The following is a 55,084-nucleotide window of genomic DNA, read 5'->3' as shown; positions in this document are numbered from 1 at the left end:
GAACAACTACGGCACCCCACGGCTGCCCCTCGTGCGCGGCGAGGGCGCGAAGCTGTGGGACGCCGACGGCAAGGAGTACGTCGACTTCGTCGGCGGCATCGCCGTCAACGCCCTCGGTCACGCGCATCCGGCCGTCGTCGAGGCCGTGAGCAGGCAGATCGCCTCCCTCGGTCACGTCTCCAACCTCTTCATCGCCGAACCGCCCGTCGCCCTCGCCGAACGGCTGCTGCAGCTCTTCGGCCGGGACGGCAAGGTCTTCTTCTGCAACTCCGGTGCCGAGGCCAATGAGGGCGCCTTCAAGATCGGCCGGCTGACCGGCCGCACCCGCATGGTCGCCACCCAGGGCGGCTTCCACGGCCGGACGATGGGCGCCCTCGCGCTCACCGGCCAGCCCGGCAAGCAGGAGCCCTTCCTGCCGCTGCCCGGCGACGTCACCCACGTGCCGTACGGCGACGCGCAGGCGCTGGCCGCCGCGGTCACCGAGGAGACCGCGCTCGTCGTCATCGAGCCCATCCAGGGCGAGAACGGGGTCGTGGTGCCGCCCGCCGGATACCTGAAGGCGGCCCGCGCGATCACCGCCGCCACCGGGTCGCTGCTGGTGCTGGACGAGGTACAGACCGGCATCGGGCGTACCGGGAACTGGTTCGAGTACCAGGCCCACGAGGGCGTGCTGCCGGACGTCGTCACGCTGGCGAAGGGACTCGGGGGCGGCCTGCCGCTCGGCGCGACCGTCGCCTTCGGCCGCGCCGCCGAACTGCTCCAGCCGGGCCAGCACGGGACGACCTTCGGGGGCAACCCGGTCGCCTGCGCCGCCGGACTCGCCGTTCTCGACACCATCGCGAACGAGGGGTTGCTGGAGAACGTCAAGCGGCAGAGCGAGAAGTTGCGGGACGGAATCGAAGGCCTCGGCCACTCGTTGATCGATTATGTCCGGGGTGCGGGCCTCCTCCTGGGTATCGTGCTCACCGAGCCGCTCGCGCCCCAATTGCAGCAGGCGGCTCAGGAGGCCGGTTTCCTGGTGAACGCGCCCGCCCCCGACGTCGTCCGGCTGATGCCGCCGCTGAACCTCGGCGACGACGAGGCGGACGCCCTTCTCCGGGCACTGCCCGGCATCCTCGGCGCAGTCGACGGGGACGGACGATCCGGAGAATGAGACGACCATGAGTCAGGCGCAGGACCACGAACAGCCCGGGGGGCCTGCCGTACCGCAGACCCGCACCGCCCGCCACCGCCGGATCGTGGACATCCTCAACCGGCAACCGGTGCGCTCACAGAGCCAGTTGGCGAAGCTGCTCGCCGACGACGGGCTGAGCGTCACGCAGGCGACGCTCTCCCGGGACCTCGACGAGCTGAACGCGGTGAAGATCCGCAACACCGACGGCGACCTGATCTACGCGGTGCCGAGCGAGGGGGGTTTCCGTACGCCTCGCGCTCCGCTGGGGGAGTCGGCGAAGGAGGAGCGGATGCGGCGGCTGTCCCAGGAGCTGCTGATCTCCGCGGAGGCTTCGGCGAATCTCGTGGTCCTTCGCACCCCGCCCGGTGCGGCCCAGTTCCTCGCCTCGGCGATCGACCAGGCCGAGCTGCACGACATCCTCGGGACGATCGCGGGTGACGACACGCTGCTGCTGATCAGCAGGGATCCGGCTGGAGGGCAGGCGCTGGCGGATCACCTGCTGCGGTTGGCTCAGAACGGCCACTGAGGGCGGTGAGGGCCGTGGTGCACCGGCTGCCGGTGGTACGTGGCTGGTCGCGCCGTTCCACGCGCCTCTTCGGCTGGGTGCAGTCGCCGCCCGCTCAGCCTGCGCAGCTGCGGTCGGTCGTGCCCCACCCAGCGCCTTGAGGGCCTGGGGCACCCCAGGGCGGCACGGTTGGGCGCAGCGGCACCACGCCGGCGCGGCGAGCGACATCTCCCCGAGCAGCAAACCCCGGTGACCGGGAACCGCCGCTCACCCCAACCGCGCCGCCAACCCGCCGGTACACCGCACCTCGTTCCCCGCCGTGATCAGCAACGCCTCCACGCCCGGCAGCGACTCCAGCCACGCCAGCCCCTCCCGCGACCCCATCGCGAAAGCGGCCGTGGCCCAGCAGTCCGCCCACGTCAGCCGAGGCCCGACCACGGTGACCGCCACCAGGTCCGTGACCGCCGACTTCCCGGTCCGCGGGTCCACGATGTGCGCGCCGCGCTCGGCCGTGCCGGAGGTGGCCACCGCGAGCTCGTCCACGCCGGCCGCGGAGATCACCGCGGCGAGCCCGCCCGGCCGCAGCGGATCCGACACGCCGATCCGCCAGGGCCGCTGCGGCTCGGGCACGCCGAACATCTGGACGTCGCCGCCGCCGTTGACACTGACGCCGCTCGCCCCGGCCGCCGCGATCATCCGCGCCGCCCGCTCGGCGGCCCAGCCCTTCACGATCCCGGTCGGGTCGAGCCGGCCCGCGTAGGTCATGCTGAACCAGCCGCCGCTCACCCGCTCCGCCTCGGCGCCCAGTTCGAGCACCTCGGCGACCTCGGGATCGCAGTCGGCCACGGTCACCTCGCCCCGCACGAGCCGGCACACCTGGCTGTCCTCGCGGTAGGTGCTGAACACCTCGTCGATCCGGTGCAGGCCGGCGACCGCCTCGTCGAGGGCCGTGCGCACGGCACGGGGTTCCCCGCCGCGGACGTCGAAGGAGAAGACCGTCCCCATGACCTCCTCCGCGTGCCGCACCGCGGCGGGAGCCTCCGCCGAGTCCGTCACCGTGTCAGCCACCGGCCTGGTCCAGCGCGGACTGGAGGGACTGTTTGTACCCGGTGCTGGTGTAGGTCGCTCCGGACACGGAGTCGATGTTCGCGTTCCCGGCCGCCACGGCCTCCTGGTTGAGCTTGGGCACGGACAGCGCGGTCTTCTGGTCGCTGGTGCCGCCCTTGGGCGCCTGCACCGCCTCCGCCTTGGTGATCTTGCCGTCCGCGACGGTGATCCGGACCTGGACCGGCCCGTACTGGGTCTGGGCGACCTGGCCGGTGAGCGTACGGCTCGCCTGGGCGGCACCGCCGGAGGACGACGATCCGCCGCCGCTCCGCGAGGACGCCGCCTTCACCTTGTCCAGCGCCGACTGCAGGGACCTCTTGTACCCGGTGCTGGTGTACGTCGCCCCGGTCACCGAGTCGATCTGCGCGCTCTGCGCGGCCACGGCCTCCTGGTTGAGCTTGGGCACGGACAGCGCGGTCTTCTGGTCGCTGGTGCCGCCCTTGGGCGCCTGCACCGCCTCCGCCTTGGTGACCTTGCCGTCCGCGACGGTGAGGCGGACCTGGACCGGGCCGTACTGGGTCTGGGCCACGTCACCGGTGACGGTGCTGGTCCCGGCCGCCGCCGCGCCGCCCTGCGGCGACTCCTGTGCCGGCGCGGTCTGCTGCGCGGCCGCGCCGGCCGCCGACGCCGAGGCCGGATCCGAGGCCGGCTTCAGCGACAGCAGCAGCACGACGCCGGACACGGTGGCCGCGGTGGCCAGCACGACACGCCGAATGGGGTGGCTCTTCCTCATCGTTCCTGAGCTCCTGATTTCCGTGAGTTCCCGGCGATTCCCGTCGCTCACATCTCGAACGACTCGTGATGGATGCGGCGGGCGGGGACCCCCGCGCCGCGCAGTGCTTCGTACACCTGCTGCGCGAACCCGGGCGGGCCGCACATGAAGACGTCGTGGCGATCGATGTCCGGGACCTTCCGCTGGAGGTTCTCCGCGGAGATGTCCGGCCGCTCGCCCTCCGGGCTGTTGACCGCGTACATCAGCCGGGCGCCCCGCTCCTTGGCGATCGTGGCCAGCTCGTCCCACAGCGCCAGGTCCTGGGTGGTGTTGGCGCGGTAGAGCAGGGTGATGTCCCCGGCCGCTCCCGGCAGGGTCTCGAACAGGGCCCGCATCGGAGTGATACCGACACCGCCCGCGACCAGCAGAACCTTGCCGCGGCTGCGGCGCTGGGCGGTCAAGGCGCCGTACGGGCCCTCCGCCCACACCCGGGTGCCGGGCGTCAGTTCGCGCAGCCGGGCGCTGTGGTCGCCGATCGCCTTCACCGTGATCCGCAGCATGTCGGGGCGGGGCGCCGCCGACAGCGAGTACGGGTGGGAGCTGAACCGCATGCCGGGCGCCAGGAAGCGCCACCGGAAGAACTGCCCGGCCTCCGCGCCCATCCGGTGCAGCTTCCGGCCGCCGATCAGCACCGACACGATGCCCGGGGTCTCCTCGACGACCGCCTCGACACGCATGCGGTGACGGAGGTTCAGCCGGATCGGGGTGAGGATGCGGTACCAGATCAGCAGCGACGTCACCGCGCCGTACAGGCCGTACCAGAAGGTCTTGGCGGTGGGTTCGAGAGCGAAGTCGTTGCCGGTGGTGATCTGGTGCCAGAACGTCAGGAACACCGCGGCGTACGTGAACAGGTGCACGTGGTACCAGGTGTCGTACGGCAGCCTGCGGCGGATCCCGCCGATCGAGGTCAGCCCGATGACCACCAGCAGACCGGTGCCGATGGCCGCCTTGCCCATGTCGGGGAGCTGGTTGATGGAGTCGATGGTCTGCTGGACGATGTCGCCGAGCGACTTGCCGGCCTGGAGCGCGTAGCCCCACATGGTGAGGAAGACGTGGGCGAAGACGAGGCAGAGCGTGTACCGGCCGCTCATCGCGTGCCAGCGGGCCACCCGGTCGGATCCCACCCGGCGCTCCAGCGCGGGCACCCGGGCCATCTGGAGGACGACCAGGGCCATCAGGTACCCGGCGAGCAGGCCGGTGATCCGGCCGGCGTTGAGGATCTTGCTGTTGTCGTCGGCGATGGACGGCGTGTTGTGCCACCACAGCCACAGCACGCCCGCCGCGCCCGCCCACACGGCGAGCAGCAGCGGGACGGCCGGGGAGCGGCGCGGACGGATGCGGCGCATCGTCTGGCGGCGGGCGGCACGTCCGCCTGCGAGCGTGGTGGTCACGGTTCCTCCGTGGGGACTTGACCCTTGGCCCACAGATACGTGCCGCGACAGCCGAGTGTTCAGAAGCCCGCCGAGTCCCGTGCGGACTGGAGGGACTGGCGGTAGCCGTCGCTGGTGCAGGTGGCTCCCGAGACGGTGTCGATGCCGGCGCTCTGCGCGGCCAGCGCCTCGCGCCGCAACTGCGGGACGGCGTAGCTGTTGATCTCCTGGTCGCGCGGGTCATCGGCGCCCTGTGGGTGCGCTGGTCGCCACGCCCGTTGAGCCGGGTCGCGGCGACCGCCGCCCCGTCAGCGAACTCCCTCTCGCCATCGGGGAGGTGGCCCTGCCGCCGCGCGCCCCCGAGTCCGACCCGCGCGGCGAGGTGGGCCGGGTGGCCGCCGCCTTCAACCGCATGCTGGGCCACGTCGAGGACGCGCTCACCGAGCGGCACGCCAGCGAGGAGCGGCTGCGCGGCTTCGCGCCGGCGCCGGCCACGAACTGCGGACCCCGGTTGCCTCGGTGCGCGGCCACGCCGAACTCGCCCTGCTGCACGCCGGGCCGGTGCCGCCGGAGGTCACCCGGGCCTGGGACACATCGCCGCCCAGTCCTCCCGCATGGGCGAGATGGCCGACGACCTGCTCCTCCTCGCCCGCCTCGACGCCGGCCGCCCCTCGAACGCCGCTCCGTCGACCTCACCCACCTCGTCCCGGACGCCGTCACCGACGCCCGCGCGGCCGGCCCCGGGCACCGCTGGACCCTGGAACTCCCCGAGCCCCCGTTTCCAACGCTTCACCCGAGCCGAACACCGCCGGCGTACGGAGGCCTCCGGCGGGGGAGCGGGGCTGGGACCGGCGATCGTGGCGGCGGTGGTGGAGGCGCACGGGGGAGCGTGGGCCTGGAGAGCCGGCCGGGGGCGACGACGTTCACGGTGCGGCTGCCCCGGGCCGACGCCGGCGACGTCAGTACCGAGTGATCGCCGTGGCCCCGCTCACCGTCCCCATGGCGATGTGCGGTTTCTTCGCCGGGTCCGCCCAGGTGAGGATCCGCCGCATCGCGTCCTCCGGCACCGACACACAACCCGCCGTCGCACCACGCCCGTTGACGTGCAGGAAGATCCCAGCGCCCCGACCGGGCACCGGACGCGCGTAGTTGAAGCCGATGACGAGCGCGTACGCGTACTGGTCCTCGTAGGAGATCAGGTGCTCGGACTCGGCGGCACGGCAGTCGGCGGGCAGTGGCTCGGTCCAGCGGTTGTAGGCGCGGGAGCCGTTGTCCTGGCACCACCAGGAGTCCGCGTGGACCGGGCGGTAGGACACCCTGGTCCGGCCCGGCGCCGGCTGGATGCCGAAGGCGAACGGCAGGTCGTACAGCCCGGTCGGTGTCGTGTTCGTGTTCTGTTTCCGGGCGGCGCCCTCGACGAGCCCGTTCGCGCCGAAGCGGGCGGGGGCCGACCCGGACCGCACCCACCGCCCGCCCCGCAGGTCCCACCAGGCGACCGTCCCGGAAGTCGCGTCGGCACGCGGCGCCTGAGCCGTGATCAGCTGGGTGCCGCCCCCGGTGTCCGCCATCCGGGCGGGAAGCGGGGGCGGGCATCCGCCGGGCGCGGCGCCGAGCAGGAGGGCGGACACGGACGCGAGGGCGACGGCACCGGGGCGCATGCCTCAGAGGCTAGAGGGAGGCAGCGGCAACGGCAGCCCGGGTAGTCCGTCCAGGCTGGTGGCCACGTGGTCCTTCTTCCGGAAGTACTCGTTCAGCGAGGCGTCGTCCTCGCGCGCGAAGCGCTTTCCGTGCAGGTCGCGGTCCGCGTCGTACGACATGAAGGGCACCGCGTATCCGCAGGTGTCCCGGGCCAGTTCGGCGTGGACGACGATGATCGCGCGCAGGCCGTGCGGGGTCGGGTCGATGCCCGGGAAGTGGGTGAGCAGTTCTCCGAAGCGGGGGTCGTCGCGGAAGACCGGCTCGCCCCGGCCGTGCACCCGCACGATGTTCGGCGGGCCCTGGAAGGCGCACCACATCAGGGTGATCCGGCCGTTCTCCCGCAGATGGGCGATGGTCTCCGCGTTGGACCCGGCGAAGTCGAGGTACGCGACCGTGTGCTCGTCGAGTACCGCGAAGGAGCCCTTGAGGCCCTTGGGGGAGAGGCTGACCGTGCCGTCGCCGGAGAGGGGGGCGGTCGCGGTGAAGAAGAGGGGTTGTTCCTCGATGAACGTGCGGAGCCTGCCGTCTATGCGCTCATAGGTCTTTCCCATGACCAAGGATTATTCGGGGTATTCCCTTCGCCTGTCTAAGGAATACGCGGTGCCACCGGGGCCACCCCGGCCGGCGCTCGCTCGGGGCGGCCACGGCTGCCTGTCACGTCACTCGGTGAGCGTGCAGGCGGCGAGGGGGCCGAGGCCGGTCGGCTTGGCCGAGGTGCGGCCGGTGGCGATCGTGATCCGGTCGATGATGGAGACGCGCTTTTCCTTGAGCCGCTGTTGCGCCCGGAGGTCTCCCCGGCGAGCGCGGAGCCGGCGATCACCGCGCCGGACAGCACCACGGCGGCAGCGCCGCCGATGACCGCGGTGCCGGCGTTCGGTGGTCAGTACGGGAAAGCGATTTCATCGGCTCGACGCGCCCGGCGACTCCCTCGAGATTGACGAATCATGCAGAGTGCTGCATACTCATGCATGTCAGCGAATGCACTGTGAGGAGAAACCCGTGACCGAGCGCGTCGTACTCGCCTACTCAGGCGGTCTGGACACCTCCGTCGCCATCGGCTGGATCGCCGAGGAGACGGGCGCCGAGGTCATCGCCGTTGCGGTCGACGTCGGCCAGGGCGGCGAGGACCTGGATGTCATCCGCAAGCGCGCGCTCGCCTGCGGTGCCGTCGAGGCCGAGGTCGCTGACGCCAGGGACGAGTTCGCCGACGAGTACTGCCTGCCGGCGATCAAGGCCAACGCGCTCTACATGGACCGCTACCCGCTGGTCTCCGCCCTGTCCCGGCCGACGATCGTCAAGCACCTGGTCGCCGCCGCCAAGAAGCACGGCGCCACCACGGTCGCCCACGGCTGCACCGGCAAGGGCAACGACCAGGTCCGTTTCGAGGCCGGCATCGTCGCCCTCGCCCCCGACCTCAAGTGCATCGCCCCGGTCCGCGACTACGCGATGACCCGGGACAAGGCGATCGCCTTCTGCGAGGAGAAGCAGCTCCCGATCGCCACCACCAAGAAGTCCCCGTACTCCATCGACCAGAACGTCTTCGGGCGCGCGGTCGAGACGGGGTTCCTGGAGGACATCTGGAACGCCCCGATCGAGGACATCTACGAGTACACCTCCAATCCGGCCGAGCCCCGCGAGGCCGACGAGGTGATCATCACCTTCAAGGAGGGCGTCCCGGTCGCCATCGACGGCAAGCCCGTCACCGTCCTGCAGGCCATCCAGCAGCTGAACGAGCGCGCCGGCGCCCAGGGCATCGGCCGGATCGACATGGTCGAGGACCGCCTCGTCGGCATCAAGTCCCGCGAGGTGTACGAGGCTCCCGGCGCGATCGCCCTGATCACCGCGCACCAGGAACTGGAGAACGTCACCGTCGAGCGTGAACTCGCCCGCTACAAGCGGCAGGTCGAGCAGCGCTGGGGCGAACTGGTCTACGACGGTCAGTGGTTCTCCCCGCTCAAGCGCGCCCTGGACGGCTTCATCAACGAGGCCAACCAGCACGTCTCCGGCGACATCCGGATGACCCTGCACGGCGGCCGCGCGGTCGTCACGGGCCGCCGGTCCGAGTCGTCGCTGTACGACTTCAACCTCGCCACCTACGACACCGGCGACACGTTCGACCAGGCGGCGGCCAAGGGCTTCATCGACATCTACAGCCTGTCGTCGAAGATCGCGGCCAAGCGCGACCTCGCGTAAGCACCCCGGGACACCTCACCCGCACCGGCCTGACAACCGCCTCCTCACTTGCGCCGAGTGAGGAGGCGGCGGCACATTCGTATCTCTCTAGGAGTGACGCAAGTGAGCAGCAACAGCGGTGACGTACGGCTCTGGGGCGGCCGTTTCGCCGACGGTCCCGCCGAGGCCCTGGCGAAGCTGTCCGCGTCCGTCCACTTCGACTGGCGGCTCGCGCCCTACGACATCGCGGGCTCCCGCGCCCACGCGCGCGTGCTGCACAAGGCAGGGCTGCTCACGCAGGACGAGCTGCAGCGCATGCTGGCCGGACTGGACCAGCTGGAGGCGGACGTCGCCGACGGCTCCTTCGTCGGCACCATCGCCGACGAGGACGTCCACACCGCCCTGGAACGCGGTCTGCTGGAGCGCCTCGGCCCCGACCTCGGCGGCAAGCTGCGCGCGGGCCGCTCCCGCAACGACCAGGTCGCCACCCTCTTCCGGATGTACCTGCGCGACCACGCCCGGATCATCGGCGGCCTGATCGCCGACCTCCAGGACGCGCTGATCGGCCTCGCGGAGGCCCACCCGGACGTGGCCATGCCCGGCCGCACCCACCTCCAGCACGCCCAGCCCGTCCTCTTCGCCCACCACGTCCTCGCGCACGTTCAGTCCCTGTCCCGGGACGCCGAGCGGCTGCGCCAGTGGGACGAGCGGACGGCCGTGTCGCCGTACGGCTCGGGCGCCCTGGCGGGCTCCTCCCTGGGCCTGGACCCGGAGGCGGTGGCGAAGGACCTCGGCTTCGAGCACGGCAGCGTCGGCAACTCCATCGACGGAACCGCATCCCGGGACTTCGTCGCCGAGTTCGCCTTCATCACCGCGATGATCGGCGTGAACCTCTCCCGGATCGCCGAGGAGATCATCATCTGGAACACGAAGGAGTTCTCCTTCGTGACCCTGCACGACGCGTTCTCCACGGGCTCGTCGATCATGCCGCAGAAGAAGAACCCGGACATCGCCGAGCTGGCACGCGGCAAGTCGGGCCGCCTGATCGGCAACCTCACGGGCCTGCTGGCGACCCTCAAGGCCCTGCCCCTCGCCTACAACCGCGACCTCCAGGAGGACAAGGAGCCGGTGTTCGACTCCTGTGACCAGCTGGAGGTGCTGCTCCCCGCCTTCACCGGCATGATCGCCACGCTCACGGTCAACCGGGAGCGCATGGAGGAACTGGCCCCGGCCGGCTTCTCCCTCGCCACCGACATCGCCGAATGGCTGGTCAAGCAGGGCGTGCCGTTCCGCGTCGCGCACGAGGTGGCCGGCGAGTGCGTGAAGGTCGCCGAGGCCGAGGGCAAGGAGCTGGACGGCCTGACGGACGAGCAGTTCGCCAAGATCAGCGCCCATCTCACCCCCGAGGTCCGTTCGGTCCTCAACGTCCCCGGCGCCCTCGCCTCGCGGAGCGGCCGCGGCGGCACGGCACCCAGCGCGGTCGCCGTCCAGCTGAGGGAGGTCAAGGCGGACGTGGCGGCGCAGCACGCGTGGGCCACGGTCAAGAAGGCCTAGACGTCACGGAGCGGGGCCATCGGTGAGATGGCCGCCCAACGGCTCCTCCCGCAAGGGCCCGGACCTCGAAGTCCATCGCATCCCCTGAGCTGGGGTGTTGCGACGACCACTAGAACTCAAGTCGCGTCCGGGCCCTTCGTGTTGGCACCGGCCCGGGCGAGGGATGAGAACCAGCCACTGTCCGAAACCTTGACGTGGGACTTACTCGGAGGTAACCATTCCGCTTACTGGTCGGCAATGCCGAACACCGGTCGGCCGGGATCGTGCAGGAAAGGGACCTCATGCGCGCCAGAAGTGGAAGACGAACCGCCCGCCTCCTCGCCGTCGCGGCGACCGCGGCGCTGTGCACCTTCGGCCTCACGGCCCCCGCGAGCGCGGACACCGCCGACATTCCGCCACCCGGCGCCAACGACTGGTCCTGCAAGGCGGACTCGGCACACCCGCAGCCGGTGGTGCTGGTCAACGGCACCTTCAAGACCTCCTACGAGAACTGGCTGACCCTCTCGCCCGCCCTCGTGAACGCCGGATACTGCGTCTTCTCGTTCGACTACGGCGGTCTCGAGACCGCTCCCGTCCCGGACTCGGCGGCCGAGCTGCGCGACTTCGTGAACGCCGTGCTCGGCGCGACCGGCGCCAAGAAGGCCGACATCGTGGGCCACAGCCAGGGCGGCATGATGCCCCGCTACTACGTCAAGTTCCTCGGCGGCGCGACCAAGGTCGACGACCTCGTCGGCATCGTGCCGTCCAACCACGGCACCACCACCCCCCTCGCCCTGGCGGCCGGCGCCACGGTCTGCCCCTCCTGTGCCGACCAGACGGCCGGTTCGGACTTCCTGGCGAAACTCAACTCCGACCCGGAGACCCCGGTCGGCCCCGACTACACGGTGATCACCACGCGTCACGACGAGGTCGTGGTCCCGTACACCAGTGCCTTCCTCAGCGGCCGGGCCTCCTATGTGACCAACGTGCTGCTCCAGGACCGCTGTCCGCTCGACACCACCGAGCACGACCAGGCGCCCAAGTCGACACTGGTCGAACAGTGGGTGCTCAATGCCCTGAAGCGGAACGGCCCTGCCGACCCGGCCTTCGAGCCACGCTGCGTCAGCGCGGGCTGAACCGGAGGGGCGCCGGTACATTGGTGCGGATTCCTGGTCCGCCCATCGTGCAGGGAGCCCGCCATGCCGTTCAGTCGTCTGGCCACCGCGACGACGCCCACCGTGCACATCGGACTAGGGCTGGCCGCCGTGGGGCGTCCGGGCTACATCAACCTCGGCCGGGAGGCTGACCTCCCGGCCGAGCGCACCGTGGACGCTCTGCGTACGCGGACCCATGACCTCCTTGACGCCGCATACGCCCAGGGCGTCCGCTACTTCGACGTCGCCCGCTCCTACGGCCGCTCCGAGGAGTTCCTCGCCGACTGGCTCGGCGCCCGTCCGGACATCGACGACGTCGTGGTCGGCAGCAAGTGGGGCTACACCTACACCGCGGACTGGTCCACCGACGCCGAGCGGCACGAGGTCAAGGACCACAGCCTCGCCACCTACGAGCGGCAGCGCGCCGAGACCGCCGAGCTGCTCGGCGACCGGCTCGACCTCTACCAGATCCATTCGGTGACCCCGGACAGCCCCGCCCTCACCGACAAGGAACTGCACGCCGGGCTCGCCGAGGCCGCCGCGCAGGGCCTGACCATCGGCTTCTCCACCAGCGGCCCCGCACAGGCCGACGCCGTCCGCGCCGCCCTCGCCGTGACCGTCGACGGCGAGCCTCTCTTCCGTACCGTCCAGTCGACGTACAACATGCTGGAGACCTCCGCCGCTCCCGCGCTCGCCGAGGCGCACGACGCCGGGCTCACTGTGATCGTCAAGGAGGGCATGGCCAACGGCCGCCTCGCCGAGCCGCACGCGCCCCAGGCGCTGAAGGCTGTGGCCGCGGAGACCGGCCTGGGCTGCGACGCGGTCGCCCTGGCGCTGATCCTCCGCCAGCCCTGGGCCGGGGTCGTCCTCTCCGGCGCGGCCACCCTGAACCAGCTCGCCTCCAACCTGCACGCCGCCGTCGTGGACCTCGACGAGGACCAGCTCACCCGCCTCGCCACGCTGGTCGAGGAGCCGCAGGCGTACTGGGAGCGGCGCGGGCAGCTGCCCTGGCACTGATCACACCCCGACAGCGACCGGACTGGGGACACGTACGCCTGGCATGAGACATACATGTCTCGTATGGGCTATGGTTGTCTCATGGCTGTCGATCGTGACCACGTACTGCGCAGCGCCGCGGCCCTGCTGACCCGCAAATCCACGGCGACCATGGACGAGGTCGCCAAGTCGGCCGGGATCAGCCGGGCCACGCTGCACCGGCACTTCGCCGGGCGGGACGCTCTCGTCCGGGCCCTGGAGTCGCTCGGTATCGCGGAGTGCGAGAACGCGCTCGACGCCGCTCGCCTGGAGGAGGGGTCCGCGAGCGACGCGGTACGGCGTCTGGTGCGGGAGCTGGAGCCGGCCGCGGGGCTGCTCGCCTTCCTCTACACCGAGAACCAGTTGTTCGAGGGCGAGGAGCAGAACGAGGGCTGGACGGGCATCGACGCCCGTATCTGCGCCCTGTTCCGGCGCGGTCAGGACGACGGCGAGTTCCGCATCGACCTCACGCCCGCCTGGCTCACCGAGGCGCTGTTCGGCCTGCTGGCCTCCGGTGCCTGGGTCGTGCAGAGCGGCAAGGGAGCTCCGAAGGACTTCCAGCACATGATCGTCGAGCTGCTGCTCGGCGGTGCACTGCGACGAGACACACCGCGAAGGAAGGAATCATGACCAGCACCCTGCAGCCGGCGCACGTGACGTGGGAGGCGGAGAAGCGCCCGGGCCGCTGGCTCGCACTCTCCGTCCTCGTCCTGGCCGTGCTGCTGGTGGCCGTCGACGCGACCGTCCTCGGCCTGGCGACCCCCTACATCAGCAAGGACCTGAAGCCGACCGGCACCCAGCTGCTGTGGATCGGTGACGTCTACTCCTTCGTCATCGCCGGTCTGCTCGTCTCCATGGGCAGCCTCGGCGACCGCATCGGCCGCAAGCGGATCCTGCTCGGCGGCGCGACCGCGTTCGGCGCGATATCCGTCCTGAACGCATACGCCACGACACCGGAGCTGATGATCCTGGCGCGGGCGCTGCTCGGCGTCGCGGGCGCCACCCTGATGCCCGCCACGCTCGCCCTGATCCGCAACCTCTTCCACGACCCGCGCGAGCGCAGCCTCGCCGTGGGCATCTGGGGTGCCACCGCCTCCGCCGGCACGGCCGTCGGCCCCATCACCGGAGGCTTCCTCCTCGGGCACTTCTGGTGGGGCTCGGTCTTCCTGATCAACCTGCCCGTGATGGCGGTCCTGGTCCTGGTCGGCGTCCGGCTGCTCCCGGAGTCCCGCAACCCCAGCCCCGGCCCGTGGGACCTGGCCGGCGTCGTCCTGTCCCTGGTCGGCATGATCGCCCTCGTGTACGCGGTGAAGGAGGCCGCCACCCACGGCTTCACCGGTGCGACACTCGCCGCGGGCCTGCTGGGCGCGGTGGCCCTCTGGGGGTTCGTACACCGCCAGCTCACGCTCCCCACCCCGCTGCTGGACATGCGCCTGTTCCGCAACCGGGGCTTCAGCGGAGCGGTCCTGGCCGACCTGCTCACCGTGCTCGGTCTGTCCGGGCTGGTGTTCTTCCTCTCCCAGTACTTGCAACTCGTACAGGGCAGGCGCCCGTTCGAGGCGGGGCTGGCCGAACTGCCCGCCGCCGTCGGCGCGGTGGCGGCCGGCCTGGTCGCGGGCCGGGCGGCCCGGCGCTTCTCGGTCCGGGCCGTGGTCTCCGGCGGCCTCGCGGCCGTGGGCCTCGCCCTGGCCGTACTGACGACACTGAGCCGGTCGACCGGCTACCCGGTCCTCGGCGCCGCCCTCCTGGTCGTCGGCGTCGGCGCGGGCTTCTCCTTCACGGTCACCGCCGACGTGATTCTCTCCGGCGTACCCAAGGAAGAGGCGGGCGCCGCCTCGGCGGTCTCCGAGACGGCGTACGAACTGGGCGCGGCCCTCGGCATCGCCCTGCTGGGCTCGATCGTGACGGCCGCGTACCGCGGCTTCACGGGCCCGGCCGGTACCCCGGAAGAGGCACACGAATCACTGGGCGCGGCGGTGGAGACGGCAACGACTCTGCCCGCCCCCACCTCCGAGGCCCTCCTCGGCGCGGCCCGCGAGTCCTTCGTCCACGGCCTGCACCTCGCGTCGGGCGCGGGCGCGGCGGTCCTGCTGGCGACGGCGGCGGGGGCGTGGTTCCTGCTGAAGGGCCAGAAGCTCGAAGGCCCTCACGGCGACCAGGGTCTGTCCGGCGGATCGTGGCGCAGGGAACCGACGATGCCCGGTCAGGGCGGGTGAGCGGGGCGTGCCCCCGCGCGAGCCGGTTCGGGCGTGGGGGAGGGCGTGCCGACCCCCGCGCCTGCGCCTTGATCCGCCGGACAGGTCCTGGCTAGGCGGCCTTGGCCTTGGTGGCGTACATGTCCACGTACTCCTGGCCCGACAGCCGCATGACCTCGGCCATCACGGAGTCGGTCACCGCCCGCAGCACGTACCGGTCCCGGTCCATCCCCTCGTACCGGGAGAACTCCATCGCCTCACCGAACCGAACGGTGACCCGCCCCGGCCGGGGGATACCCCGGCCCCCCGGCTGCAACTTGTCCGTACCGATCATCGCGAACGGCACCACCGGCGCGCCCGTCATGAGCGTGAGGCGGGCGATGCCCGTCCGGCCCCGGTAGAGCCGGCCGTCAGGCGACCGCGTCCCCTCGGGGTAGATCCCGAAGACGTTCCCCTCCTCCAGGATCCGCCGCCCGGTCATCAGCGCCGCCACGCCCCCGCTCGCGCCGTCCCGGTCCACCGGGATCATGCCGACGCCGGTGAAGAACCACGCCATCAGCCGGCCCTTGAAGCCCTTGCCGGTGACGTACTCGTCCTTGCCGATGAAGAACACCTGCCGCTTGGTGACCAGCGGCAGCACGATCGAGTCGATGAACGTGAGGTGGTTGCCGGCCAGGATGACCGGACCGTCGCCCGGGATGTTCTCCGCGCCCTCCACCTGTGGGCGGAACATCAGGCGCATGATCGGTCCGAGCACTGCCTTGATGAGCGCGAAGCGGGACAACGGGTCCTCCGATGCCAAAGGGGCCGGTATGTGTCTGTGCAGGTGAGGACGATACTCGCGGCTCCCCGCGAAGCGCACATCGGGTGCGTCCGGTTCATCGATGTCTTACGCACTGTTGACGCGGGTTTACCTGCGGCACCGCCTCGACGGTCGCCCGTAACGCCGGCGCGACGATGTGACGGACCTCGCTCGAGGCCTCGATGTGCCGCGTACCCGAGGTACCCGCAATGAAGCCGACGGATCGTCACATCTTGCCCCGCATACGCCGTCTGGCGTCACCCACCTGTTCGGACCAGGGTCTCCCTCAGGTCATGTCCGCGCACCTACCATCGGCGCGCACCAACCGGCGGACGGCAGGAGGGCCCTCATGGAAACCCGTGACTCGAACGAACGGGACGCGAACGGACAGGCGCACGGGACCGGACGGCGGGCACTGCTCGGCGCCGCGGTGCTCGGTGCGGGCGGAGTGGTCCTCGGGCTGCCCGGCGCGGCGGGAGCCGCCGAGGCGAAGGCGGCGGCCGGGCACGGAGGCGGGGGGCTGAAGAGCCTGCCCGTACCGACGGTCATCGGCCACCGGGGCGCCAGCGGCTACCGGCCCGAGCACACCTTCGGCTCGTACCAGCTGGCCCTCGACCTGGGCGCCGACGTCGTCGAGGCGGGCGACCTCGTGCCCACCAAGGACGGTCACCTGGTCTGCCGGCACGAGCCGGAGATCGGGGGCACCACCGACGTCGCCGACCACCCGGAGTTCGCCGGCCGCAGGACCACCAAGGTCCTCGACGGGGTCTCCACCACCGGCTGGTTCACCGAGGACTTCACGCTCGCCGAGCTGAAGACGCTGCGGGCCGTCGAGCGCATCCCGGCCAACCGCCCGCACAACACCCTCTACAACGGCCGCTGGGAGATCCCGACCTTCGAAGAGGTCCTGAGGTGGCAGGACGAGCAGACCCGCAAGCGGGGCAGGCAGGTGTGGATCTACCCGGAGACCAAGCACCCCACCTACTTCCGCAAGCTGGGCCTCGGCCTGGAGGAGCGGGTCGCCAATCTGCTGCGCAAGTACGGCAAGGACAAGCGGAACTCGCCGGTCATCCTGCAGTCCTTCGAGCCGAGCAGCATCCAGCGTCTGAACACGCTGGTCGACAACCCCCTGGTCGTCCTGCTCTCCACGGCGGACAGCCGCCCCTGGGACTTCGTCGAGGCGGGCGACCCGCGCACGGTCGCCGACCTCGTCACGCCGAAGGGCCTGAGGGAGATCGCCGGTTACGCGCAGGGCATCGGCCCGACCCTCGACCTGGTCGTCCCCAAGGACGCGAACGGCCGCCTCACCACGCCGACCACCCTGGTCAAGGACGCCCACGCGGTGGGCCTGGTCCTGCACCCGTACACCATGCGCAACGAGAACCCCTTCCTGCCGGCCGAGTTCCGCAAGGGCACGGCCGCGGACGCCTACGGTGACGTCTTCGGGGCGTTCAAGGCGTACTTCGCGACCGGTATCGACGGCGTGTTCACGGACAACGCGGACACGGGCGTGCTCGCCCGCGCGGACTTCGTCAACCGCTGACCCCCCGCCCCCCCCCGTTCGAGCGGACTGACGGCCGCCCGGGCAACCTGTCCCGGGGCGGCCGCGTCGCTCTGCATATGACGCACGACCTGGTTGCCGTACTGCGCCCACTCCTCACCGCGGAGGCCTCCGCGGAGGCGTATGCCACCGGAACCGAACCGGGTGACCTGGAGCAGGCGGTCTGGCTCCGCCTGCTGGAGCGGCTGGAGTCCGACGGCCCGCCGCTCGACCCGCAGGGCTGGCTGCGCAAGGCCGTCCGCGCCGAGGCGCGCCGCAGCCGTCGTACGTCCCGTCTCGAGCGGCCCTACGGCACCGAGCCCGCCGACGGCGGCCGCGACCCGGAGCAGTTGGCCCTCGCGGCCGCCCGGCGCCGTGCCCTGCGCGACGCGGTGCGCCGGCTGCCCGGACGCTGCCCCCGGCTGATGGAGGCATTGCTGTCGCCGCAGGACCTCACCTACCGGGAGATCGCGGGGGAGTTGGGTATCTCACAGGGCAGTCTTGGACCGGAACGTTCCAGATGTCTGGGATGTCTGCGGCGATTGCTGACGCAGGAGGTTGCGGCCCGTGAAGTGCGGGGATAGGAGTGGGGGACGACCGGTGATCAGGTGAGCGGGAGGCGTGCGCACATGGGCATGAGCGTGACCATCTCGGTGGCGACCGAGCAGGATGCAGAGCAGATCTTCAGGCTCCAGTACCTGTGCTTCCAGAGCGAGGCTGCGCTGTACGGCAACTACCGCATCGCCCCGCTCGTCCAGAGCCTCGACTCGCTCCGCCAGGAAGTCGCCTCCGACTGCGTCTACGTAGCGCGGCTCGGCGAGGAGGTGGTCGGCTCGGTACGCGGCCGGGTCACCGAGGACGGCGCGGCCTCCATCGGCAGGCTCTGCGTCCACCCGCGCCTGCAGGGCCACGGCATCGGCGCCCGTCTGCTGCGTGCGGCGGAGGAGGCCCTGGTGCAGGAGCGCGGCGCCACCAGGTTCCGCCTGCACACCGGCCACCGCAGCGAGAGCAACCTCCGGCTGTACCGCCGGGTCGGCTACCAGACGGTGGGCACGTCGAAGGGCGAGGACGGCGTACCCATGATCGTCCTGGAGAAGCCGGCGGGGACGTACGCGGCTACCGCGTGACGGCGCGCGACTTCCGCAGCCAGTACAGGGCGGAGAGCGGCAGCAGCACGGGAATGAAGACGTACCCCATGCCGAAGTCGGACCAGACGGTCGCGTCGTGGAAGGCCGACGGCTCGACCAGGGTCCAGGTACCGACGACCAGCACACCCGCGAGCTCGGCGGCGCAGCATACCTGTGCCGCCCTGCGGGCGGTCTCGCCGCCGCGCACCAGCGTGTACGTGATGAACCCGTACACCACACCCGCCACCGCCGACAGCGAGTACGCTAGCGGCGCCCGCCCGAAGTCGGTGGCGATCTGGTAAGCGGAGCGCGATACCGCACCGACGACCATCACGCCGTAGAACCAGACGAGCAGCATCCCCGGCCCGCCGATGAGCCGCTTCTTCGCCGGCTTCTCCCCCGCGGTGGTCACCGTCATCCTCCCCAGATGTCATAGAGCCGCACCTCGAGCACCGCCAGCACCACACCGCCGGCGGCGACCGTCACCGAACCCCAGCGCGTCCGCTCGGCCAGCGACATGAAGCCCGCCGCCGGGACGCACGCGAACGCGCCCAGCAGATACGCCACGAAGATCGTCGTCCCCTGCTCCGGCTTTTCGCCCCGCGCCAGCCGCACGATCCCGATCGCCAGCTGCACCACGGCCAGCAGCGACACCACGGCCATGCCGATGAAGTGCCAGTCCTTGGTCGGCTGATCCCGGTAGGCGGCCCACCCGCACCAGGCGGCGAGCAACAGCGCGGCGACCCCGGTCACCAGCGTCAGGACATTGAGCATGCGGTGACCTTATTACGGGCCAAACAGTCCGACGAGGTCGCCCCCGCTGTACACCGTAGGGTCCAGAGCATGACGATCCATGCGCAGGCCCTCCTGTTCGACAACGACGGCACCCTTGTCTCCTCCCTCGGCTCCGTGGAGCGCTGCTGGACGCGGTGGGCCCGGGAGTACGGGATCACGGCCGAGGAGTTCGGGCGGGTCGAGCTGCACGGGCGGCCCGCGGCGGAGATCGTCGCCGATCTGCTGCCCGCGGACCTGGTGCCGCAGGCCGTCGCGAGGGTCGAGCGGCTGGAGGTGGAGGACGTGCCGAACGGGGGTGTGCACCTGCTCCCCGGCACGACGGACTTCCTCGACTCGCTGCCCGCCGACTCCTGGGCCGTCGTCACCTCGGCCACCCGGCGGCTGGCGGAGGCCCGGCTGGGCGCCGTCGGCATCCGGCCCAAGACGCTGATCGCCGCCGACGACATCACGCGCGGCAAACCCGACCCCGAGCCCTACCTGCTCGCCGCCCGCCGGCTGGGCGTCGACCCGGCCCGCTGCGTCGTCTTCGAGGACGCCCCGGCCGGACTCCAGGCGGGCCGCGCCGCCGGGATGACCACCGTGGCATTGACCACAACCCACCAGGCCCACGAGCTGGTCGCCGATCTGGTCGTCGAGAACCTGTCGGCCCTGTCCGCACTGGTCACCCACGGGGGAGTCGGGATATCCGTCCGCGGCTGACCCGGTACCGGCCGCTGTCCGCCGCTGTCCGGCATGCGGACAGCGGCGGCCTGTCAGGACCGTACGTCTGGTTTACTGATCGCATGACCACGACGAGCTGCCGCATCCCTGCGACCGAGGCGACCATGACGCCCGGTGCTCGTTGTATGTGTCGGATGTACCGAATGTGCGCCTTCTAGAGGGTCCCCGCACCACCTGAGCCTCGCGCCCCGAAGCGAGCCGCCGTGGCATGTCCGTACGCCGTCGTACTGCGTACGTGACCGCCGCCGCCCCGCGCACCTGTTCTCCCCGGTTCCATCGCCACCGCGAGAACCGTGCCGCGTCCCTGAACGAATGCACCCGTGCCCGGGCACATCCACGCCCCGGCACTCGACAGTGACGGAAACCCACGTGATCACCACATCGGGCCTCACCAAGGTCTACCGATCCCGCGGCCGCGAGGTCACCGCCCTCGACGGCGTCGACCTGCACGTCCGCGAAGGCGAGGTGTACGGCGTCATCGGCCAGTCCGGCGCCGGGAAGTCCTCACTCATCCGCTGCGTCAACCTGCTGGAGCGCCCCACCGCCGGCACGGTCACCGTCGCCGGGCAGGACCTCACCGCCCTCGCCGGGCGCGGGCCGCGCGCCGGCCGGGAACTGCGCCGGGCCCGCAGCCGGATCGGCATGGTCTTCCAGCACTTCAACCTGCTGTCCTCCCGGACCGTCCAGGACAACGTCGAGCTGCCGCTGGAGATCCTCGGCACGTCCGGACGGGAACGCTCCCACAAGGCGCTGGAGCTGCTGGACCTCGTCGGCCTCGCCGACAAGGCCAAGGCCTACCCGGCCCAGCTCTCCGGCGGCCAGAAGCAGCGCGTCGGCATCGCCCGCGCCCTGGCCGGCGACCCCAAGGTGCTGCTGTCCGACGAGGCCACCAGCGCCCTCGACCCCGAGACCACCCGCTCGATCCTGCAACTGCTGCGCGACCTGAACCGCCAGCTGGGCCTGACCGTCCTGCTCATCACGCACGAGATGGACGTCGTGAAGTCGATCTGCGACTCCGCCGCCCTCATGGAGAGGGGCCGGATCGTGGAGTCCGGCACGGTCAGCGAGCTGCTGGCCACCCCGGGCTCCGAGCTGGCCTCAGCGCTGTTCCCGGTGGGCGGCGAGGCCTCCGGCGCCGACCGGACCGTCCTCGACGTCACCTTCCACGGCGAGGCCGCCACCCAGCCGGTCATCTCCCAGCTCTCGCGCACCTACAACATCGACATATCGATCCTCGGCGCCGCCATCGACACCGTCGGCGGCCTCCAGGTCGGCCGCATGCGCATCGAACTGCCCGGCCGCTACGAGGACAACGTGGTGCCGATCGGCTTCCTGCGCGAAAAGGGCCTCCAGATCGATGTCGTCGACCACGAGGGCCAGGAGCCCGCGCTGGTCGAGGAGGGTGCGAAGTGACCTGGTCCGAGATGCAGCCGCTGCTGTCGCAGGCGGGTTACGAGACCTGGTGGATGGTCGCCTGGTCCACCCTGATCTCCGTCGCCGGCGGCCTCCCGCTCGGCATCCTGCTCGTGCTCACCGAGCGGGGCGGTCTGCTGCAGAACGTCGTCTCCAACAAGGTGATCGGGCAGGTCGTGAACGTACTGCGGTCGATGCCCTTCATCATCCTGATGGTCGCCCTGATGAGCTTCACGCGCTGGGTCACCGGGACGGCCATCGGCACCACCGCCGCGATCGTGCCGCTCGCCATCGGTGGCGTCCCGTTCTTCGCCCGCCTGGTCGAGACGGCCGTCCGCGAAGTGGACCACGGTCTCGTCGAGGCCGTGCAGGCCATGGGCGGCAACACCTGGACGATCGTCCGCAAGGTCCTCGTCCCCGAGTCACTGCCCTCGCTGATCGCCAGCACCACGACCACGCTCATCGCCCTCATCGGCTACTCCGCCATGGCAGGCACGGTCGGCGGCGGCGGTCTGGGCGACCTCGCCATCCGCTACGGCTACCAGCGCTTCGAGACCGAGCTGATGTGGATCATCGTCGCGATCCTCGCCGTCGTCATCTCGCTCATCCAGTTCGCCGGCGACTACGCGGCCCGCACCCTGCACCGCCGCGGCGCCCGCTCCGGCCCCGCGCCGAAGCTGCGTCTGCTGAAGACCGAGGAGCCCGTGGCGGCCGACATCGGCAAGGTCGCCTGAGCGCCCACACCCCCCAGGACTCCCCGTTCACCCATCACGGGGTCGCACCACCGTTAAGGAAAGGCACTTTTCGTGCGTAACACCGCAAAGATCACCGCCGCCGTCCTCGCCGCGGGCACCCTCACCCTCGGGCTCACCGCCTGCGGCCCGGACGGAGACTCCGCCTCCTCCGACACCGACGGTCCGCTGGTCGTCGCCGCGAGCCCCACTCCGCACGCCGACATCCTGAACTTCGTCAAGCAGCACCTGGCGAAGAAGGCGGGCCTCGACCTGGAGGTCAAGGAGTTCACGGACTACATCACGCCGAACACGGCGACCGAGGCCGGCGACGTCGACGCCAACTACTTCCAGAACCAGCCGTACCTGGACGACTTCAACAAGAAGCGCGGCACCCACATCGTGCCCGTCGTCACGGTGCACCTGGAGCCGCTCGGCCTGTACTCCCACAAGGTCAAGAAGGCCGACGCCCTGAAGAGCGGTGCGATCGTCGCCGTCCCGAACGACACCGTCAACGAGGCCCGCGCCCTGAAGCTGCTCGCCGACAACGGGCTCATCACCCTCAAGGACGGCGTCGGCACCGAGGCGACCGTGCAGGACATCGCCAAGAACCCCAAGAACCTCACGTTCAAGGAGGTCGAGGCGGCCCAGACCCCGCGCTCCCTGGACGACGTCGACGCGGCCGTGGTGAACGGCAACTACGCCATCTCCTCCGGCCTGAATCCCGCCGAGCACGCCCTCGTCCTGGAGTCCGCGAAGAACAACCCGTACGGCAACTTCCTCGCCGTGAAGAAGGGCAACGAGAAGGACCCGCGGGTCAAGAAGCTCGCCGAGCTCCTCACCTCGCCAGAGGTGAAGAAGTTCATCGAGGACAAGTACCAGGGTTCGGTCATCGCGTCGTTCTGAGCCCATATCGCCACGCACGGGGTCCACTCGCTCACTTGGAGTCGACCCCGTTGTGCGGTTCGGTGCTTTCATGCTGCATGCTGGGCAGTTCAGCAGGCCCTGACGGCATCCGAAGGTTTCCGACGTGTACGGAGCGGCGCATGACTAGCACCTTCCCCAACATCTCCATCAGCACGGAGCGGTTGGTGCTGCGGCCCCTCGACGAGGACGACGTGCCCGCCCTGGCCGAGATGATGAACGACGAGCAGGTCGGGGCCTGGACCGACGTTCCGCAGCCGTTCACCGAGGACGGTGCCCGGCACTGGATCACCGAATGGGCGCCCACCGAACGCGCCGCGGGTCGCGGCCTCGACCTCGCCGTCACCGAGTTCCTCACCCAGCGCCTGGTCGGCATCGTCCAGCTGACCAAGACCAACTGGCACATCCGGTCCACCGAACTGTCGTACATCATCGCCCCCTGGGCCCGCGGCGAGGGCTACGCCTCCGAGTCCGCGCTCGCCACCGCCCAATGGCTGCTGGGCGACCAGAAGTTCGAGCGCATCGAGCTGCGTACCGCCGCCGGCAACACCGCCTCCCAGCAGGTCGCCCAGAAGATCGGCTGCATCAGCGAGGGCGTGCTGCGCAACGCCTGCATAGCCCGCGTCCGCACGGAGGACGGCACCTGGACGGACGTCCGTACCGACTTCATCGTGTGGAGCCTCCTCCCGGAGGACCTGGAGGGCGCCGGCGAGCAGCTCGCCGACCGCGGTGGTTTCACGTCGTTCTCCGACTGGAACTGACCGGAACCGACCGGACGCAACCCACGGCGACACCGCCCGCCGCGCGCCCGACGGCTTCGCCAGGTACCCTCAGAGCCCGCCCGCGGGCGACCGGACCCTCACTACCTGCGAAAACCTGGAGACTGACGACGATGGCCGACCGGGTCACGGTGATCGGCTGGGACGGCTCGCCGCTGACCGACGCGGCACGTTCCGCGCTCGGCGCCGCCACCCTCGTGGCGGGCGCGGCCCACCACCTGGCGCTTCCCGAGGTCCCGCACACCGCCGAGCGCGTCCGCCTCGGCAGCGTCGCCCTGGCCGCCCGTCGCATCGCCGCCCACCGCGGCACCGCCGTCGTGCTCGCCGACGGCGACCCCGGCTTCTTCGGCGTCGTACGGACCCTGCGCGCACCGGAGTTCGGCCTCGAGGTCGAGGTCGTGCCCGCCGTCTCCTCCGTGGCCGCCGCCTTCGCCCGCGCCGGGATGCCCTGGGACGACGCCCGAGTGGTCGTCGCGCACCGGCGCACCCTGCGACGCGCGGTGAACGTGTGCCGCGCCCACACCAAGGTCGCCGTCCTCACTTCACCCGGCGCCGGCCCCGCCGAACTCGGTCTGCTCCTGGACGGAGTCCACCGCACCTTCGTCATCTGCGAGGAACTGGGCACCGAACGCGAGCAGGTCACCGTCGTCACCTCCGACAAGGCCGCCGACCACACCTGGCGCGACCCCAACCTGGTCATCGTCATCGGCGGCCCGGCGGGCCCCGTCGCCGCGGGGGACGGCTGGATCGCCGGCCGTGACCCGGCCGCCGGACCGCGCGGCTGGGTGCTGCCCGACGAGGTGTACGGCGGCGGGCTCGGCGAAGGGGAAACGGATCTGCTCCGCTCCGCCCAACTCGCCCGCCTCGGACCGCGCGCCGGCGACCTGGTGTGGGACATCGGCTGCGGCAGCGGCGCCTTCGCCACCGAGGCCGGGCGCGCGGGCGCCGCCGTCATCGCCGTCGACCGGGACGTGGCGGCCTGCGCCCGCACCGAGACGGCCGCACGGCGCTTCGGAGTCCAGCTCCAGATCGTGCACGGCACCGCCCCGCACATCCTGGAGAACCTGCCCGAACCGGATGTCGTCCGGGTCGGTGGCGGGGGAGCGGCCGTGGTCTCCGCGGTCGCCGACCGCCGCCCGCAGCGCATCGTCACCCACGCCGCCACCCGTGACGCGGCCGAACTCGTCGGCCGGGACCTGACCGAGCACGGCTACCGGGTCGAGTGCGCCCTGCTGCAGTCCGTCGAACTCGACACGCGGGCCTGGACGGAGACCGAACGGAGCGTCGCGTTCCTGCTCAGCGGGGTACTCCCCGATCGCGCCCCGTGATCCTCCTGTCGTACCGCGCGCGGTAGGCTGGCCGATCGTTGTACCGCACCAGGTGGCCCGGACATTCGTTCGTCAATGTCCGGAAACCGCGCCCCTTTTGGGGTGGGTGTGGTATGGCAGAACCGGAGGACGCGCAACGTGGCGCAGTCCACAGCGTGCTGTCGCGGATCAAGCTGTCGCGACGGCGGCGCGGCCGCGACAATGCCACTGAATGGCTTTGTCGCCTTTTCCGGCCAGGCCGTTCGTGCCGCTGGGCACGCACGCTCGTTCTTCACTACGGGGCGGTCGGTGCGCCGTTCCGGTGAGCTGGTCGTAGGAGCACTAACCGATGGGCGAGGGGTACGCATGACGGACACCGGCCAGGTCCCGGGCGAGGGGCTGCCGGAGAGCGCAGGCATGGTGGAGCAGCCGGGCGTCCCCGCGCACGGCGCGTACACCTACCTCTCCGAGTCCACCGCCGAGGACGAAGACCTGCTGCTGCCGGGCGCTCAGGGAGCATGGGGCAACGAGGTGCCGCCGCCCCCTCCGGAGCCGGTCCTCGAGGCCGTCCACGAGCCGGGCCCGCACGAGACGGACGGCCGCGACAGCGGCTCCGTGGACCTCGGCGGCGTCCGCCTGCCCGACACGGGGCCCGTGTCCGTCCCGCCGTCTCCGATCCTCTCGGCTCCGCATGACCCGGCGGCGGCCCCGTCCGTCCCGCGCCGCCCGTTGCACCTCGGCCCACCGATCCCCGACGCCTCGGCCAGCCCGGTCCGCTCCCTCGCCGACCGCGGTCCGGCGGGAGCGCCCGCACGGCAGCCCGGCCCGCCGGCCACCGGCCCCGAGTACCTCGACGCCCAGCCGCTGCGCGACCTCACCCCGCAGGGCGCGGCACCCTGGGGCGCGGCGCACCCGGCGCCCGCGGCACAGGTGAGCCCGCAGGCACCGGCTGCCGAAACGGTTGCTCCGGCAGCGGACCCGGGCACCGACCCCTCCGACGCTGCCCAGGCCGCCGTGGCCCGGCTCGCCACGCAGGCCGCCACGGCGGGCGCCACGACGGAGACCGCCGCCGCTGCCGCGCAGGTGGCTGCCGAGGCGGTCCCGCAGGCGGCGGACGCGGTGCGGGTCGTGACCGGGCATGAGGGCGTGCAGGTGGCGTCCGAGCAGGACGGGACGTACGCGGTGGCTGCGGGGCAGGACGCTGAGGGTGCCCGCGCTCCGGAAGCCGCGTCGGGCCCTGAGGCCGTTCCTGCCCCGCAGGCCGTGCCGGGCCCCGAGACCGCGCAGGGTGCGCAGGCCCCCCAGGACGTCCAGGAGACCGAGGAAACCCTCGGCCAGGAGAACGCCCAGTCAGGCGGGGACCCTCATGGGTCCGGCGAGCCTGTTGCCGAAGACACGGAGGCCGTCGGGACGCCGGAGGTCGCGCAGGACCAAGCGGCCGCACCGGGCGCGGAGGACCCGCAGGTCCAGGCTGTCCCCGCCCACATCCCCGACGCCGAGCAGATCACCGGGGACGCGGAGGCCCCCGAGGCCGCCCAGGCCGCCGAGGCCGTTGGGACCGCCGAGGCTGCTGAGACCGCCGACGCCTCCCAGACCCCGCAGCCCGTCCAGGCACCCGACGTACCGGCACCCGAAGCCGTTCACCCCCAGGTGGAGCCCGTCGCCGACGCCGGTCAGCCCGTGGCCGAGCCGCTTCTCGCCGACGCCGGTCAGGCCCACCCGGCCGAGGTCCCGCAGACCGCCGCCGCCGTCGACGCGCAGGCAGGCGCCCCCGCCCCGGAGCCCGCCCGGATTCCCGAGGCCGCGCACATCCCGCAGGCCGTGCCCGCCGCAGAGACGCCGCAGGCCCCCGCGCCCGCCCCCGCCGAGACCCCGCAGGCAGCCCCCGCGCCCGCTCCCGTCCCGGCCCCGGCGTCCCCGGAAGCCGAGTCCACGCCGGCCGCCCCCGAGGACGTGCCCGCACCCGCCGGTGAAGGCACCGCCCCTCAGGTCCAGGGCCCGCAGCTCGGCCACACCCAGACCGGTGAGCAGGGCCAGCCCGCCGTTCTGGTACCGGAGGACCAGCCGCGCGCCGACGAGGCTCAGCCGCGGCACGGCCAGGGACAGGCCCTGCTCCAGGCGCCGACGGAAGCGGAAACCCTCGGGGCCACTGCCCCGGTGACCGAGGACGCCCAGGCCGCGCAGCCTCACGACGGCGTCGCCGTGCACGCCGCACCCACCGACCCGGCCGTCGCGCACGCCCAGGCTTCCGAGCCCGGTGCCGTACCGGCTACGGCCGCCGAAGACGAGGCCCCCGGGGATCCCGCCGCCGCGCTGCCGGGCAGCGTCCCGCCGCAGCCCGAACCGGACCAGCCGCTGGGCCGGTTCGTGCCCGTACAGGGCACCGTGCCGACCGCCCCGCACCTGGCCCCGACACCGCCGCACCCCATCGTCGTCCCGCCGGACGAGCAGCCCGCGGCGGCGCCCACGGTCCCCGCACCTCGCGCGGCCGACACGGCTGCCGAGCCGGTCGAGGAGCCGGACCCCGAAGTCGTACAGCACGTGGAGGACCTGGAGACCAGGGCCGCCGACCAGGAAGAGGGCACGGCCGCAGTGGCAGAAGCACGACAGTCCACCGGCCCGGCCGCGCCCGGCTACAACGACGCGGAGCGCGAGGCCGTGCTCAAGGTGATGCGCGAGCGCCGCGACATCCGCAACGGCTTCCGCAGCGACCCGATCCCGCACGAGGTGCTGCTCCGCGTCCTGGAGGCGGCTCACACCGCGCCGTCCGTGGGCCACTCGCAGCCCTGGGACTTCGTCGTCATCAGGTCCGCCGAGACCCGGCGCAGCATGCACGAACTGGCCATGCGCCAGCGCGAGGCGTACGCCAAGTCCCTGCCGAAGGGCCGGGCGAAGCAGTTCAAGGAACTGAAGATCGAGGCCATCCTCGACACCCCGGTGAACATCGTCGTCACCGCCGACCCGACCCGCGGCGGCCGGCACACCCTGGGCCGCCACACCCAGCCGCAGATGGCGCCGTACTCCGCCGCGCTCGCGGTGGAGAACCTCTGGCTCGCCGCCCGCGCCGAGGGCCTCGGCGTCGGCTGGGTCAGTTTCTTCGACGAGCGCGAGATGGTCCGCGCCCTCGGCCTGCCCGAGCACCTGGAGGTCATCGCCTACCTGTGCGTCGGGTACGTCGACGAGTTCCCGGACGAGCCCGAGCTGATGCAGGCCGGCTGGTCCAAGCGGCGCCCGCTGTCCTGGGTGGTGCACGAGGAGACGTACGGCCGTCGCGCCCTGCCCGGCGAGGACCCGCACGACCTGCTCGCCGAGACCGTCGCGCAGATCCGCCCGCTGGACGCCAAGGCGCTCGGCGAGGCCTGGGAGCGGCAGAAGCGGATGACCAAGCCGGCCGGCGCGCTCGGCATGCTGGAGATCATCTCCGCGCAGCTGTCCGGCCTGTCCCGGCAGTGCCCGCCGCCGATCCCGGAGCCCGCGGCCGTCGCGATCTTCGCCGGTGACCACGGCGTGCACGCCCAGGGCGTCACCCCCTGGCCACAGGAGGTCACCGCGCAGATGGTGGCCAACTTCCTCGGCGGGGGAGCGGTCTGCAACGCCTTCGCCGGGCAGGTGGGCGCCGAGGTCTGCGTCGTCGACGTGGGCGTGGCCGCCGAGCTTCCCGCCACGCCCGGCCTGCTGCCCCGCAAGATCCGTGCCGGCACGTCCGACATGACCACCGGTCCCGCGATGACCCGCGAGGAAGCCAAGCAGGCCATCGAGGTCGGCATCGAGACCGCCCGCGACCTGGTCGCGGCCGGCAACAAGGCGCTGCTGACCGGCGAGATGGGCATCGCGAACACCACCGCGTCCGCCGCCCTGATCTCCGTGTACACGGGCGCGGACCCGGCCGAGGTGACCGGCCGCGGCACCGGCATCAACGACGAGACGCTGGCCCGCAAGACCGAGGTGGTCCGCCGCGCCCTCGACCTCCACAAGCCGGACCCGGCCGACCCCATCGGCGTCCTCGCCGCGATCGGCGGCTTCGAGCACGCGGCCATGGTCGGCCTGCTCCTGGGCGGCGCCTCGCTGCGTACGCCGGTGATCCTGGACGGCGTCAGCGCCGGTGCCGCCGCGCTGGTCGCCCGCGCGATCGCCCCCGAGGTCCTCGCGGCCTGCGTCGCCGGCCACCGCAGCGCCGAGCCCGGCCACGTGGCCGCCCTCAACAAGCTCGGCCTGCGCCCCCTGGTCGACCTCGACCTGCGCCTCGGCGAGGGCACGGGCGCCCTGCTCGCGCTGCCGCTGGTGCAGAGCACGGCACGGGCGATGCACGAGGTGGCGACGTTCGACTCGGCGGGGGTAACCGAGAAGTAGCGGCCGCAGCAGTGGCGGTCCGGTGTTCAACTGCCGGACCACCCGAGCCGCCCCACCCGCCCACGCCTTAAAATCCGCACGTCAGGGCCGCTCCGATGGCGCAGCGCCCACCGCACGCCCGTACGAGGAGCCGTACCTCACATGGCCGAACATCCCGCCTACCCCGTAGGCCTCCGCCTCACCGGCCGCCGAGTGGTCGTCCTCGGCGGCGGCCAGGTCGCCCAGCGCCGCCTGCCGGCACTGATCGCAGCCGGCGCGGACATCCTCCTCGTGTCCCCCGAAGCGACTCCCTCGGTCGAGGCCATGGCGGACGCGGGCGAGATCACCTGGGAGCGGCGCCCCTACGCCGACGGCGACCTCGCCGAGGCCTGGTACGCCCTGATCGCGACCAGCGACCCGGAGGCCAACACCGCCGCCTCCACCGAAGCCGAGCGCCACCGCGTGTGGTGCGTCCGCTCCGACGACGCCGACGCGGCCACCGCCTGGACCCCCGCCACCGGCCACAGCGAGGGCGTCACGGTCGCCGTGCTCACCACGGACGCGCGTGGCCGCGACCCCCGGCACACCGCCGCGGTCCGCGACGCCGTGGTCGAGGGCCTCCGCGACGGCACTCTGGTGGCTCCCCACCACCGCACCCGCACCCCCGGCGTCGCCCTGGTCGGCGGTGGACCCGGCGACCCTGACCTGATCACGGTGCGCGGCCGCCGCCTCCTCGCCGAGGCCGACGTCGTCATCGCCGACCGGCTCGGCCCGCGCGACCTGCTCGCCGAACTCCCGCCGCACGTCGAGGTGATCGACGCGGCGAAGATCCCGTACGGCCGTTTCATGGCCCAGGAGGCCATCAACAACGCGCTGATCGAGCATGCCAAGCAGGGCAAGTCCGTGGTCCGGCTCAAGGGCGGCGACCCGTATGTCTTCGGCCGCGGCATGGAGGAGGTCCAGGCGCTCGCGGAGGCCGGGATCGCCTGCACGGTCGTGCCCGGCATCTCCAGTTCGATCTCGGTTCCGGGCGCGGCCGGGATCCCGGTCACCCACCGGGGTGTCGCCCATGAGTTCACGGTGGTCAGCGGGCATGTCGCTCCCGACGACGAGCGCTCCCTGGTCGACTGGCCGTCGCTCGCCAAGCTGACCGGCACGCTGGTGGTCCTGATGGGCGTGGACAAGATCGGGAAGATCGCCGAGACGCTCGTCGCGCACGGGAAGTCCCCCGAGACGCCCGTCGCCCTGGTCCAGGAGGGCACGACGGCCGCGCAGCGCCGCGTCGACGCGACCCTCGCCACGGTCGCCGAGACCGTGCGCGCCGAGGACGTGAAGCCGCCGGCGGTCATCGTGATCGGCGAGGTCGTCGCCGTGGGCCCGCGCACCTCCGCGTCCCCCTCCGAGTAACCGCGGGTAACGCAACCTCTTCCGAGCCGTTGGCACAGCACCCAGGACAAGGCAGTATCACCCTGTGGCCGATCTCATCACCGTTGAGGACCCCGCCGACCCGCGTCTGCGTGACTACACGGGCCTGACCGACGTCGAGCTGCGGCGCAAGCGCGAACCCGCCGAGGGCCTGTTCATCGCCGAGGGCGAGAAGGTCATCCGGCGGGCCAAGGAAGCGGGCTACGAGATGCGCTCGATGCTGCTCTCGGCCAAGTGGATCGACGTCATGCGCGACGTCATCGACGAGCTCCCGGCCCCCGTGTACGCCGTCAGCCCCGAGCTCGCCGAACAGGTCACCGGCTATCACGTGCACCGCGGCGCCCTCGCCTCCATGCAGCGCAAACCGCTGCCGACGGCGGTCGAACTGCTGCGGTCCGCACGCCGGGTGGTGGTCATGGAGTCCGTGAACGACCACACCAACATCGGCGCGATCTTCCGGTCGGCCGCCGCCCTCGGCATGGACGCCGTCCTGCTCTCCCCGGACTGCGCAGACCCGCTCTACCGCCGCAGCGTCAAGGTCTCGATGGGCGCGGTCTTCTCCGTGCCCTACGCCCGCCTCGACACCTGGCCCAAGGCCCTGGACTCCGTCCGCGAGGCCGGCTTCACCCTCCTCGCGCTCACCCCGGACGAGAAGGCGAGGCCCCTCGACGAGGCGGCCCCGCACCGGATGGACCGCGTCGCCCTCATGCTCGGCGCCGAGGGCGACGGCCTGTCCACCCAGGCCCTGGTCGCCGCCGACGAATGGGTGCGCATCCCCATGTCCCACGGCGTCGACTCCCTCAACGTCGGCGCGGCGGCCGCGGTCGCCTTCTACGCGGTGGCCACCAGCCGCCCGGAGGCCTAGTCGGGTGTCGTGCGGGACGCCGTCGTCGCCGTACTCCGGCGCGGCGACCGGGTCCTGGTCATCCGCCGCGAGCCGGGCTCCCATTCTGTTCGGGGCTCTCAGGCCGAGGCGCTCGTACGGGACGTCCGCGAAGAGGTCGGCCTGCCGGAGGAGTTCCTGGCCCTGGACCCGGTCTTCGACGGCGACCGCGAGTTCTTCGACGGGATCCTGCCCGGCCTCGGGCGTGACGCTACTGGCTGACGTCCGGCGGTCCGGCGTCCGCCGGCCCCGGCTGCACGCGCGCGTGCTGCGCGTGTACGACACCACCGGCGCCGCCGAGCCCGTGCGCGGGCCCCTGGCAGCCCTGGGCCGCCGCGATGCCGAGGGCGACCAGCAGGGTCACCACGACGAAGACGAACAGCCGCTGCCGCAGCAGCCGGGGATTGGCGGGCCGCCGCCCGGTTCCCGTGGGACGCGGCCCCGGACGGCCGGTCCCGCCGCGCGGAAGCGGACGGCCCCCGCTGCCGGACCGTGGGGTGGTGCGTGAGCCCGGGCCCGTCCGTGCCCCGTCCGTCCGGGCGCCGCCCGTGCGCGCCCCGTCCGGTCGCGACGGCAGACCGCCACCCCGCGGGGCACCGCCACCGCGCGAGGGGGTGGCGCCCCGCACGGGAGCCGCGCCGCGCGGCGCCGGGGTGCCCGGCGAGGGATGCGGACGCCGCTGGGTGCGCTGCGGCTCCGGATAGCTCTCGGTGAGCCGCCCGGTGGGCCGGTCCGTCTCGGCGGCGCGCGGCGCGGGCGGCCGGACGTCTCCCAGACCCTGGGCCTCACGCGCCGCGATCTCCTTCAGCCGCAGCGACAGTTGGAGCGTGCTCGGACGCTCCTCCGGATCCTTCGCAAGACAGGCCCGCACGAGTGGCGCGAGCGCGTCCGGCACGCCGTGCAACTGCGGCTCCTCGTGCACCACCCGGTACAGCATCACCTCGGAACTGCCGTGCCCGAAGGGAGAGTCGCCCGTCGACGCGTACGCCAGCGTCGCCCCCAGCGAGAACACGTCCGTCGCCGGGGTGACCGCGGCGCCGCGCACCTGCTCGGGCGCCAGGAAGCCGGGGGAGCCGACCGCCGTGCCCACGTGCGTGAGCGTGGAGGCGCCCGTGGACCAGGCGATACCGAAGTCGATGATCCGCGGCCCCTTCGGGGACAGCAGGATGTTGGACGGCTTCAGGTCCCGGTGCACCACCCCGGCCTCGTGCACGGCGACCAGCCCCTCGGACAGCGCGGCCCCGATCGAGGCCGCCTCCGCCGCGCCGAGCGGGCCCTCGTCGGCGACCTTGTCGTGCAGGGACGGCCCGGGCACGTACTGCGTGGCGAACCACGGCCGTTCCGCCTCCAGGTCCGCCGCCACCAGCCGTGCCGTACACCCGCCCCTGATCCGCCGCGCCGCCGAGACCTCCCGCGCGAACCGCGACCGGAACTCCTGGTCCTCCGCCAGGTCCGGTCGGATGACCTTCAGGGCGACCCGCTGCCCCTTCTTGTCGGAGCCCAGGTAGACGACGCCCATCCCGCCCGCGCCGAGCCGTCTGTGAAGCCTGAACGAGCCGACGACGCGCGGGTCCTCGCGCCTCAGGCGCATCATCGCCATGTTCATCCCCGCTGCCCGGTCCGTGTGACGTGGCACAGCTTACGTTTCCACGGCCCGCCGCGCGCATAGGCCGCGCCCTCTCGGCCGGATGGATTGTCAGTGCCGGGTGGGAGACTTGAGAGGTGGTCAGGGAGCCGTCGGCAAGCGGGTCTTTGAATCTGCTGTGAGATCAACCGGCCGTCACTGAAGGGGGATTGGACGCGTGAAGGGAGACCGAGTGGAGATAGTCGTGGACGCGGGGGACACGACACGGACGTACGAGGTGGTGGCGAGCCGTGCGGGCCGCCGCGTGGAGACGGCGGTACGGCGGGGCGTGATCGAAGTGAGCGAAGTCACGCGCAGCGGGACTGTCGTGCGTACGGCCCGTTTCATGGCGAACCGGGTCCTGGCCCTCGTCGAGCAGCCGGTGCCCCGCGAGGACGGCTCGGAAAAGCAGGGGCACTCCGGACGCCCCATCAGGGAAGACCCCGAGACCTAGGGCCGCGTCTCCACCCAGGGGAGTACGCCGCAGGTCACGGCTCATCCTCCGGGAGGCCCGCCATTCGGTACGAAGGCATGACGCCCGCCGCTCGCCGCGCGCCTAGATTTGGGGTCAAGCGGCGGGTGCAGCACTCGTCCCCCGAGGTCAGACACCCGCCGCTGCAGACGACAACCGAGACGGTCAGGAGAGGGACCATGGCCCACACGGCTCCGCGGACGCTGGTCCGCGCACAGGGACGCACCGCGTTCCGGCCCCGCCGTACGGGCCGCCGCCACCCCCTGGTGGCGACGCTCATGGCCCTTCCCCTGGCGGCCCTGCTCCTCCTCGTCTTCGACGGCTGGGAGACAGTGGCCACACAGGCGTCGTCCGTGGGTGTGATGCTGGGGCGCTGAGCGGCGACCCCAGGCCCGGAAGAGCGGTCCGGGCGGGGACATCCATCCATGAAACCCCGTGGGGACGGGGGTGCGGCGGACGGCACAAATGCCGGCGCAGCTGGGGAGCTGCGCCGGCATTGCTGTGCGCCCGGGCTCTTGCCTCGGGACGGGACTCTTGTCGAAGCGCCGCCGTCACCAGCCTGCCGATCTCCTTCTCGGACACACGTCCACCGTCGACCAGACGGTCGAAGACCAGCCCGTCCACACAGGCCAGCAGGGTGACGGTGCGCTCCTCGGCGTCCGCCGGCCTTGTGCCGCCAGAAAGTCGCACACCACTCGCCGTCCCGCGTTGTCGGCGGCACGAGGATCTCCCGCGGTCCGGGGTGGGCACGCTCTCGATCGCGCACGCGTAGCGCGCGAGGGAGCGCCGTCGGCCGTTTCCCGTGAGCCGTCCTTCGACGGGGGCGGCGATCCCGGCCACCAATCGAGTTGACGACCGACCTCGAGCTGACCTGGGGGAAGGGCGCCGAGTTCGGTCACATCGCGTTCGCCGACGGCCGGGCCGAAGGGCACGCGGTCCTCAACTCCCCGCCCGGTGTACGGCACGCGGACGCCCTGGCCGCGCTGCGCCACCGCTTCGGCGACTGGCACGATCCGATCCCCGCGTTGCTGGACGGCGACCCGCCCCGAGGCCGTGCTCCACCATGACATCCACGAACTGGCGACACCCTTGGCCGCCCTCACCGCGAGCCGCGTCGCACTGCTCGGTGACGCGGCCCACGCCATGAACCCCGAACCTCGGCCAGGGCGCCTGCCAGGCACTCGAACACGCGGCCACGCCGGCCGCCGCACTCGCCACCGCGCCCGGCGTCGAATCGGCACTGGCCCGCTGCGACAGCGAGCGCCGCCCGCGCAGCCAGTCCGTCGCCCGCGCCGCCCGCCGGGCCGGCCGACTGGGCCGGCAGCTGACCAACCCGCCGGCCGTCGCCACCCGCAACACCGCCCTCCGGCCGGCCCCGTCCCGCGCGACCCTCCGCACCATCCTGCGGCACGCCGACCGGACACCGCCGAGCCTTGCCGGCCGGCCGGTGGCACACCGTGAGGAGTCACCGTAGACGCACCCCGGCGCTGGACGACTCCGAGACCGGACAGATGGGTGGGCCCCACCGCGAACGGCGTGGGCGTCTTCCGTGGTGTCCTTTGGCGCGGCGGCTCCCGCGCGGCCCCCGCCGCCCACCGGCGTACGCTCACGGGAACACCCTCCCGCCCCGCAGAGGAACCCGTGACCGCAGACGTACTGCCGCAGCTGACCGCGAAGGTCACAGCCGCCGCCCACCCGGGCGGAGCCCCCTGCGCATGCGGAACCGCGCCCGTCACCCTCGCCGACCGCCCCGACGCCACCGTCGTCCACCACGCCGGTGCCGTCGCCAAGGCCCACGCCCCGGAGACGGACCCCGCCGAGCTGACCCGCCGCATGGCCACGGCCGGGCGCCTCCCGGATGTACTCCTCGCCCCCCTGACCCCGGCCCCCGCAGAGCTGAACGGCCGACTCGTCAGCTTCTGGCCGTACGGCACCCCCGTCGACCCGGACGACCCGGACGCCGCCCCCTGGGAAGCCGCCGCCACGCTCCTCGCCCGTCTCCACCGAGCCCCCGCACCACCCTCCACACCTCCGATGCGCGGCCCCGCGAAAGCCGCCCGCGCCCTCACCCGCCTCCGGTCGGCCCTGGCCAAGAAGGAGCATCCCGCCGCCCTGCCCGTCCTGCGCGCCTGGGCGGCCCTTCCCGCCTGGGCCCGTGCCGAGGCCCCCATGCCCGACACCGGTACCCTCTGCCACGGCGACCTCCACCTCGGCCAGCTCGTCCGCCATCCGGCCCCGGACGGCCCCTGGCGGCTCATCGACGTCGACGACCTCGGGGTGGGCGTCCCGGGCTGGGACCTGGCCCGCCCCGCCGCCTGGTACGCCTGCGGACTGCTCCCGCCCGACGAGTGGACCCGCTTCCTGACCGCCTACCGCACCGCAGGCGGCCCGGCCGTGCCCGGGGACGCAGACCCCTGGCCCGCCCTGGACGTCCCGGCCCGCGCCCTCACCGCCCAGACCGCCGCCCTGGCGATCACGAAGGCGCTCGCGGCGGACCGCCCCCTGGACGAGGTGGAGCAGGCTCTGGTCGACGCCTGCGAACGAATGGGTGCGGCCCCGCCCCGGTTGACGCACGGATTCCCGAAGTAAGGTGCAACCGACCGGGGCCGCACGGAGTCTGTCCTGGGGAAACACGAAGCAGGACCAACCGGCGAGGAGTTGAGCCGACCATGCAGTGTCCGAAGTGCCATGCGCCGATGCACACGTACAACCGCAACGGCGTTCAGATCGAGCAGTGCAGCGGCTGCCGCGGCATCTTTCTCGACTACGGCGAGCTGGAGTCGCTGACGCGCCTGGAGACCCAGTGGTCCCAGCCCGCCCCGCCGCCCCCGCCCGCCCCGCAGGCCTACCCGGCCCCGCCGACCCCCGCCTGGGGCGCCCCGCAGCACGGCGGCGGCCACTACGGTGGTCACGGTGGCCACCAGCGCCACAAGAGCTTCGGCCACATGTTGTTCTCCAGCTGAACCCACTGGGCCCACCGGGTCCACGACGAAGCCCCCGGCCGTACGAGACGGCCGGGGGCTCCGGTGTGCGTGGACGATACTGGGATTGAACCAGTGACCTCTTCCGTGTCAGGGAAGCGCTCTCCCGCTGAGCTAATCGTCCGTGCGCGATACTGGGATTGAACCAGTGACCTCTTCCGTGTCAGGGAAGCGCTCTCCCGCTGAGCTAATCGCGCGGGTTCGGATCTTGCCGTAGGTGCTGGAAGATCCAGTGGACGATACTGGGATTGAACCAGTGACCTCTTCCGTGTCAGGGAAGCGCTCTCCCGCTGAGCTAATCGTCCTTGGAGGTGGAGACGGGATTTGAACCCGTGTAGACGGCTTTGCAGGCCGTTGCCTCGCCTCTCGGCCACTCCACCAGGAGTGCAGGGGGCCGGGAAGACCCCTCTCCTTCGAGCGGACGACGAGGCTCGAACTCGCGACCTCAACCTTGGCAAGGTTGCGCTCTACCAACTGAGCTACGTCCGCCTGTCGTTTCGGTTCGCTTCCGCGTCCCGGCGACGTGTTGAACTCTAGCGGATTCCCGGGCCAGCACAAAAACGCGTTTGCGCAGCGTGCTGCACTGCACTCGACGGACGCCGTGGTCAGGGCACCGGCGAGGACACGTCCGGGCCACCCGCGCGACACCCGCCCTAGACTCGACTCCGTGCTCCACCTGCCTCCTCTCGCCCGCTTCGGCGACCGTGTCGCCACCGGCCTCCTCGACGTCACCAGCGATCCGGCGGCCCTGGACTCCACCGGCTTCTGGGCCGTCTGCGCTGACTTCGAGGGCCGTCTGACCTGCGCACGCTTCGCGGACGTACGAGAGGAGCCGGTGCCCGCCCCGGCGCCGGGGAAGTGGCGTGGCCCCGCCGTGGACGACTGGACGTCCTCCCTCGACCGCGCGGCGTACACGGCAGCCGTCGACCGGATCCGCGCGCACATCGCGGCCGGCGAGGTCTACCAGGCCAACCTCTGCCGCGTTCTGACCGCGCCCGTCCCCCGGGACACGGATGTGGACGCCTTGACCGCCCTGCTGGCGCGGGGCAACCCGGCGCCGTACGCAGGAACGATTCGGCTGCCGGAGCACGGCGTGGAGATCGCCACCGCCTCGCCCGAGCTGTTCCTGCGCCGGGACGGACGGACCGTCGAGTCCGGGCCGATCAAGGGGACGGCGCCGACCGAGGCGGAGCTCCTGGAGAAGGACTACGCCGAGAACGTGATGATCGTGGACCTGGTCCGCAACGACATCGGGCGCGTCTGCACCACCGGCAGCGTCACCGTCCCCGACCTGTGCGCCGTGGAGAAGCACCCCGGCCTGGTCCACCTCGTCTCCACGGTCCGCGGCGAGCTGCGCGACGGCGCCGGCTGGCCCGAGCTGCTCGCCGCCGCCTTCCCGCCCGGCTCGGTCACCGGCGCCCCCAAGTCGAGCGCCCTGAGAATCATCGACGCCCTGGAGACGGCGCCCCGCGGTCCGTACTGCGGCGGCATCGGCTGGGTCGACGCCGACCGCGGCACCGGTGAGCTGGCCGTGGGCATCCGCACCTTCTGGATCGACCGCGCGGGGGGCGTTCTGCGCTTCGGCACCGGCGCCGGCATCACCTGGGGGTCCGACCCCGAGGGGGAGTGGCGGGAGACCGAGCTGAAGGCGTCCCGGCTGCTCGCGGTAGCGTCGGGGGCGTACGAGGACAGTGGAGGGGCTCTCCCCTGCTGTGCTGACCCGGGGTACGACCCCCGGATCCCCGGCCCATTCGACGCACCCGGTGACGATTTGCGAGGTAGGGACCAGTGAAGGTTTGGCTGGACGGCGGGCTGCAGGACGTCGGGACCGCCCGCGTCTCCGTCTTCGACCACGGGCTGACCGTGGGCGACGGCATCTTCGAGACGGTGAAGGCGGTCCACGGCAAGCCCTTCGCGCTCACCCGGCACCTCGACCGGCTGACCCGCTCCGCCCGGGGCCTGGGCCTGCCCGACCCCGACCACGACGAGGTCCGCCGCGCCTGCGCGGCCGTCCTCGAGGCCAACCCGACGCCGCTCGGCCGGCTGCGCATCACCTACACCGGCGGCCAGGGCCCGCTCGGCTCCGACCGCGGCGAGCACGGACCGACCCTGGTGGTCGCCCTCGGCGAGACCGGCCGCCGCCCCGATTCCACCGCCGTGATCACCGTCCCCTGGACCCGTAACGAGCGCGGCGCGCTCACCGGCCTGAAGACCACCTCGTACGCCGAGAACGTCGTCGCCCTCGCCCGCGCACACGAACAGGGCGCCTCCGAGGCGCTGTTCGGCAACACGGTCGGGCAGCTGTGCGAGGGCACGGGCTCCAACGTGTTCGTCGTCCTGGACGGCGAGATCCACACCCCGCCGCTCGCCTCCGGCTGCCTCGCCGGCATCACCCGCGCCCTGACCGTGGAGTGGACCGGCGCGAAGGAGACCGACCTGCCGCTGGATGTCCTGGAGCGGGCCGACGAGGTCTTCCTGACCTCCACGCTGCGGGACGTCCAGGCCGTGCACCGGGTCGACGGCCGAGAACTGTCCGGCGCTCCGGGGCCGGTGACCGCCAAGGCGATGCGGATCTTCGAGGAGCGGTCCGGGAACGACCTCGATCCCTGACGGCGGGGATTTCCAGCTGACCTGGGGCCTCTGGCCGGGTAGAACAGCTGTGATGACCACGACCCTGCGGCCGACCGAGCCGCTCCAGCGCGATGCCGACGGGGCGCTGTCCCGCCACTTCCAGGTGTGCGTGAACAGCCGTCCCGTGGGTGCGGTACACCTCACCACGCACCCCTCCTTCGGGCCCGCCGTCGCTCAGATCCACGACCTGCGCATCGAGGAACCGGACCGCGGGCGCGGCCGGGGCGCGGTGGCCGCGCTGGCCGCCGAGGAGGTGGCGCGCGGCTGGGGCTGCAAGCGGATCGAGATATCGGTGGCCGCCGAGGCGGAGCCCGCGCTGCGGCTCGCCACGGCGCTCGGCTACGTCCACCGCAACCGCGGCATGGTCAAGCCGCTCGGGGACACCCCGCCGGATCTGCCCGAAGGCAGCCGGAGCAGGCCGATGACCGAGGCCGAGTACGGGCCGTGGCGCGAGCACGGCGAGGCGAGCTACGTCCACGACTGGACCAGCCGCGGTGTGCCGGAGGAGCAGGCGGTGGCCAAGGCGCGCGCGGACTACGCGCACCTGCTGCCGCACGGCCTCGCGACCGAGGGCATGGTGCTGAGCGTCCTGGAGCACGAGGGCACCGGGGTCGGCGCCCTGTGGCTGTCACTGGCCGGAGAGACCGCCTTCGTCTGCGACGTCGAGACGGACGAGGCCTTCCGTGGCCGGGGCCACGGACGCACCCTGATGCTGCTGGCCGAGCGGCAGGCGGTGACCGCCGGGAAGCGCGTCCTCGGCCTCAACGTGTTCGCCGGCAACACCCCGGCCGAGCGGCTGTACGACTCGCTCGGATACCTGCCGGTGAGTTACACGATGCACAAGACCCTGCTCTGAGGTCAGGCCTCCCCGGCGAGCAGCCGGTCCGCGATCTCCTCGACGCGCTCGCGCAACCCCTCCTGGCTCTTGCCCCCGTCGAGGCGCTCGCCTCCGATGACGTACGTCGGGGTGCCGGTGACGCCGATGGCCTTGCCCTCGGCCTGGTCGGCGTCGACGATCAGGATGTGCCGGCCGTCGATCAGCGCGGTGTCGAACTCCTCGGCGTCCAGACCGAGTTCCCGGGCCACCTCGACCAGGAAGGGTTCTCCCTCACGGTCCAGCTCCTCGACCCGGCCCAGGACCGCCTCCACATACGCCCAGCCCTGCCCCTGCTCCAGCGCCTCCTCGGCAGCCTGGGCGGCGGCGAACGCGTGCTTGTGCTTCTCCAGCGGGAAGTGCCGCAACCGCAGCTCCAGACGGTCGCCGTAGCGGGCGCGCAGGGCGCGCAGGTCTTCCAGGGCGCTGCGGCAGTCGGGGCACTGGAGTTCGCACCACACGTCGAGAACCGGCACCGGGGCGGCGGTGCGCGCGGGGGAGGAGTCGCTCATGAACGCCAGTCTCCCAGGCCGGGCTCCACCGGCCCAATCGGGACCGTACGGCGCGACCGGCACCTGGGGAGGAGGGGACCCGGAGATGTCCCTGATGTCGGGCCGGGGCATGGCCTCGCGGGTACGGGGAGGTGCACGATGGAGTGGACGCGGTGTCGCGGTGTGCCGTGACCCGCCACTGCCACGGCGGGGGCACGCGAGACACGCCCTGCCGCGCCCTTCCCGACCGAGCCGCCAGGAGGATCGGATGATTGCCGAGACCGTCTGTTCCGCCGTGTCCGCGGCCGGCCTGGGCATCGCGGTGGTCACCGCCTACCGCAGGCGCTTCCTGGCCGCCGCCCGCATCGCCGCGTACTCGCTGGTGCCGGTGGGCCTGGTGATGACCGGCGTCGTCGGCTGGCTGGCCGACACGGCGTTCAGTCCGACGGCATGGGCCGGCTTCGGGGTGCTGGGCGCGGCCTGGGCCCTCTTCGCGACGACCCGGGCCGTGGAGCGCCGGCGCGGGGGGAGCCGGGCGGAGCGGAAGGCGGCGAGGGCCGCAGCCGGGCGCGAGGCGGTGGCTCCGACAGCCTCGGCGCCCTCCCTGGGCCCCGGGACCCGTCCCGCGCCCCGTCCCGCGACCGCGCCCCGTGCCACCGACTCCGCGGACGACTTCAGCGACGTCGAGGCCATCCTCAAGAAGCACGGCATATGACGTCGCTCTGAGCTGACGCCCCTGAGCTGACCTCCCTGAGCGGGCCCCCTGGGGGAACAGAGACCGTCTCCGGCGTGTCCGAAAATGATCATTGCTCGGCCGGAACCGAACCCGACATCAAGGATTTCGGCGAACTGCCATTCATTCCGCGCGTGTTGATCGCGGAGCGGGTGCCCGCTGGGTCATCATCACCGCGAGATGCTGGACACGCCACAGAGCGAGGCCGCGCCGCCGAAGGACGAGCCGCGCGGGTGCCTCTTCGCCCTTTCCCAGCCACCGCTGATGATCTTCCTTGCGGTGATCGGGTGTCTGCTCCTCATGGCTGCGCTGCACGATCTGCTGTGGCTGTGAGCCGTACACGCCCGTCCCCGGTGTCACCCGCCGGGGGCGGCGTCGGCGGCGGCGTCGGGCACAGCACTGGCTGGGCGCTCAGCCCGCCGCCTCTTTCCGCCTGGCCCGGTAGGCGGCCACGTGCAGTCGGTTTCCGCAGGTGCGGCTGTCGCAGTAGCGGCGTGAGCGGTTGCGGGAGAGATCGACGAAGGCCCGCCGGCAGTCGGGCGCCTCGCAGCGCCGCAGGCGCTCCTGCTCCCCGGCCACCACGAAGAACGCCAGCGCCATCCCGCAGTCGGCGGCGAGGTGGTCGGCCACGGAGGCGCCGGGAGCGAAGTAGTGCACGTGCCAGTCGTAGCCGTCGTGATCGGTGAGCCGGGGCGTCGTGCCCGCGGCGGCGACCAGCTCGTTGATCAACCCGGCGGCGGTCCGGGGGTCCGGGGCGGCGAAGATCCCCGCGAACCGTCCGCGGACCTTGCGCACCGCCGACAGGTCGAACTCCGAGAGCACCCCCACATCGCTGATCTCGTGGTTCCGGACGAAATCCTCGAGAGCCGCGACGTCCGGCAGCCCGTCCGCCGCGTCGTCCTCCGGCACGGTGTTCACCAGATCCACCACGGTGTCGAGGGCACACCGGGTGTCGTGGGTGATCAGCACGTTTCGCTCCCTGGCCTGGGGTCGGGCGGGCGCCCGCCGATGCTGGCCGATGGTAGCGACATCCGCGGCCACCACACCGGGCCCCCGCCCCACCGTCGGCTGCCGGTAGAACGGCTGCGTGGGGACCGGGGTTCCCGATGGCGCTCAGCGGACCCGGCGAACACCGACACCGCCCCCGCGAACACGAACGGTGACGGCGTCGGTCATGCCGTATGCGGTTGTCCTGGCCCGAGAGCCGCCCGAACCGTCTCCCCGAGTTGGACGGTGTCGGCCGGCTTCGAGATCCCGCTGCCTAGCTTTCCGCCAGGATGTGCGAGAGCTCCTGATCCAGATCGAAGTGCCGGTGTTCCGTGCCGGGCGGCACGGCCGCGTCCGTCCGCTTCAGGAAGGACTCCAGGGCCCGCGCAGGGGCCTCGAGCAGGGCCTCCCCCTCCGGGGAGCTCAGGGCGATGCACACGACGCCCTGACCATGGCTCCGGGACGGCCAGACGCGGACGTCGCCGGTGCCGGTGGGACGGTGAAGCCCCTCGGCGAGGAGGTCGCGGGCGAACACCCACTCGACGGTCTCCTCGGCTCCGGTGTGGAAGGTGGCGTGCACGGCGTAGGGGTCGGCCGTGTCGTACCGCAGGCCTGCGGGGACAGGCAGGGAGGACTCGCTCGACACAACGAGGCGCAGGTGCAGCTCGCAGCTGACCGTGGTGTTCATAAGCGCCAGGGCCTTTCGCTCAGTGTGCGCTCGGGGATTCGCACGTCGGCGAAATCGACATGCCACCTACGGTGCCGTTGTAAACCCCTCTGAGTGTTTTGCGTGCCTTTATGTAACTCTTCCGGCCGACGACCTGTCCGCGAGGTACGTCCATTCCGGTGATTGGTTTCGCTCGGGTAGGGTTTCGTCGTATGAATACGGGGAGTAACGAGCCGAGTGGCGAGCCTGGCGAGGGTGCCGTGGCGTCGGACAAGGCGGAACCGAAGGCGGACGGGGCGCGGGACGAGCGGGGACTCGGATCGCGGGCGCCGGGGTTCATCAAGGCCCGGCGCTACCTCCACCTGAGCTGGCAGGTCGGCGTCTTCGTCATCGGCCTCGCGGTCGTGGCGGCCGGGATCGTCATGCTGCCGCTGCCCGGGCCGGGCTGGGTCGTGATCTTCGGCGGCATGGCGATCTGGGCGACCGAGTTCGTCTGGGCCCAGCTCGTGCTCCGCTGGACCAAGCGCAAGGTCACCGAGGCGGCCCAGCGGGCCCTCGACCCCAGGGTGCGCCGCCGGAACATCATCCTGACCTCGGTCGGGGTGGTGGTCGTGGGGGTTCTCGCCGGGATCTACCTGTGGAAGTTCGGTCTGGTGATGCCCTGGAAGATCGAGAACCAGTGAACCGACCAGCCCCTGACATGGTGCAGCCCTGACATGGGGTAATGTTCTCCCTGCGTCCGGGCGATTAGCTCAGTGGGAGAGCGCTTCGTTCACACCGAAGAGGTCACTGGTTCGAACCCAGTATCGCCCACCATCCGGACACCCGGAATCGACGGCCCATCTGCGAGCGTGCAGGTGGGCCTCGGTCGTTGTCAGGCGTCACGCGCTGCGCGGCGCTCCCGCGTCGCCTTCGGCGATCGGCCTGCGGCCGACCCTTGACTCGGCTCGCTCCAGTACGGAGGAGAAGTGAGCGGGCGGCCCGGGAAAAGCGGGGCCCGGGTGGGTGTTCCCTCGGGTGGGCTGCGGTGCGGGCCGGGGCTTGGGGTCGGTGGCGCAAGTGGAGGGATTGTGCCATGGCCGACTGTGCCCACCTGGGCTTTTGCCTCTAGGTCTGGCACGTGTCCTCCAATTGCCTGCCGGGTGTGACTGGTGAGGCTGGTGTGACGTCGACCGGGGCAGCCCAAGTCCGCACCGCCGGTCGAATCTCAGCCTTCACCGCCTTGCGCACCCCGCTCGGGCCGGCCGCGACCAGGGGGTGCGGGAGTGACGGTGGTTCCGGGGACGGGACGGTGAGTATCCGTTCTCGTGGTGAGGCGCCGAGGAGCGGACGAAAAAGATCAACCAGTCCATCGCGCTCTTCGAGAAGAAGTACCCGAAGATCAAGGTGAAGACGGACTTCCAGACGTATCAGTCGTTCTGGGAGAAGTTCCAGAGCCAGGCTGCGGGTGGAAATCCCCCGGACGTTTTCCAGAATGCTGTCGGATTTCTTCGGAAGTACGACAAGAGAGGTGTTCTGCTCGACCTCAAGTCCCGGATACAGCCGGTAATCTGAGCCTGGATCACTTCCGTGCGGGCGTCACCAGAGTGGGCGAGGGCGGCGCTGGTCATCGGCAAGAAGGTCTTCCAGAAGGCCGGCGTCGAGCCGCAGGCGGCCACCATGTACGACGAAGGACGGACTCGGCTTCGACCAGGCCGATCCGACCGAGTGGTGGACGGACGGCTACAACCGCGTCAAGGCGGGCATCGTCACCTCCCCGGAGGTCGTCCAGCAGGAAATGCCCAAGTCCTCGCTCTCCGCGGGCCATGGCGCCTCGCAGTTCACCTGGGACAACTTCACGGTCCGCTGCTCGGCGGAGGGCGACAGTGCCTACGGCCTCGCGCCGATCACCATGACGGACCGCATGCACACCGGGCAGTACCTCGCCTCCCTGATGCTGAGTGCCTCTGCCCACACACCGGTGGTCTCCGTCTCCCACCTGCCGGCCGTCTTCGGCCTGAACGAACTGTGCGCCGAGCTGATCCACCCGGTCGACCTGCCGGAGTTCAATGAGGCCTACCTCGACTACCGCCACTGCTTCAACGCCACCAAGGCCGAGCAGAAGGCCCGTTACGGCTCGGACTTCGGCTCCCTGCTGCTCTTCCAGGGCCACTCGCGCCTCGACGCGTACCCCGCCGTCCAGACCGGTGACGAGACGCTCGCCCAGCGCGTCTGGACGAAGTTCTACAGCTCCGACGGCTACACCGAGTGCCCCCCGTGGAAGACGGAGCAGCTGAGCGGCCCGGCCACCCTGGGTGTCCACCAACGACACCGCGCTCTACGGCCTCGCGGCCATCGAGAACCTGGCTCTGCCTCCTGGGAGAGATGGGGGAGCGCCGTCGCACGGGCGGCGGCGCTCGCACCGCCGAGTGTGGAACGCGTCACGGCGTACGACATGAGTACGCGTACTCAGATCCCGGTACGCGCGTGCCCGGGCAGACTCTGCCCATGGACTGGACCCACTACCGTTTCCTCAGCCTGTGGCCCCTGCCCGCGCCGTCCCCCGTCGTGTACGACGCCCTGGAACGCGCCGAGGACTACCCCCGCTGGTGGCCCCAGGTAAGCGCGGTGACCCGGCTCGACGACACCACCGGCGTCATCACCATCCGCTCCGTCCTGCCGTACGACATGACCTTCACCGCGCGCGAGACCCGCCGCGACCCGGCGGCCGGAGTGCTCGAGGTCGCCCTGTCCGGCGACATCGACGGCCGGGCGCGCTGGACGGTCACCCCGCACGGCTCCGGGTCCCTGGCCCGCTACGACCAGGTCGTCGACGTGAACAAGCCGCTGCTCAGACGGCTGGCCCTGCCGGGACGGCCCGTGTTCCGCGCCAACCACCGGCTGATGATGCGGGCCGGGCGGCGCGGACTGCTCCGCCACCTGGAAGCGGTTTGAAGGAAGCCTGCCGGGACCTGTATTGTTCAGTGCGTTCCCGGGCGATTAGCTCAGTGGGAGAGCGCTTCGTTCACACCGAAGAGGTCACTGGTTCGAACCCAGTATCGCCCACCGGGAAAGAGCCGGTCCGTGCACGCGGACCGGCTCTTGTGCGTTCAGGCCGCTGCCGACAGCTCCGGCGGCCGCAGCGGCCAGTACGTGCTGACCACTTCCTCCGAGCCGCTGCGCGCGAACCACGCCTGCAGGCCGCGCGCCTGCGCCGCGTGCCAGCCGACCTGGAGAGTGTGCAGCTCGGTGGGGGTCAGACGCTCCAGCCGGGTCGTGAAACGGCGCCCCAGGGCCCGTACGACCTCCAGCGCGGCCAGTGCGTCCGCCCCCGCGTCGTGCGCGCCGTCCAGCGTCACCCCGTAGTGCGCGCACAGGTCCGTCAGGGTGCGGCGGCCCTTGCGGTAACGGTCGAGGTGCTTGTCCAGGACCCGGGGATCGAGCACCCGCAGCGGTGACGCCTCGAACCAGCGGTCCAGCGAGGACGCCCGGTGCCGGCGCAACTCCCGGTCCAGCAGCGTGAGATCGAACGGCGCGTTCATCACCACCAGCGGACGGCCCAGCGCCGCGTGTTCCGCCAGCTGCTCGGCTATCTCGTACATCACCGGCGCCGGCCAGCGGCCGTTGTGCTGCAGGTGCTCCTCCGTCAGCCCGTGCACCGCCGTCGCCGCCTCCGGCACCGGCACCCCCGGGTTCACCAGCCAGCGGGTCACCCGGGGCCGGGTGCCCGGGGCGTCCTGGACGACGACGGCGGCCGACACGATCCGGTCGGTCTCGACGTCCACGCCCGTCGTCTCCGTGTCGAAGGCGGCCAGAGGCCCCTCGTACCAGCACGTCATGCGACCACAACTCCTTGTTCACCCACGGCAGCTGACGCACCGTCTTCTGCCTGTTTGGTGATACCCGGGCTGTTTGCGCCGTACGCCGGAAGGACACAACAGGAGTACGGGTCTTTGCAGTTCAGCGGCCCGCAGCGGGGAAACTCCTGGCTTGGAAGGCTGTTGGCCATGGCGATAGCCCAGCCCGAGCGGGGCGGGCTGCTGCCCGAACGCGCGGGCCCCCTTCGCGGCACTCTCGCCACCACCGCCTGCATGGAGACACTGCAGGTCGGCTATCTGCACGCGGTCGCCGCGGCGGCCGGCTGCTCGCTGTCCCAGCCCTTCCCGGACAACGGCATCGACTGGCACGTCAGCCACAGCGCGGCCGGGCACACCGTCGACGACGAGGTGACCATCAAGGTGCAGCTGAAATGCACCTACCAGATCGCGCCCAGCCCCCCGGGACGCTTCTTCTCCTTCACGCTCGACAACGACCACCTGCGCAAACTCGCCCGCACGCCCGTCCTGGTGCACAAGATCCTGGTCGTGATGATCGTCCCCCGGTCACAGGACCAGTGGCTGCGCGCCGGCCACGACCGGCTCGACCTCAGGCACTGCTGCTACTGGGTCAACCTCGCCGGCCACCCGATCACCGGCCGGCACCGGACCACCGTGCGGATACCGACCTCGCGCATCTTCGACGACCGGGCGCTGTGCGAGATCATGACGCGGGTCGGGACGGGAGGCAGACCGTGACGCACCGCCCCCTCGACGAGCCCCTGCGCGAGGTCAGGCCGCACCCCGACGGCGCTGCTGATGCCTCCTGGAACCGTCCCCTCGAGCCCGCCGACGTCGACCCCGCCGTCCTCAGCGCCCTGCTGCACCGGCACGGCTGGCAGCGCCGCGGCGGCGCCGCCGGCCGCTACGGCCGCTGGACCCCGCCGGGGCCGGGCGGCAACGGCACCAGCCTGCTCGTGCCCGAGAGCCGCGCCTTCCCCGACAGCGACGACCTGCTCGGCGAGGCCCTCCTCGCCCTCGCCCGCAGCGGCACGCCCGCCGCCCGCGAGGTACTCGTCTCCCTCGCCGTCCCCAGCGACGAGATCCACTGGTGGCGGGACGTGCCGGGCGGCCCCGTGGGCGCCGCCCCCTGGACCGTCGAGGAGCGACTGCGCACCGCCGCCCGCCAGACCCTCCTCGCCGCCGCGCTCGCCACACGCACGCGTGCCGGCTATCACGGCTCCCGGCACCGGCGGTCGGCCGCGGCGATGCTGGAGAACGTCCTCGTCGGCCCGGCCACCGGGGGCCGCACCCTCACCGCCTTCGTCCCCGTCGGCACCGGACGCCCCGTGGCCGTACGTCTCCACCAGGCCCTCCGCGCGGCCCGCGAGGCCGTCGACCACCAGCGGGCCACCGGCGGCATGGACGCCTTCGACGGCGCTGTCGAGGCGGGCGTCAGCCGCGAGCTGACCGAGGCGCTGATCACGCTCGTGCGAGGGACGGAGGGCGCCCGGATCGTTGTCCGGTGGGCGCCGGCCGCCGGGGTCCCCGAAGGCTGCGCGGCCTGCGCCGAACCCGTGGAGTTCTCGCCCGGCGACCTGGCCGCCCTGCGCGAGGCCGGGGCCCGCTATCTGCGCGAGGAACCCTCGATGCCGGTCCGGATCACCGGGGCGGTGGTCCGGATGCGCAGGGCGGGGCCGCGCGGCGAGGGCACCGTACGCCTGCGGGTGATCGCCGGCGCCGAGGTGCCGCACGTCCGCGTCACCCTGGACGAGGAGGACTACCGGATCGCCGGGCACGCTCACCTCGTCGGCCTGCCGGTGCGGGTGGACGGGCGGCTGGAGAGCCGGGGCGGTTTCCGCAGGCTCACCGGCGCCTGCGGGGTCGTACCCGTGCGGGTGGACGACGGGGAGCGGGACCGGCTGCTGAAGTCTCTCCAGCAGAACCTCGACTTCTTCGAGGAGGCGTGCGGAGGCGAGGACCGAGGGTGACCGTTTCGCGGTCGGCCGTCCGGGGTCGGTACGATCGCGTAATGCGCGCGCTCCTGGTATGGCGCCGCACCCCACCTTCAGTCAGGAGAGACCGGTGTCAGACGTCCGTGTGATCATCCAACGCGATTCCGAGCGGGAAGAACGCGTGGTGACGACGGGCACTACGGCCGCCGACCTCTTCGCCGGCGAGCGATCGATCATCGCCGCGCGGGTCGGGGGCGAGCTGAAGGACCTCGCCTACGAGGTCCGGGACGGCGAGAGTGTCGAGGGCGTCGGGATCTCCTCCGAGGACGGCCTGAACATCCTGCGCCACTCCACCGCGCACGTCATGGCGCAGGCCGTGCAGGAGCTCTTCCCCGAGGCCAAGCTGGGCATCGGCCCGCCCGTCAAGGACGGCTTCTACTACGACTTCGAGGTCGAGAAGCCGTTCACGCCCGAGGATCTCAAGGCCATCGAGAAGAAGATGCAGGAGATCCAGAAGCGCGGCCAGCGCTTCTCGCGCCGCGTGGTCACCGACGAGGCCGCCCGCGAGGAACTGGCGGACGAGCCGTACAAGCTGGAGCTGATCGGCCTCAAGGGCGCCGCCTCCTCCGACGACGGCGCGGACGTCGAGGTCGGCGCCGGCGAGCTGACGATCTACGACAACCTGGACGCCAAGACCGGCGAGCTGTGCTGGAAGGACCTCTGCCGGGGTCCGCACCTGCCCTCCACCCGGCTGATCCCGGCGTTCAAGCTGATGCGCAATGCCGCCGCCTACTGGCGGGGCAGCGAGAAGAACCCGATGCTCCAGCGCATCTACGGCACCGCCTGGCCGTCCAAGGACGAGCTGAAGGCGTACCTCGACTTCCTCGCCGAGGCCGAGAAGCGCGACCACCGCAAGCTGGGCACCGAGCTGGACCTCTTCTCGATCCCGGAGCAGATCGGCTCCGGCCTCGCCGTCTTCCACCCCAAGGGCGGCATCGTCCGCCGCGTGATGGAGGACTACTCGCGGCGCCGCCACGAGGAGGAGGGCTACGAGTTCGTCTACACCCCGCACGCGACGAAGGGGAAGCTCTTCGAGACGTCCGGGCACCTGGACTGGTACGCCGAGGGCATGTACCCGCCCATGCAGCTCGACGAGGGAGTGGACTACTACCTCAAGCCCATGAACTGCCCGATGCACAACCTGATCTTCGACGCGCGCGGGCGTTCTTATCGTGAACTGCCGCTGCGGCTCTTCGAGTTCGGGACCGTGTACCGGTACGAGAAGTCGGGCGTCGTGCACGGCCTGACCCGGGCGCGCGGCTTCACCCAGGACGACGCGCACATCTACTGCACCCGTGAGCAGATGTCCGAGGAACTGGACAAGACGCTCACCTTCGTGCTGGGCCTGCTGCGGGACTACGGTCTGACGGACTTCTACCTCGAGCTGTCCACCAAGGACCCGGAGAAGTTCGTCGGCTCCGACGAGGTCTGGGAGGAGGCCACGGAGACCCTCCGCCAGGTCGCCGAGAAGCAGGGGCTGCCGCTCGTGCCCGACCCGGGTGGCGCCGCCTTCTACGGCCCGAAGATCTCCGTCCAGACCAAGGACGCGATCGGCCGTACCTGGCAGATGTCGACCATCCAGCTGGACTTCAACCTGCCGGAGCGGTTCGACCTGGAGTACACGGGTCCGGACGGCTCCAAGCAGCGCCCGGTGATGATCCACCGCGCCCTCTTCGGCTCGATCGAGCGGTTCTTCGCCGTGCTGCTCGAGCACTACGCGGGTGCCTTCCCGGCGTGGCTCGCCCCCGTCCAGGCGGTCGGCATCCCGATCGGCGACGCGCACGTGGAGTACCTGGAGAAGTTCGCCGCCGCCGCTAAGAAGAAGGGCCTGCGGGTGGAGGTGGACTCCTCCTCCGACCGCATGCAGAAGAAGATCCGCAACGCCCAGAAGCAGAAGGTGCCCTTCATGGTCATCGCGGGGGACGAGGACATGTCGGGCGGATCCGTGTCCTTCCGCTACCGCGACGGCTCGCAGGAGAACGGCATCCCGTTCGACGAGGCCATCGCGAAGATCGTGAAGGTCGTGGAGGAGCGGACGCAGGTCTGACCCGCATGTGACGGGAGGGCCCCCGGGGATCTCACCTCGCCGGGGGCCCTCCGCCGTCCCCGTCCCGCGCGAACCGCTCCATCAGCCACGAGGAGAACGACCCCGCCACCGCGCCCAGCAGAGCCAGGCCGCAGCCCATCAGGACCACGGCGACCAGCCGCCCCGGCAGCGTCACGGGGGCGACGTCGCCGTAGCCCGTGGTCGACAGGGTGGACACCGCCCACCACAGCGCGTCGCCGAACGTGCGGACCGTCGTCTGGGGATCCGCCCGCTCGAAGCGGTACACCGAGAGCGCGGCGGCGAAGCCGAGCAGCACCGCAGACAGTCCCGCGTACAGCATCACCCGTCCCTGCAGGGACATCCGGGGCTCCCCCTGGCGGCGCCGCTGCAGGGACTCGTAGACCCGCGCGACGCGCACCGGCCGCAGCAGGGGCAGCAGCACGACCACCGTGTCCAGCCAGTGCCGGTGGACGAAGCGCGGCCCCTCGCCGCTCAGGCCCCAGCGGACCACGTAGTCGACGGCGAACGACGCCCAGCAGCCGCCCATCACCGCCAGACACAGATCGTGCACGGGCTCGGGCAGGCCCTCGCCGAGGACCCACACCGCGTACGAGCCGAGATAGAGCAGGGACGCCATGCCGAGCGGGATGCCCACCCGCCGCTCCCAGCGGGCCGTACGGCTGTCGTCGTCCATGGGCCCAGCTTCGCCCGGGACCGTTTTGCCCGAGCCCCGGCGACACGCCGCGAACGGGCGAAGCCATATGCTGCCTTGCATGACGAGTGAGCCGGAGCAGCAGATCGGAGTGGGGACGCAGGACGCGTTCCAGCGCCTGTGGACGCCCCACCGGATGGCCTACATCCAGGGCGAGAACAAGCCGAGCGGCCCGGGGGCCGACGACGGCTGCCCCTTCTGCTCGATCCCGGCCAAGTCCGATGAGGACGGGCTGGTCGTCCGGCGCGGTGAGCACGTGTACGCGGTGCTCAACCTCTACCCGTACAACGGCGGCCACCTGATGACCGTGCCGTACCGGCACGTCGCCGACTACACCGACCTCACCGGTCCGGAGACCGCCGAGCTGGCCGAGCTGACCAAGCAGGCGATGACGGCCCTGCGCACCGCCTCCGGCGCCCACGGCTTCAACATCGGCATGAACCAGGGCACCGTCGCGGGCGCCGGTATCGCCGCCCACCTCCACCAGCACATCGTGCCGCGCTGGGGCGGCGACACGAACTTCATGCCGGTGGTCGGCCACACGAAGGTGCTGCCCCAGCTGCTGGCGGACACGCGGAAGATGCTGGCGGAGGCCTGGCCGGCGGTGTGAGTTCCGGCTGAGGCGGGTCGGGGGCCGCGGCCCCCACGCCTACGCGTCGTACAGGTCCGCCTTCTTCGGCGTCGGGTCCTGCACCTGTCCGCTCAGGAACGCCGACCGCGCCCCGAACTTCTCCACGTCCACGCCGTTCTCCCGGAGCACCCGGATCGCCGCCGAGTGCACGACCCGCAGTACCGGCGTGGCGGCGCGCAGCGCGTCGTCGGCCATGAACCGGTGCCGCCACGGCTGGTCCGCCCACACGTGCCGCAGGCCGAACGGCTCGGGCAGCACCAGCGTGCCGCCGAGCCAGTTCAGCGCCGGCGGATACCAGGTCAGCGGGGCACGCGCGGTGAGTCGTACCACCTCGTCGGTGCCGACCAGCGGCAGCTTGATCGTGCGGGACTCCCAGGGCTTGAGGGAGCGGGGGACCGCCTTCGTCGGCGCCTCCGGCTTCGAGGTGAACAGCGAGTGGACCGGTCCCAGCGCATGCCCGGTCACCTCGATGCGCAGCGTCTCGTGGAGCACGGTCACGGTGATCAGCATGGTGATGATCAGCTGGCCGTCCCACAGCGTCCACTGCACCCCGAGGTAGTGCCGGTCGCCGCTGCCGAACTGCTGCTTGTTGCAGATGTCCTGTATGGCGTGCGACTTGACCTGGTACGCCTCGACGTCGGTGCCCTCCGGCCGGGAGACCGCCTTGGCGTTCTCGCCGATCGGCGTGACGATCCAGTGCCGTATCGAGGGCTTGGGGAAGCCGCCGGTGTTCAGCGGGCCGCGCTCCAGCATCCGCAGCTGGTCGTGGATGGCGCGTATGACGTCCCAGCTGCGGAAGGGGTGGATCTCCCGGGTGGGGTCGGCCGGGACCAGGTCCTCGGCCAGCTGCCAGGCACCCCAGCGGGTGCCCATGCCGAGTATGCCCTTGGGCCCGGCGTAGAAGACCGAGTTGGACTGCTGCTCGGCGCTGAGCTTGGCGAGCGACTGGCGCAGCTGCTCGGCGGCGGTCTGGGCGGGGCTGCTGGGGACCGACTCGGGGATCTTCGCGCCGACGCTGCTGCCGGCGAGCAGGCCGTCCCACCGTGCGCGCAGGTCATGGGCGGTGCGCTCGCAGATGTGCTTGGCCCAGAACCAGCCCAGTACCGGGGCCACCGCCGCCGCCCGTCCGTACCAGGCCCAGAACCCGTGGAACGGCATGCGGACCAGGAAGAGCGCGACGAGCGCGCCCACGGCGACGAGCAGGGTGGTGCCGAGGGCGCCGGCCCGTTTGTTGTTGAGCTTGGCGATGGTGGAGCGGATCTGGAAGACGAGCAGCCAGACCAGCAGTCCGGGCAGGAAGAGCAGGCCGCACAGGACCATGACGGCGGTCAGCCTGTTGTCGCGCTCGCGGCGGATCGCGTTGGCCGCGAGGCAGTGCTCGACGACGACCTGGGGATCGGTCCCGAAGGACTGGATGAGCGCGGCGCGGCCGGAGGCGAGCATGCGGTCGGCCACGGCCCGCGAGAAGGCCTCGCCGAGGTTCGGCCTGAACAGGGAGAACATGCCGTCCTTGACGGTCGACTCGTGCCACTCGCTGTTGGCCTTGAGGATCTCCTCGACCGGGCTGTCCCGGTAGGCGGCCGAGGCCAGGGCGAAGGTGGCCGCCTGGCTCTCGTCCCCCGAGATGGGCACCTGTGGCCCGTCCCACTCCGTTCCCACCGACATTCCCGCCCCCGATCGCCGCGGACCCGCTCCTGCGGCCTTCCCGACTTCCTTGCTCCGCACACCTGTTGATCAGGACACCTGGTGGGCAGGTACCCACATGTTGATCACCCCATCAGCGTATCGGCAGGCACCGACATTCGTCGGCGGACGGCCGAAGCCGCCCGCCGACGGGTGAGGTGACGGCCGTCTAGGAGGCGTCCTTGGTCTCCTCGCGGATGCGTTCGGCGACCTGCGGCGGCATCGGTTCGTGCCGGGCGTACGCCCGGCTGAAGCGGGCGGTGCCGTGCGAGAGGGACCGCAGATCGACCGCGTACCGGCCGATCTCGATCTCCGGTACCTCGGCCCGTACGAGGGTGCGTCCCGTGCCCACCTGTTCGGTGCCGAGTACCCGGCCGCGGCGCCCGGACAGGTCGCTCATCACGGCGCCCACGTAGTCGTCGCCGACCAGCACGGTCACCTCGGCGACCGGTTCCAGCAGGTGGATCCTCGCGTCGGCGGCGGCCTCCCGCAGGGCGAGCGCGCCCGCCGTCTGGAAGGCGGCGTCGGAGGAGTCCACCGAGTGCGCCTTGCCGTCCAGCAGCGTGACCCGGACGTCGATGAGCGGGTGGCCGGCGGCGACTCCCTTGGCGGCCTGGGCGCGTACGCCCTTCTCGACCGACGGGATGAACTGCCGCGGCACGGCACCTCCGACCACCTTGTCCACGAACTCGATGCCCGAGCCGCCGGGCAGCGGCTCCACCTCGATCTCGCAGATGGCGAACTGCCCGTGCCCGCCGGACTGCTTCACGTGCCGCCCGCGTCCGGCGGCCTTGGTGGCGAACGTCTCCCGCAGGGAGACCTTGTGCGGGACGACGTCGACCTGGACGCCGTACCGGTTGCGCAGCCGCTCCAGGGCCACGTCCGCGTGGGCCTCGCCCAGGCACCACAGCACGACCTGGTGGGTGTCCTGGTTCTGTTCGAGCCGCATGGTCGGGTCCTCGGCGACCAGCCGGGACAGGCCCTGGCTGAGCTTGTCCTCGTCCGCCTTGCTGTGCGCCTGGATGGCGAGCGGCAGCAGCGGGTCGGGCATCTCCCACGGCTCCATCAGCAGCGGGTCGTCCTTGGCGGACAGCGTGTCGCCGGTCTCGGCGCGGCTCAGCTTGGCCACGCACGCGAGGTCGCCCGCGACGGCGTGCGTCACCGGGCGCTGCTGTTTGCCGAACGGCGTGGACAGGGCGCCGAGGCGCTCATCGACGTCGTGGTCCTCGTGCCCGCGGTCGGCGAGCCCGTG

The 55,084-nt window shown here is 71.7% G+C and carries 52 protein-coding genes, 7 tRNA genes and 6 pseudogenes (2 of these 65 cut by a window edge); 42 read left to right on the top strand and 23 right to left on the bottom strand.

The features are described from left to right. On the top strand, positions 1-1,153 hold the 3' portion of the coding sequence (locus tag ACIBBH_RS21410; protein ID WP_399406808.1) for an acetylornithine transaminase. 44 nt of this gene lie to the left of the window's left edge; only the last 1,153 of its 1,197 coding nucleotides appear in the window; its start codon lies off the left edge, out of view; it ends in the stop codon at positions 1,151-1,153. 7 nt (positions 1,154-1,160) lie between these two features. Further along, on the top strand, positions 1,161-1,700 hold the full coding sequence (locus tag ACIBBH_RS21405; RefSeq protein ID WP_399406806.1) for an arginine repressor: 540 nt from the start codon (positions 1,161-1,163) through the stop codon (positions 1,698-1,700). Positions 1,701-1,946: 246 nt separating this feature from the next. On the opposite strand, the gene ACIBBH_RS21400 is transcribed toward ACIBBH_RS21405, so the two are convergent. The 4 genes and pseudogenes from ACIBBH_RS21400 to ACIBBH_RS21385 all read right to left on the bottom strand — a co-directional run. Next, positions 1,947-2,747: an FAD:protein FMN transferase gene (locus ACIBBH_RS21400; protein ID WP_399406804.1), complete on the bottom strand. Its 801-nt coding sequence runs from the start codon at positions 2,745-2,747 to the stop codon at positions 1,947-1,949. Beyond that, complete coding sequence (locus ACIBBH_RS21395; RefSeq protein ID WP_399406802.1) at positions 2,740-3,519, bottom strand: FMN-binding protein; 780 nt, start codon at positions 3,517-3,519, stop codon at positions 2,740-2,742. Before ACIBBH_RS21395 ends, ACIBBH_RS21400 begins: the two co-directional genes overlap by 8 nt. 47 nt (positions 3,520-3,566) lie before the next feature. Next, positions 3,567-4,949, bottom strand: a complete 1,383-nt coding sequence (locus ACIBBH_RS21390; RefSeq protein WP_399406800.1) for a ferric reductase-like transmembrane domain-containing protein — start codon at positions 4,947-4,949, stop codon at positions 3,567-3,569. Between the two features lie 59 nt (positions 4,950-5,008). After that, positions 5,009-5,173, bottom strand: a pseudogene (locus ACIBBH_RS21385) (FMN-binding protein); the annotation flags it as partial. Here ACIBBH_RS21385 and ACIBBH_RS21380 point away from each other — a divergent pair. Continuing rightward, positions 5,153-5,901, top strand: a pseudogene (locus tag ACIBBH_RS21380) (histidine kinase dimerization/phospho-acceptor domain-containing protein); the annotation flags it as partial. The pseudogenes ACIBBH_RS21385 and ACIBBH_RS21380 sit on opposite strands and share 21 nt — an antisense overlap. Here the strand turns inward: ACIBBH_RS21380 and ACIBBH_RS21375 are convergent. Both ACIBBH_RS21375 and ACIBBH_RS21370 read right to left on the bottom strand, forming a co-directional pair. Continuing rightward, positions 5,888-6,586 (bottom strand): L,D-transpeptidase, encoded by a 699-nt coding sequence (locus ACIBBH_RS21375; protein WP_399406798.1) that lies wholly within the window; start codon positions 6,584-6,586, stop codon positions 5,888-5,890. The pseudogene ACIBBH_RS21380 and the gene ACIBBH_RS21375 overlap by 14 nt on opposite strands. A 3-nt stretch (positions 6,587-6,589) precedes the next feature. After that, on the bottom strand, positions 6,590-7,177 hold the full coding sequence (locus ACIBBH_RS21370; protein WP_399406796.1) for a pyridoxamine 5'-phosphate oxidase family protein: 588 nt from the start codon (positions 7,175-7,177) through the stop codon (positions 6,590-6,592). Between the two features lie 448 nt (positions 7,178-7,625). Between ACIBBH_RS21370 and ACIBBH_RS21365 the strand changes: the two genes are divergently transcribed. From ACIBBH_RS21365 to ACIBBH_RS21340, 6 genes are all read left to right on the top strand, one after another. After that, on the top strand, positions 7,626-8,819 hold the full coding sequence (locus ACIBBH_RS21365; RefSeq protein ID WP_399406794.1) for an argininosuccinate synthase: 1,194 nt from the start codon (positions 7,626-7,628) through the stop codon (positions 8,817-8,819). 102 nt (positions 8,820-8,921) lie between these two features. Then, positions 8,922-10,352 carry an argininosuccinate lyase gene (argH, locus tag ACIBBH_RS21360; protein WP_399406792.1) on the top strand — a complete coding sequence of 477 codons (1,431 nt, stop codon included), beginning with the start codon at positions 8,922-8,924 and terminating at the stop codon, positions 10,350-10,352. A 281-nt stretch (positions 10,353-10,633) separates the two neighbouring features. Then, complete coding sequence (locus ACIBBH_RS21355; protein WP_399406790.1) at positions 10,634-11,467, top strand: alpha/beta fold hydrolase; 834 nt, start codon at positions 10,634-10,636, stop codon at positions 11,465-11,467. 63 nt (positions 11,468-11,530) lie between these two features. After that, positions 11,531-12,502: an aldo/keto reductase gene (locus tag ACIBBH_RS21350; protein ID WP_399406788.1), complete on the top strand. Its 972-nt coding sequence runs from the start codon at positions 11,531-11,533 to the stop codon at positions 12,500-12,502. A gap of 81 nt (positions 12,503-12,583) precedes the next feature. Then, complete coding sequence (locus ACIBBH_RS21345) at positions 12,584-13,150, top strand: TetR/AcrR family transcriptional regulator (protein ID WP_399406786.1); 567 nt, start codon at positions 12,584-12,586, stop codon at positions 13,148-13,150. Then, positions 13,147-14,736: an MFS transporter gene (locus tag ACIBBH_RS21340; protein ID WP_399406784.1), complete on the top strand. Its 1,590-nt coding sequence runs from the start codon at positions 13,147-13,149 to the stop codon at positions 14,734-14,736. Before ACIBBH_RS21345 ends, ACIBBH_RS21340 begins: the two co-directional genes overlap by 4 nt. Before the next feature lie 91 nt (positions 14,737-14,827). On the opposite strand, the gene ACIBBH_RS21335 is transcribed toward ACIBBH_RS21340, so the two are convergent. Continuing rightward, complete coding sequence (locus ACIBBH_RS21335; protein WP_399406858.1) at positions 14,828-15,499, bottom strand: lysophospholipid acyltransferase family protein; 672 nt, start codon at positions 15,497-15,499, stop codon at positions 14,828-14,830. A 367-nt stretch (positions 15,500-15,866) separates the two neighbouring features. Here ACIBBH_RS21335 and ACIBBH_RS21330 point away from each other — a divergent pair, with 367 nt between their 5' ends. The 3 genes from ACIBBH_RS21330 to ACIBBH_RS21320 all read left to right on the top strand — a co-directional run bounded on the left by ACIBBH_RS21330 (position 15,867) and on the right by ACIBBH_RS21320 (position 18,184). After that, positions 15,867-17,060 carry a glycerophosphodiester phosphodiesterase gene (locus ACIBBH_RS21330; protein ID WP_399406783.1) on the top strand — a complete coding sequence of 398 codons (1,194 nt, stop codon included), beginning with the start codon at positions 15,867-15,869 and terminating at the stop codon, positions 17,058-17,060. Positions 17,061-17,137: 77 nt separating this feature from the next. Beyond that, positions 17,138-17,641, top strand: coding sequence for an RNA polymerase sigma factor (locus tag ACIBBH_RS21325; protein ID WP_399406781.1), 504 nt, complete (start codon positions 17,138-17,140; stop codon positions 17,639-17,641). A 45-nt stretch (positions 17,642-17,686) separates the two neighbouring features. After that, entirely contained in the window at positions 17,687-18,184 is a 498-nt protein-coding gene (locus ACIBBH_RS21320; protein ID WP_399406779.1) for a GNAT family N-acetyltransferase, read from the top strand. On the opposite strand, the gene ACIBBH_RS21315 is transcribed toward ACIBBH_RS21320, so the two are convergent. After that, positions 18,174-18,596: a hypothetical protein gene (locus tag ACIBBH_RS21315; RefSeq protein WP_399406777.1), complete on the bottom strand. Its 423-nt coding sequence runs from the start codon at positions 18,594-18,596 to the stop codon at positions 18,174-18,176. The genes ACIBBH_RS21320 and ACIBBH_RS21315 overlap by 11 nt on opposite strands. Positions 18,597-18,598: 2 nt before the next feature. Next, complete coding sequence (locus ACIBBH_RS21310) at positions 18,599-18,958, bottom strand: hypothetical protein (protein ID WP_399406776.1); 360 nt, start codon at positions 18,956-18,958, stop codon at positions 18,599-18,601. A 69-nt stretch (positions 18,959-19,027) separates the two neighbouring features. On the opposite strand from ACIBBH_RS21310, the gene ACIBBH_RS21305 reads away from it, so the two are divergent. The 10 genes from ACIBBH_RS21305 to ACIBBH_RS21260 all read left to right on the top strand — a co-directional run bounded on the left by ACIBBH_RS21305 (position 19,028) and on the right by ACIBBH_RS21260 (position 31,712). Next, a complete protein-coding gene (locus ACIBBH_RS21305; RefSeq protein WP_399406774.1) occupies positions 19,028-19,678 on the top strand; it encodes an HAD family hydrolase in 651 nt (216 codons plus the stop codon). Positions 19,679-20,068: 390 nt separating this feature from the next. Further along, the gene (locus tag ACIBBH_RS21300; RefSeq protein WP_399406772.1) at positions 20,069-21,112 is read left to right on the top strand and encodes a methionine ABC transporter ATP-binding protein; all 1,044 of its coding nucleotides are present in this window, start codon (positions 20,069-20,071) and stop codon (positions 21,110-21,112) included. Next, a complete protein-coding gene (locus ACIBBH_RS21295; RefSeq protein WP_399406770.1) occupies positions 21,109-21,846 on the top strand; it encodes a methionine ABC transporter permease in 738 nt (245 codons plus the stop codon). Before ACIBBH_RS21300 ends, ACIBBH_RS21295 begins: the two co-directional genes overlap by 4 nt. A 72-nt stretch (positions 21,847-21,918) precedes the next feature. Next, positions 21,919-22,749 (top strand): MetQ/NlpA family ABC transporter substrate-binding protein, encoded by an 831-nt coding sequence (locus ACIBBH_RS21290; RefSeq protein ID WP_399406768.1) that lies wholly within the window; start codon positions 21,919-21,921, stop codon positions 22,747-22,749. A gap of 140 nt (positions 22,750-22,889) precedes the next feature. Continuing rightward, the gene (locus tag ACIBBH_RS21285; RefSeq protein ID WP_399406766.1) at positions 22,890-23,528 is read left to right on the top strand and encodes a GNAT family N-acetyltransferase; all 639 of its coding nucleotides are present in this window, start codon (positions 22,890-22,892) and stop codon (positions 23,526-23,528) included. A gap of 131 nt (positions 23,529-23,659) precedes the next feature. Continuing rightward, positions 23,660-24,874, top strand: coding sequence for a precorrin-6y C5,15-methyltransferase (decarboxylating) subunit CbiE (cbiE, locus tag ACIBBH_RS21280; RefSeq protein WP_399406763.1), 1,215 nt, complete (start codon positions 23,660-23,662; stop codon positions 24,872-24,874). A 345-nt stretch (positions 24,875-25,219) separates the two neighbouring features. Beyond that, on the top strand, positions 25,220-29,203 hold the full coding sequence (gene cobT / locus ACIBBH_RS21275) for a nicotinate-nucleotide--dimethylbenzimidazole phosphoribosyltransferase (RefSeq protein ID WP_399406761.1): 3,984 nt from the start codon (positions 25,220-25,222) through the stop codon (positions 29,201-29,203). Between the two features lie 141 nt (positions 29,204-29,344). Beyond that, positions 29,345-30,589, top strand: coding sequence for a uroporphyrinogen-III C-methyltransferase (gene cobA, locus ACIBBH_RS21270; protein WP_399406760.1), 1,245 nt, complete (start codon positions 29,345-29,347; stop codon positions 30,587-30,589). 64 nt (positions 30,590-30,653) lie between these two features. Next, positions 30,654-31,472, top strand: coding sequence for a TrmH family RNA methyltransferase (locus ACIBBH_RS21265; RefSeq protein ID WP_399406758.1), 819 nt, complete (start codon positions 30,654-30,656; stop codon positions 31,470-31,472). Between the two features lie 9 nt (positions 31,473-31,481). Then, entirely contained in the window at positions 31,482-31,712 is a 231-nt protein-coding gene (locus ACIBBH_RS21260; RefSeq protein WP_399406756.1) for a hypothetical protein, read from the top strand. Here ACIBBH_RS21260 and ACIBBH_RS21255 read toward each other — a convergent pair. Next, a complete protein-coding gene (locus ACIBBH_RS21255) occupies positions 31,702-33,096 on the bottom strand; it encodes a protein kinase (RefSeq protein WP_399406754.1) in 1,395 nt (464 codons plus the stop codon). The two genes, ACIBBH_RS21260 and ACIBBH_RS21255, sit on opposite strands and share 11 nt — an antisense overlap. A gap of 196 nt (positions 33,097-33,292) precedes the next feature. Here ACIBBH_RS21255 and ACIBBH_RS21250 point away from each other — a divergent pair, with 196 nt between their 5' ends. Then, on the top strand, positions 33,293-33,568 hold the full coding sequence (locus ACIBBH_RS21250; RefSeq protein WP_399406752.1) for a hypothetical protein: 276 nt from the start codon (positions 33,293-33,295) through the stop codon (positions 33,566-33,568). A gap of 197 nt (positions 33,569-33,765) precedes the next feature. Continuing rightward, a complete protein-coding gene (locus tag ACIBBH_RS21245; protein ID WP_399406750.1) occupies positions 33,766-33,963 on the top strand; it encodes a hypothetical protein in 198 nt (65 codons plus the stop codon). A 220-nt stretch (positions 33,964-34,183) separates the two neighbouring features. On the opposite strand, the pseudogene ACIBBH_RS21240 reads toward ACIBBH_RS21245, so the two are convergent. Continuing rightward, positions 34,184-34,426 (bottom strand): annotated as a pseudogene (locus tag ACIBBH_RS21240) (TetR family transcriptional regulator); the annotation flags it as partial. On the opposite strand from ACIBBH_RS21240, the pseudogene ACIBBH_RS21235 reads away from it, so the two are divergent. The 3 genes and pseudogenes from ACIBBH_RS21235 to ACIBBH_RS21225 form a co-directional block, all read left to right on the top strand. After that, positions 34,426-35,060 (top strand): annotated as a pseudogene (locus tag ACIBBH_RS21235) (FAD-dependent monooxygenase); the annotation flags it as partial. The pseudogenes ACIBBH_RS21240 and ACIBBH_RS21235 overlap by 1 nt on opposite strands. A 167-nt stretch (positions 35,061-35,227) precedes the next feature. Beyond that, positions 35,228-36,175: a phosphotransferase family protein gene (locus tag ACIBBH_RS21230; RefSeq protein WP_399406748.1), complete on the top strand. Its 948-nt coding sequence runs from the start codon at positions 35,228-35,230 to the stop codon at positions 36,173-36,175. Between the two features lie 80 nt (positions 36,176-36,255). Then, positions 36,256-36,549, top strand: coding sequence for a zf-TFIIB domain-containing protein (locus ACIBBH_RS21225; protein ID WP_399406746.1), 294 nt, complete (start codon positions 36,256-36,258; stop codon positions 36,547-36,549). A 70-nt stretch (positions 36,550-36,619) separates the two neighbouring features. Here the strand turns inward: ACIBBH_RS21225 and ACIBBH_RS21220 are convergent. The 5 genes from ACIBBH_RS21220 to ACIBBH_RS21200 form a co-directional block, all read right to left on the bottom strand. Further along, positions 36,620-36,691 (bottom strand) — tRNA-Val (locus tag ACIBBH_RS21220). A gap of 1 nt (position 36,692) precedes the next feature. Next, a tRNA-Val gene (locus ACIBBH_RS21215) sits at positions 36,693-36,764 on the bottom strand. A gap of 36 nt (positions 36,765-36,800) precedes the next feature. Continuing rightward, positions 36,801-36,872 (bottom strand) — tRNA-Val (locus ACIBBH_RS21210). A gap of 1 nt (position 36,873) precedes the next feature. Continuing rightward, positions 36,874-36,947, bottom strand: a tRNA-Cys gene (locus ACIBBH_RS21205). A 36-nt stretch (positions 36,948-36,983) separates the two neighbouring features. Next, a tRNA-Gly gene (locus tag ACIBBH_RS21200) sits at positions 36,984-37,056 on the bottom strand. Between the two features lie 178 nt (positions 37,057-37,234). Here ACIBBH_RS21200 and ACIBBH_RS21195 point away from each other — a divergent pair. From ACIBBH_RS21195 to ACIBBH_RS21185, 3 genes are read left to right on the top strand one after another with little or no spacing between them, the layout of a single operon-like run. Next, positions 37,235-38,359: a chorismate-binding protein gene (locus ACIBBH_RS21195; protein ID WP_399406744.1), complete on the top strand. Its 1,125-nt coding sequence runs from the start codon at positions 37,235-37,237 to the stop codon at positions 38,357-38,359. Further along, the gene (locus ACIBBH_RS21190) at positions 38,356-39,177 is read left to right on the top strand and encodes an aminotransferase class IV (protein ID WP_399406741.1); all 822 of its coding nucleotides are present in this window, start codon (positions 38,356-38,358) and stop codon (positions 39,175-39,177) included. The genes ACIBBH_RS21195 and ACIBBH_RS21190 overlap by 4 nt, the downstream gene beginning before the upstream one ends. Positions 39,178-39,229: 52 nt before the next feature. Continuing rightward, on the top strand, positions 39,230-40,054 hold the full coding sequence (locus tag ACIBBH_RS21185) for a GNAT family N-acetyltransferase (protein WP_399406739.1): 825 nt from the start codon (positions 39,230-39,232) through the stop codon (positions 40,052-40,054). A gap of 2 nt (positions 40,055-40,056) precedes the next feature. Here ACIBBH_RS21185 and ACIBBH_RS21180 read toward each other — a convergent pair whose 3' ends face one another. Beyond that, complete coding sequence (locus ACIBBH_RS21180) at positions 40,057-40,584, bottom strand: DsbA family protein (protein WP_399406737.1); 528 nt, start codon at positions 40,582-40,584, stop codon at positions 40,057-40,059. A gap of 247 nt (positions 40,585-40,831) precedes the next feature. Between ACIBBH_RS21180 and ACIBBH_RS21175 the strand changes: the two genes are divergently transcribed. Next, positions 40,832-41,278: a hypothetical protein gene (locus ACIBBH_RS21175; protein ID WP_399406735.1), complete on the top strand. Its 447-nt coding sequence runs from the start codon at positions 40,832-40,834 to the stop codon at positions 41,276-41,278. A 198-nt stretch (positions 41,279-41,476) separates the two neighbouring features. Continuing rightward, a complete protein-coding gene (locus tag ACIBBH_RS21170) occupies positions 41,477-41,629 on the top strand; it encodes a hypothetical protein (protein WP_399406734.1) in 153 nt (50 codons plus the stop codon). A 78-nt stretch (positions 41,630-41,707) separates the two neighbouring features. Here ACIBBH_RS21170 and ACIBBH_RS21165 read toward each other — a convergent pair whose 3' ends face one another. Further along, positions 41,708-42,265, bottom strand: coding sequence for a CGNR zinc finger domain-containing protein (locus tag ACIBBH_RS21165; protein WP_399406732.1), 558 nt, complete (start codon positions 42,263-42,265; stop codon positions 41,708-41,710). A gap of 292 nt (positions 42,266-42,557) precedes the next feature. Beyond that, the gene (locus tag ACIBBH_RS21160; protein ID WP_004002642.1) at positions 42,558-42,971 is read right to left on the bottom strand and encodes an SsgA family sporulation/cell division regulator; all 414 of its coding nucleotides are present in this window, start codon (positions 42,969-42,971) and stop codon (positions 42,558-42,560) included. A 191-nt stretch (positions 42,972-43,162) separates the two neighbouring features. On the opposite strand from ACIBBH_RS21160, the gene ACIBBH_RS21155 reads away from it, so the two are divergent. The 6 genes and pseudogenes from ACIBBH_RS21155 (at position 43,163) to ACIBBH_RS21130 (ending at position 45,995) form a co-directional block, all read left to right on the top strand. Continuing rightward, entirely contained in the window at positions 43,163-43,633 is a 471-nt protein-coding gene (locus tag ACIBBH_RS21155; protein WP_399406730.1) for a TIGR02611 family protein, read from the top strand. Positions 43,634-43,691: 58 nt separating this feature from the next. Beyond that, positions 43,692-43,766, top strand: a tRNA-Val gene (locus ACIBBH_RS21150). A gap of 388 nt (positions 43,767-44,154) precedes the next feature. Then, positions 44,155-44,907: pseudogene (locus ACIBBH_RS21145) on the top strand (ABC transporter substrate-binding protein); the annotation flags it as partial. Continuing rightward, a pseudogene (locus ACIBBH_RS21140) lies at positions 44,893-45,301 on the top strand (Tat pathway signal sequence domain protein); the annotation flags it as partial. The pseudogenes ACIBBH_RS21145 and ACIBBH_RS21140, both read left to right, overlap by 15 nt. A gap of 136 nt (positions 45,302-45,437) precedes the next feature. Beyond that, positions 45,438-45,884, top strand: a complete 447-nt coding sequence (locus ACIBBH_RS21135) for an SRPBCC family protein (RefSeq protein WP_399406728.1) — start codon at positions 45,438-45,440, stop codon at positions 45,882-45,884. 39 nt (positions 45,885-45,923) lie between these two features. After that, positions 45,924-45,995 (top strand) — tRNA-Val (locus ACIBBH_RS21130). 44 nt (positions 45,996-46,039) lie between these two features. Here the strand turns inward: ACIBBH_RS21130 and ACIBBH_RS21125 are convergent. Then, on the bottom strand, positions 46,040-46,768 hold the full coding sequence (locus tag ACIBBH_RS21125) for a 3'-5' exonuclease (protein WP_399406726.1): 729 nt from the start codon (positions 46,766-46,768) through the stop codon (positions 46,040-46,042). 168 nt (positions 46,769-46,936) lie between these two features. Here ACIBBH_RS21125 and ACIBBH_RS21120 point away from each other — a divergent pair, with 168 nt between their 5' ends. From ACIBBH_RS21120 to thrS, 3 genes are all read left to right on the top strand, one after another. Beyond that, positions 46,937-47,503, top strand: coding sequence for a DUF4365 domain-containing protein (locus ACIBBH_RS21120; RefSeq protein ID WP_399406724.1), 567 nt, complete (start codon positions 46,937-46,939; stop codon positions 47,501-47,503). Further along, entirely contained in the window at positions 47,500-48,735 is a 1,236-nt protein-coding gene (locus ACIBBH_RS21115; protein ID WP_399406722.1) for a hypothetical protein, read from the top strand. The genes ACIBBH_RS21120 and ACIBBH_RS21115 overlap by 4 nt, the downstream gene beginning before the upstream one ends. A gap of 94 nt (positions 48,736-48,829) precedes the next feature. Then, the gene (thrS, locus tag ACIBBH_RS21110) at positions 48,830-50,806 is read left to right on the top strand and encodes a threonine--tRNA ligase (RefSeq protein ID WP_399406720.1); all 1,977 of its coding nucleotides are present in this window, start codon (positions 48,830-48,832) and stop codon (positions 50,804-50,806) included. Between the two features lie 31 nt (positions 50,807-50,837). Here the strand turns inward: thrS and ACIBBH_RS21105 are convergent, their stop codons facing one another. Then, complete coding sequence (locus tag ACIBBH_RS21105; RefSeq protein ID WP_399406718.1) at positions 50,838-51,500, bottom strand: potassium channel family protein; 663 nt, start codon at positions 51,498-51,500, stop codon at positions 50,838-50,840. 67 nt (positions 51,501-51,567) lie between these two features. On the opposite strand from ACIBBH_RS21105, the gene ACIBBH_RS21100 reads away from it, so the two are divergent. Beyond that, entirely contained in the window at positions 51,568-52,128 is a 561-nt protein-coding gene (locus ACIBBH_RS21100) for an HIT family protein (RefSeq protein WP_399406716.1), read from the top strand. A gap of 39 nt (positions 52,129-52,167) precedes the next feature. Here ACIBBH_RS21100 and ACIBBH_RS21095 read toward each other — a convergent pair whose 3' ends face one another. Both ACIBBH_RS21095 and ACIBBH_RS21090 read right to left on the bottom strand, forming a co-directional pair. Further along, positions 52,168-53,814, bottom strand: a complete 1,647-nt coding sequence (locus tag ACIBBH_RS21095; protein ID WP_399406714.1) for a hypothetical protein — start codon at positions 53,812-53,814, stop codon at positions 52,168-52,170. 187 nt (positions 53,815-54,001) lie between these two features. Next, a protein-coding gene (locus tag ACIBBH_RS21090; RefSeq protein WP_399406712.1) for an elongation factor G-like protein EF-G2 crosses the window boundary here: on the bottom strand, positions 54,002-55,084 show its 3' end. 1,116 nt of this gene lie beyond the right edge of the window; only the last 1,083 of its 2,199 coding nucleotides appear in the window; its start codon lies beyond the right edge, outside the window; the stop codon is at positions 54,002-54,004.

It is taken from the genome of Streptomyces sp. NPDC051636 (genome assembly GCF_044453765.1).
Taxonomy (GTDB): Bacteria; Actinomycetota; Actinomycetes; order Streptomycetales; family Streptomycetaceae; genus Streptomyces.
The sequence above is the reverse complement of the archived record's forward strand: the minus strand, read 5'-3'. Positions and strand labels throughout refer to the sequence as shown.

Bases quoted from the DNA above. Each gene is read 5' to 3' on its own strand.
- ACIBBH_RS21305 (WP_399406774.1), top strand. From the start codon at position 19,028: ATGACGATCCATGCGCAGGCCCTCCTGTTCGACAACGACGGCACCCTT.
- ACIBBH_RS21375 (WP_399406798.1), bottom strand. From the start codon at position 6,586: ATGCGCCCCGGTGCCGTCGCCCTCGCGTCCGTGTCCGCCCTCCTGCTC.
- ACIBBH_RS21355 (WP_399406790.1), top strand. From the start codon at position 10,634: ATGCGCGCCAGAAGTGGAAGACGAACCGCCCGCCTCCTCGCCGTCGCG.
- ACIBBH_RS21105 (WP_399406718.1), bottom strand. From the start codon at position 51,500: ATGGACGACGACAGCCGTACGGCCCGCTGGGAGCGGCGGGTGGGCATC.
- ACIBBH_RS21175 (WP_399406735.1), top strand. From the start codon at position 40,832: ATGATTGCCGAGACCGTCTGTTCCGCCGTGTCCGCGGCCGGCCTGGGC.
- ACIBBH_RS21100 (WP_399406716.1), top strand. From the start codon at position 51,568: ATGCTGCCTTGCATGACGAGTGAGCCGGAGCAGCAGATCGGAGTGGGG.
- ACIBBH_RS21340 (WP_399406784.1), top strand. From the start codon at position 13,147: ATGACCAGCACCCTGCAGCCGGCGCACGTGACGTGGGAGGCGGAGAAG.
- ACIBBH_RS21350 (WP_399406788.1), top strand. From the start codon at position 11,531: ATGCCGTTCAGTCGTCTGGCCACCGCGACGACGCCCACCGTGCACATC.
- cobT (WP_399406761.1), top strand. From the start codon at position 25,220: ATGACGGACACCGGCCAGGTCCCGGGCGAGGGGCTGCCGGAGAGCGCA.
- ACIBBH_RS21170 (WP_399406734.1), top strand. From the start codon at position 41,477: ATGCTGGACACGCCACAGAGCGAGGCCGCGCCGCCGAAGGACGAGCCG.
- ACIBBH_RS21095 (WP_399406714.1), bottom strand. From the start codon at position 53,814: ATGTCGGTGGGAACGGAGTGGGACGGGCCACAGGTGCCCATCTCGGGG.
- cbiE (WP_399406763.1), top strand. From the start codon at position 23,660: ATGGCCGACCGGGTCACGGTGATCGGCTGGGACGGCTCGCCGCTGACC.
- cobA (WP_399406760.1), top strand. From the start codon at position 29,345: ATGGCCGAACATCCCGCCTACCCCGTAGGCCTCCGCCTCACCGGCCGC.
- ACIBBH_RS21370 (WP_399406796.1), bottom strand. From the start codon at position 7,177: ATGGGAAAGACCTATGAGCGCATAGACGGCAGGCTCCGCACGTTCATC.
- ACIBBH_RS21225 (WP_399406746.1), top strand. From the start codon at position 36,256: ATGCAGTGTCCGAAGTGCCATGCGCCGATGCACACGTACAACCGCAAC.
- ACIBBH_RS21180 (WP_399406737.1), bottom strand. From the start codon at position 40,584: ATGAGCGACTCCTCCCCCGCGCGCACCGCCGCCCCGGTGCCGGTTCTC.
- ACIBBH_RS21325 (WP_399406781.1), top strand. From the start codon at position 17,138: ATGACGCACGACCTGGTTGCCGTACTGCGCCCACTCCTCACCGCGGAG.
- ACIBBH_RS21320 (WP_399406779.1), top strand. From the start codon at position 17,687: ATGGGCATGAGCGTGACCATCTCGGTGGCGACCGAGCAGGATGCAGAG.
- ACIBBH_RS21245 (WP_399406750.1), top strand. From the start codon at position 33,766: ATGGCCCACACGGCTCCGCGGACGCTGGTCCGCGCACAGGGACGCACC.
- ACIBBH_RS21135 (WP_399406728.1), top strand. From the start codon at position 45,438: ATGGACTGGACCCACTACCGTTTCCTCAGCCTGTGGCCCCTGCCCGCG.
- ACIBBH_RS21330 (WP_399406783.1), top strand. From the start codon at position 15,867: ATGGAAACCCGTGACTCGAACGAACGGGACGCGAACGGACAGGCGCAC.
- ACIBBH_RS21345 (WP_399406786.1), top strand. From the start codon at position 12,584: ATGGCTGTCGATCGTGACCACGTACTGCGCAGCGCCGCGGCCCTGCTG.
- ACIBBH_RS21255 (WP_399406754.1), bottom strand. From the start codon at position 33,096: ATGAACATGGCGATGATGCGCCTGAGGCGCGAGGACCCGCGCGTCGTC.
- ACIBBH_RS21285 (WP_399406766.1), top strand. From the start codon at position 22,890: ATGACTAGCACCTTCCCCAACATCTCCATCAGCACGGAGCGGTTGGTG.
- ACIBBH_RS21405 (WP_399406806.1), top strand. From the start codon at position 1,161: ATGAGTCAGGCGCAGGACCACGAACAGCCCGGGGGGCCTGCCGTACCG.
- ACIBBH_RS21160 (WP_004002642.1), bottom strand. From the start codon at position 42,971: ATGAACACCACGGTCAGCTGCGAGCTGCACCTGCGCCTCGTTGTGTCG.
- ACIBBH_RS21120 (WP_399406724.1), top strand. From the start codon at position 46,937: ATGGCGATAGCCCAGCCCGAGCGGGGCGGGCTGCTGCCCGAACGCGCG.
- ACIBBH_RS21395 (WP_399406802.1), bottom strand. From the start codon at position 3,519: ATGAGGAAGAGCCACCCCATTCGGCGTGTCGTGCTGGCCACCGCGGCC.
- ACIBBH_RS21155 (WP_399406730.1), top strand. From the start codon at position 43,163: ATGAATACGGGGAGTAACGAGCCGAGTGGCGAGCCTGGCGAGGGTGCC.
- ACIBBH_RS21310 (WP_399406776.1), bottom strand. From the start codon at position 18,958: ATGCTCAATGTCCTGACGCTGGTGACCGGGGTCGCCGCGCTGTTGCTC.
- ACIBBH_RS21125 (WP_399406726.1), bottom strand. From the start codon at position 46,768: ATGACGTGCTGGTACGAGGGGCCTCTGGCCGCCTTCGACACGGAGACG.
- ACIBBH_RS21185 (WP_399406739.1), top strand. From the start codon at position 39,230: ATGACCACGACCCTGCGGCCGACCGAGCCGCTCCAGCGCGATGCCGAC.